The organism is Isoptericola nanjingensis, assembly GCF_050311635.1.
Lineage (GTDB): Bacteria > Actinomycetota > Actinomycetes > Actinomycetales > Cellulomonadaceae > Isoptericola > Isoptericola nanjingensis.
The window spans coordinates 442,298-497,902 of record NZ_JBNOZL010000003.1 but is presented as its reverse complement, the minus strand read 5'-3'; the positions used below and the strand labels follow the sequence as shown (position 1 = coordinate 497,902).

The 55,605-nt window shown below is 74.8% G+C and carries 51 protein-coding genes, 6 tRNA genes and 2 riboswitches (2 of these 59 only partly in view); of the genes, 34 read left to right on the top strand and 23 right to left on the bottom strand.

Annotated elements, in window-relative coordinates; genetic code table 11:
* The 4 genes from ACQP6G_RS07860 to ACQP6G_RS07845 form a co-directional block, all read right to left on the bottom strand.
* Positions 1-246, bottom strand: the 5' end (the start) of a protein-coding gene (locus ACQP6G_RS07860) for a 3-hydroxyacyl-CoA dehydrogenase NAD-binding domain-containing protein (protein ID WP_429763713.1). 1,911 nt of this gene lie to the left of the window's left edge; 246 of the gene's 2,157 nt are visible here — the first part of the coding sequence; its start codon is at positions 244-246; its stop codon lies beyond the left edge, outside the window.
* Positions 247-251: 5 nt separating this feature from the next.
* Positions 252-1,511, bottom strand: coding sequence for a thiolase family protein (locus tag ACQP6G_RS07855; protein ID WP_429763712.1), 1,260 nt, complete (start codon positions 1,509-1,511; stop codon positions 252-254).
* Positions 1,512-1,715: 204 nt separating this feature from the next.
* Positions 1,716-2,945 carry an HRDC domain-containing protein gene (locus ACQP6G_RS07850; protein ID WP_429763711.1) on the bottom strand — a complete coding sequence of 410 codons (1,230 nt, stop codon included), beginning with the start codon at positions 2,943-2,945 and terminating at the stop codon, positions 1,716-1,718.
* Positions 2,942-3,601, bottom strand: a complete 660-nt coding sequence (locus ACQP6G_RS07845) for a DUF3000 domain-containing protein (RefSeq protein ID WP_429763710.1) — start codon at positions 3,599-3,601, stop codon at positions 2,942-2,944. Before ACQP6G_RS07845 ends, ACQP6G_RS07850 begins: the two co-directional genes overlap by 4 nt.
* A gap of 201 nt (positions 3,602-3,802) precedes the next feature.
* Here ACQP6G_RS07845 and gndA point away from each other — a divergent pair, with 201 nt between their 5' ends.
* The 4 genes from gndA to cuyB are packed head-to-tail and all read left to right on the top strand — an operon-like array spanning position 3,803 to position 8,641.
* Positions 3,803-5,239: an NADP-dependent phosphogluconate dehydrogenase gene (gene gndA / locus ACQP6G_RS07840; RefSeq protein WP_429763709.1), complete on the top strand. Its 1,437-nt coding sequence runs from the start codon at positions 3,803-3,805 to the stop codon at positions 5,237-5,239.
* On the top strand, positions 5,236-6,579 hold the full coding sequence (locus ACQP6G_RS07835) for a carboxylate--amine ligase (protein ID WP_429763708.1): 1,344 nt from the start codon (positions 5,236-5,238) through the stop codon (positions 6,577-6,579). Before gndA ends, ACQP6G_RS07835 begins: the two co-directional genes overlap by 4 nt.
* Positions 6,576-7,898: a carboxylate--amine ligase gene (locus tag ACQP6G_RS07830; RefSeq protein WP_429763707.1), complete on the top strand. Its 1,323-nt coding sequence runs from the start codon at positions 6,576-6,578 to the stop codon at positions 7,896-7,898. Before ACQP6G_RS07835 ends, ACQP6G_RS07830 begins: the two co-directional genes overlap by 4 nt.
* Positions 7,895-8,641 (top strand): cysteate racemase, encoded by a 747-nt coding sequence (cuyB, locus tag ACQP6G_RS07825; RefSeq protein ID WP_429763706.1) that lies wholly within the window; start codon positions 7,895-7,897, stop codon positions 8,639-8,641. The genes ACQP6G_RS07830 and cuyB overlap by 4 nt, the downstream gene beginning before the upstream one ends.
* 84 nt (positions 8,642-8,725) lie before the next feature.
* On the opposite strand, the gene ACQP6G_RS07820 is transcribed toward cuyB, so the two are convergent.
* Positions 8,726-9,223 carry a hypothetical protein gene (locus tag ACQP6G_RS07820; protein WP_429763705.1) on the bottom strand — a complete coding sequence of 166 codons (498 nt, stop codon included), beginning with the start codon at positions 9,221-9,223 and terminating at the stop codon, positions 8,726-8,728.
* 99 nt (positions 9,224-9,322) lie between these two features.
* The gene (locus ACQP6G_RS07815) at positions 9,323-10,126 is read right to left on the bottom strand and encodes a dihydrofolate reductase family protein (protein ID WP_429763704.1); all 804 of its coding nucleotides are present in this window, start codon (positions 10,124-10,126) and stop codon (positions 9,323-9,325) included.
* Positions 10,127-10,164: 38 nt separating this feature from the next.
* On the opposite strand from ACQP6G_RS07815, the gene zapE reads away from it, so the two are divergent.
* A complete protein-coding gene (zapE, locus tag ACQP6G_RS07810) occupies positions 10,165-11,271 on the top strand; it encodes a cell division protein ZapE (RefSeq protein ID WP_429763703.1) in 1,107 nt (368 codons plus the stop codon).
* A 102-nt stretch (positions 11,272-11,373) separates the two neighbouring features.
* Here the strand turns inward: zapE and ACQP6G_RS07805 are convergent, their stop codons facing one another.
* The 8 genes from ACQP6G_RS07805 to ACQP6G_RS07770 all read right to left on the bottom strand — a co-directional run bounded on the left by ACQP6G_RS07805 (position 11,374) and on the right by ACQP6G_RS07770 (position 14,941).
* Positions 11,374-12,885, bottom strand: coding sequence for a hypothetical protein (locus ACQP6G_RS07805; RefSeq protein ID WP_429763702.1), 1,512 nt, complete (start codon positions 12,883-12,885; stop codon positions 11,374-11,376).
* A gap of 597 nt (positions 12,886-13,482) precedes the next feature.
* Complete coding sequence (locus ACQP6G_RS07800; RefSeq protein WP_429763701.1) at positions 13,483-13,794, bottom strand: hypothetical protein; 312 nt, start codon at positions 13,792-13,794, stop codon at positions 13,483-13,485.
* Between the two features lie 14 nt (positions 13,795-13,808).
* Positions 13,809-14,135, bottom strand: coding sequence for a DUF2277 domain-containing protein (locus ACQP6G_RS07795; protein WP_429729700.1), 327 nt, complete (start codon positions 14,133-14,135; stop codon positions 13,809-13,811).
* 109 nt (positions 14,136-14,244) lie between these two features.
* Positions 14,245-14,319 (bottom strand) — tRNA-Val (locus ACQP6G_RS07790).
* Positions 14,320-14,361: 42 nt separating this feature from the next.
* Positions 14,362-14,434: transfer RNA gene (locus ACQP6G_RS07785), tRNA-Gly, on the bottom strand.
* A gap of 226 nt (positions 14,435-14,660) precedes the next feature.
* Positions 14,661-14,735, bottom strand: a tRNA-Val gene (locus ACQP6G_RS07780).
* Between the two features lie 8 nt (positions 14,736-14,743).
* Positions 14,744-14,814, bottom strand: a tRNA-Cys gene (locus tag ACQP6G_RS07775).
* Between the two features lie 54 nt (positions 14,815-14,868).
* A tRNA-Gly gene (locus ACQP6G_RS07770) sits at positions 14,869-14,941 on the bottom strand.
* A gap of 126 nt (positions 14,942-15,067) precedes the next feature.
* Here ACQP6G_RS07770 and ACQP6G_RS07765 point away from each other — a divergent pair.
* A complete protein-coding gene (locus tag ACQP6G_RS07765; RefSeq protein ID WP_429763700.1) occupies positions 15,068-16,189 on the top strand; it encodes a chorismate-binding protein in 1,122 nt (373 codons plus the stop codon).
* Between the two features lie 46 nt (positions 16,190-16,235).
* Entirely contained in the window at positions 16,236-16,838 is a 603-nt protein-coding gene (locus ACQP6G_RS07760; RefSeq protein ID WP_429763699.1) for a dihydrofolate reductase family protein, read from the top strand.
* An 18-nt stretch (positions 16,839-16,856) separates the two neighbouring features.
* Here ACQP6G_RS07760 and ACQP6G_RS07755 read toward each other — a convergent pair whose 3' ends face one another.
* Both ACQP6G_RS07755 and ACQP6G_RS07750 read right to left on the bottom strand, forming a co-directional pair.
* Positions 16,857-18,392 carry a multicopper oxidase family protein gene (locus tag ACQP6G_RS07755; protein ID WP_429763698.1) on the bottom strand — a complete coding sequence of 512 codons (1,536 nt, stop codon included), beginning with the start codon at positions 18,390-18,392 and terminating at the stop codon, positions 16,857-16,859.
* 12 nt (positions 18,393-18,404) lie between these two features.
* Positions 18,405-18,902, bottom strand: a complete 498-nt coding sequence (locus tag ACQP6G_RS07750) for a COX15/CtaA family protein (RefSeq protein ID WP_429763697.1) — start codon at positions 18,900-18,902, stop codon at positions 18,405-18,407.
* A gap of 160 nt (positions 18,903-19,062) precedes the next feature.
* Here ACQP6G_RS07750 and ACQP6G_RS07745 point away from each other — a divergent pair, with 160 nt between their 5' ends.
* Entirely contained in the window at positions 19,063-19,929 is an 867-nt protein-coding gene (locus tag ACQP6G_RS07745) for an aminotransferase class IV (protein WP_429763696.1), read from the top strand.
* 59 nt (positions 19,930-19,988) lie between these two features.
* Positions 19,989-20,060: transfer RNA gene (locus ACQP6G_RS07740), tRNA-Val, on the top strand.
* A 245-nt stretch (positions 20,061-20,305) separates the two neighbouring features.
* Here the strand turns inward: ACQP6G_RS07740 and gad are convergent.
* Positions 20,306-21,682, bottom strand: a complete 1,377-nt coding sequence (gene gad, locus ACQP6G_RS07735; protein ID WP_429763695.1) for a glutamate decarboxylase — start codon at positions 21,680-21,682, stop codon at positions 20,306-20,308.
* 209 nt (positions 21,683-21,891) lie between these two features.
* On the opposite strand from gad, the gene ACQP6G_RS07730 reads away from it, so the two are divergent.
* The gene (locus ACQP6G_RS07730; RefSeq protein ID WP_429763694.1) at positions 21,892-22,353 is read left to right on the top strand and encodes a DUF7144 family membrane protein; all 462 of its coding nucleotides are present in this window, start codon (positions 21,892-21,894) and stop codon (positions 22,351-22,353) included.
* Positions 22,354-22,419: 66 nt separating this feature from the next.
* A complete protein-coding gene (locus ACQP6G_RS07725) occupies positions 22,420-22,683 on the top strand; it encodes a hypothetical protein (RefSeq protein ID WP_429763693.1) in 264 nt (87 codons plus the stop codon).
* Between the two features lie 45 nt (positions 22,684-22,728).
* Here ACQP6G_RS07725 and ACQP6G_RS07720 read toward each other — a convergent pair whose 3' ends face one another.
* Positions 22,729-25,515, bottom strand: coding sequence for a LuxR C-terminal-related transcriptional regulator (locus ACQP6G_RS07720; protein WP_429763692.1), 2,787 nt, complete (start codon positions 25,513-25,515; stop codon positions 22,729-22,731).
* A 415-nt stretch (positions 25,516-25,930) separates the two neighbouring features.
* Here ACQP6G_RS07720 and ACQP6G_RS07715 point away from each other — a divergent pair, with 415 nt between their 5' ends.
* Positions 25,931-27,199, top strand: coding sequence for a family 43 glycosylhydrolase (locus ACQP6G_RS07715; protein WP_429763691.1), 1,269 nt, complete (start codon positions 25,931-25,933; stop codon positions 27,197-27,199).
* A gap of 26 nt (positions 27,200-27,225) precedes the next feature.
* Here the strand turns inward: ACQP6G_RS07715 and ACQP6G_RS07710 are convergent, their stop codons facing one another.
* Complete coding sequence (locus ACQP6G_RS07710) at positions 27,226-28,014, bottom strand: uracil-DNA glycosylase family protein (RefSeq protein WP_429763690.1); 789 nt, start codon at positions 28,012-28,014, stop codon at positions 27,226-27,228.
* A 167-nt stretch (positions 28,015-28,181) separates the two neighbouring features.
* On the opposite strand from ACQP6G_RS07710, the gene ACQP6G_RS07705 reads away from it, so the two are divergent.
* Genes ACQP6G_RS07705 through ACQP6G_RS07690 form a run of 4 tightly spaced genes read left to right on the top strand, consistent with a single transcriptional unit; the run spans position 28,182 to position 32,734 of the window.
* Entirely contained in the window at positions 28,182-29,714 is a 1,533-nt protein-coding gene (locus tag ACQP6G_RS07705) for an amidohydrolase family protein (protein WP_429763689.1), read from the top strand.
* Positions 29,711-31,372, top strand: coding sequence for a S41 family peptidase (locus ACQP6G_RS07700; RefSeq protein ID WP_429763688.1), 1,662 nt, complete (start codon positions 29,711-29,713; stop codon positions 31,370-31,372). Before ACQP6G_RS07705 ends, ACQP6G_RS07700 begins: the two co-directional genes overlap by 4 nt.
* A 46-nt stretch (positions 31,373-31,418) precedes the next feature.
* Positions 31,419-31,670: a hypothetical protein gene (locus tag ACQP6G_RS07695; RefSeq protein WP_429763687.1), complete on the top strand. Its 252-nt coding sequence runs from the start codon at positions 31,419-31,421 to the stop codon at positions 31,668-31,670.
* A 44-nt stretch (positions 31,671-31,714) separates the two neighbouring features.
* Entirely contained in the window at positions 31,715-32,734 is a 1,020-nt protein-coding gene (locus ACQP6G_RS07690) for a LacI family DNA-binding transcriptional regulator (protein WP_429763686.1), read from the top strand.
* 13 nt (positions 32,735-32,747) lie between these two features.
* Here ACQP6G_RS07690 and ACQP6G_RS07685 read toward each other — a convergent pair whose 3' ends face one another.
* The gene (locus ACQP6G_RS07685; RefSeq protein WP_429763685.1) at positions 32,748-33,176 is read right to left on the bottom strand and encodes an MmcQ/YjbR family DNA-binding protein; all 429 of its coding nucleotides are present in this window, start codon (positions 33,174-33,176) and stop codon (positions 32,748-32,750) included.
* Positions 33,177-33,183: 7 nt separating this feature from the next.
* Positions 33,184-33,966 carry a GTP pyrophosphokinase gene (locus ACQP6G_RS07680; protein WP_429763684.1) on the bottom strand — a complete coding sequence of 261 codons (783 nt, stop codon included), beginning with the start codon at positions 33,964-33,966 and terminating at the stop codon, positions 33,184-33,186.
* A 179-nt stretch (positions 33,967-34,145) separates the two neighbouring features.
* Positions 34,146-34,259: riboswitch (SAM riboswitch) on the top strand.
* Between the two features lie 335 nt (positions 34,260-34,594).
* Here ACQP6G_RS07680 and ACQP6G_RS07675 point away from each other — a divergent pair.
* The 18 genes from ACQP6G_RS07675 to ACQP6G_RS07590 all read left to right on the top strand — a co-directional run bounded on the left by ACQP6G_RS07675 (position 34,595) and on the right by ACQP6G_RS07590 (position 53,405).
* On the top strand, positions 34,595-35,866 hold the full coding sequence (locus tag ACQP6G_RS07675) for an LLM class flavin-dependent oxidoreductase (RefSeq protein ID WP_429763683.1): 1,272 nt from the start codon (positions 34,595-34,597) through the stop codon (positions 35,864-35,866).
* A gap of 95 nt (positions 35,867-35,961) precedes the next feature.
* Complete coding sequence (locus ACQP6G_RS07670; RefSeq protein ID WP_429763682.1) at positions 35,962-36,894, top strand: DUF1684 domain-containing protein; 933 nt, start codon at positions 35,962-35,964, stop codon at positions 36,892-36,894.
* Positions 36,891-37,985 carry an amino acid ABC transporter permease gene (locus ACQP6G_RS07665; protein WP_429763681.1) on the top strand — a complete coding sequence of 365 codons (1,095 nt, stop codon included), beginning with the start codon at positions 36,891-36,893 and terminating at the stop codon, positions 37,983-37,985. The genes ACQP6G_RS07670 and ACQP6G_RS07665 overlap by 4 nt, the downstream gene beginning before the upstream one ends.
* Complete coding sequence (locus tag ACQP6G_RS07660; RefSeq protein ID WP_429763680.1) at positions 37,982-38,806, top strand: amino acid ABC transporter ATP-binding protein; 825 nt, start codon at positions 37,982-37,984, stop codon at positions 38,804-38,806. The genes ACQP6G_RS07665 and ACQP6G_RS07660 overlap by 4 nt, the downstream gene beginning before the upstream one ends.
* Positions 38,807-38,893: 87 nt before the next feature.
* Positions 38,894-39,928: an ABC transporter substrate-binding protein gene (locus ACQP6G_RS07655; protein WP_429763679.1), complete on the top strand. Its 1,035-nt coding sequence runs from the start codon at positions 38,894-38,896 to the stop codon at positions 39,926-39,928.
* A 61-nt stretch (positions 39,929-39,989) separates the two neighbouring features.
* Positions 39,990-40,970 (top strand): NADPH-dependent oxidoreductase, encoded by a 981-nt coding sequence (locus tag ACQP6G_RS07650; protein ID WP_429763678.1) that lies wholly within the window; start codon positions 39,990-39,992, stop codon positions 40,968-40,970.
* Positions 40,971-41,029: 59 nt separating this feature from the next.
* Positions 41,030-42,226 (top strand): LLM class flavin-dependent oxidoreductase, encoded by a 1,197-nt coding sequence (locus tag ACQP6G_RS07645; RefSeq protein ID WP_429763677.1) that lies wholly within the window; start codon positions 41,030-41,032, stop codon positions 42,224-42,226.
* A gap of 37 nt (positions 42,227-42,263) precedes the next feature.
* Positions 42,264-42,683 (top strand): rhodanese-like domain-containing protein, encoded by a 420-nt coding sequence (locus ACQP6G_RS07640; protein ID WP_429763676.1) that lies wholly within the window; start codon positions 42,264-42,266, stop codon positions 42,681-42,683.
* Between the two features lie 54 nt (positions 42,684-42,737).
* A complete protein-coding gene (locus tag ACQP6G_RS07635; RefSeq protein WP_429763675.1) occupies positions 42,738-43,910 on the top strand; it encodes an LLM class flavin-dependent oxidoreductase in 1,173 nt (390 codons plus the stop codon).
* Positions 43,910-45,058: an LLM class flavin-dependent oxidoreductase gene (locus ACQP6G_RS07630; RefSeq protein ID WP_429763674.1), complete on the top strand. Its 1,149-nt coding sequence runs from the start codon at positions 43,910-43,912 to the stop codon at positions 45,056-45,058. The genes ACQP6G_RS07635 and ACQP6G_RS07630 overlap by 1 nt, the downstream gene beginning before the upstream one ends.
* A gap of 96 nt (positions 45,059-45,154) precedes the next feature.
* Positions 45,155-45,589: a TlpA family protein disulfide reductase gene (locus tag ACQP6G_RS07625; protein WP_429763673.1), complete on the top strand. Its 435-nt coding sequence runs from the start codon at positions 45,155-45,157 to the stop codon at positions 45,587-45,589.
* 31 nt (positions 45,590-45,620) lie between these two features.
* Positions 45,621-46,097 (top strand): DUF4395 domain-containing protein, encoded by a 477-nt coding sequence (locus tag ACQP6G_RS07620; RefSeq protein ID WP_429763672.1) that lies wholly within the window; start codon positions 45,621-45,623, stop codon positions 46,095-46,097.
* A gap of 148 nt (positions 46,098-46,245) precedes the next feature.
* Positions 46,246-46,359, top strand: a riboswitch (SAM riboswitch).
* A gap of 75 nt (positions 46,360-46,434) precedes the next feature.
* Positions 46,435-48,096, top strand: a complete 1,662-nt coding sequence (locus ACQP6G_RS07615) for an ABC transporter substrate-binding protein (RefSeq protein WP_429763671.1) — start codon at positions 46,435-46,437, stop codon at positions 48,094-48,096.
* A 1-nt stretch (position 48,097) separates the two neighbouring features.
* Complete coding sequence (locus tag ACQP6G_RS07610) at positions 48,098-49,090, top strand: ABC transporter permease (RefSeq protein ID WP_429763670.1); 993 nt, start codon at positions 48,098-48,100, stop codon at positions 49,088-49,090.
* Entirely contained in the window at positions 49,087-50,001 is a 915-nt protein-coding gene (locus ACQP6G_RS07605; RefSeq protein ID WP_429763669.1) for an ABC transporter permease, read from the top strand. The genes ACQP6G_RS07610 and ACQP6G_RS07605 overlap by 4 nt, the downstream gene beginning before the upstream one ends.
* The gene (locus ACQP6G_RS07600) at positions 49,998-51,695 is read left to right on the top strand and encodes a dipeptide ABC transporter ATP-binding protein (protein WP_429763668.1); all 1,698 of its coding nucleotides are present in this window, start codon (positions 49,998-50,000) and stop codon (positions 51,693-51,695) included. Before ACQP6G_RS07605 ends, ACQP6G_RS07600 begins: the two co-directional genes overlap by 4 nt.
* 101 nt (positions 51,696-51,796) lie before the next feature.
* Positions 51,797-52,315 carry a gamma carbonic anhydrase family protein gene (locus ACQP6G_RS07595; protein WP_429763667.1) on the top strand — a complete coding sequence of 173 codons (519 nt, stop codon included), beginning with the start codon at positions 51,797-51,799 and terminating at the stop codon, positions 52,313-52,315.
* Between the two features lie 85 nt (positions 52,316-52,400).
* The gene (locus ACQP6G_RS07590) at positions 52,401-53,405 is read left to right on the top strand and encodes an aldo/keto reductase (RefSeq protein WP_429763666.1); all 1,005 of its coding nucleotides are present in this window, start codon (positions 52,401-52,403) and stop codon (positions 53,403-53,405) included.
* Positions 53,406-53,488: 83 nt separating this feature from the next.
* Here ACQP6G_RS07590 and ACQP6G_RS07585 read toward each other — a convergent pair whose 3' ends face one another.
* Positions 53,489-54,226: a GNAT family N-acetyltransferase gene (locus ACQP6G_RS07585; RefSeq protein WP_429763665.1), complete on the bottom strand. Its 738-nt coding sequence runs from the start codon at positions 54,224-54,226 to the stop codon at positions 53,489-53,491.
* A 34-nt stretch (positions 54,227-54,260) separates the two neighbouring features.
* Positions 54,261-55,605, bottom strand: partial view of an LLM class flavin-dependent oxidoreductase gene (locus tag ACQP6G_RS07580; RefSeq protein WP_429763664.1) — the 3' portion only. Its footprint extends 98 nt past the window's final position; the window shows 1,345 of its 1,443 coding nt (coding positions 99-1,443); the start codon falls outside the window, past its right edge; it ends in the stop codon at positions 54,261-54,263.

The window sequence follows — 55,605 nt, the reverse complement described above, 5'->3', positions numbered from 1 at the left end:
GCCGGTGACGGCGACGGCGGCGATCTCCCCGCGGCCCGCGCGCTCCTGCAGCGCGGTCAGCGCCGCGGTGAGCTCGGCCATGCCCTCGGGGCCCAGGGTGTTGGGCTTGGTGTGGTCGAGGCCGTTGTCCAGCGTGACGAGCGCGAGGGTGCCCGCGCCGCCCGGGAGCTCGACGTCCCGGACGAGGGAGTGCGTGACGCGCTCGGCGCGGACGCCGGAGGTGTTCTCGGTCGTGTTCGAGGGCATCGTGGTCAGTTCTCCTCGTCCGTCGCGGTCGTCGCGGTGGTGTGGCCGGAGTAGTCGGCGTGGTGCGGGTTCTCCCAGATCACGGTGCCGCCCTGGCCCAGGCCCACGCACATGGTGGTGATGCCGTACCGGACCTCGGGGTGCTGCGCGAACTGGTGCGCGAGCTGCGTCATGAGGCGCACGCCCGAGCTGGCCAGCGGGTGGCCCATGGCGATGGCGCCGCCGTACGGGTTGACGCGCTCGTCGTCGTCGGCGATGCCGTAGTGGTCGAGGAAGCTCAGCACCTGCACGGCGAACGCCTCGTTGATCTCGAACAGGCCGATGTCGTCGATGGTCAGCCCGGCCTGGGCGAGCGCCCGGTCGGTGGCGGGGACCGGGCCGTAGCCCATGATCGACGGGTCGACGCCGGCGAACGCGGACGAGACCAGGCGCATCGCGACGGGCAGGCCCAGCTCGGCGGCGGTGTCGCCCGAGGCGAGCAGCGCGGCGGTGGCCCCGTCGGTCAGCGGGGACGCGTTGCCCGCGGTGACGCGGCCGCCCGGGCGGAACGGCGTCTTGAGGTTCGCGATGCCCTCGACGGTGGTGCCGGGGCGGGGGAGCTCGTCGGCGGTGGCCAGGCCCCAGCCCTGCTCGGCGGAGCGGACGGCGACCGGGACGAGCTCCGGGCCGACGTCGCCGTTGGCGAGCGCCTTGGCGTACTTGGCCTGGCTGTTGACGGCGTAGGCGTCCGCGCGCTCCTTGGTGAGGTGCGGGAACTTGTCGTGCAGGTTCTCCGCCGTGACGCCCATGTTGAGCGACTCGGGGTCCACGAGCTTCTCGGACAGGAAGCGCGGGTTCGGGTCGGCGTCGAAGCCCATCGGGTGGCGGCCCATGTGCTCCACGCCGCCCGCGATCACGACGTCGGCGCTGCCGGTCGCGATGCCGGCGGCGGTCGTCGTGACGGCCGTCATCGCGCCCGCGCACATCCGGTCGATGGCGAAGCCCGGGACGGTCTGGGGGAGGCCGGCGAGCATCCCCACGGTGCGGCCGAGGGTCAGGCCCTGGTCGCCCTGCTGGGTGGTGGCGGCGATGGCCACCTCGTCCACGCGCTCGCCCGGCAGCTCGGGGTGGCGGCGCAGCAGCTCGCGGACGGCCTTGACGACCAGGTCGTCGGCTCGGGTCTCGGCGTACAGGCCGTCGGGCCGGGCCTTGCCGAACGGCGTGCGCACGCCCTCGACGAAGACGACGTCGCGCAGCGCGCGGCGGGCCGGGTTCCGTGTGGTCATGGAAGCTCCATCCGCAGGCGGGGGGTCGGGACTTCGGCGTCCGACGAGCGACGCCGCTCTCGGGCGACGACCCGTAGGGCCGGCGCCGAGGTACACGCTACCGCGAGTACCGGGAACCAGGATAGACCACTCTGAGACCCCGTCTCACACGAGTTGTCAGGCCAGGAGTACCAATACCTGCGTGTGGTCCTGACAGGTCGGGGGTCAGGAGACGGTGGAGAAGGCGTCCTCGAGGGGGGTCGCGACCAGCTCGATCTGCCACGGCCGGGCTCCGCGGCCCCGGAGGAACTCCGCGATCTCTGCCGAGCGGGCCGGGTCCGGCGGCGTCCAGCACAGGCGGCGCAGGGCGTCCGGCTGCAGCAGGTTCTCCACGGGCACGTGCAGGTCGCCGGACATCGTGGCGAGAAGGTCGCGGGCCGTCGTGAGACGCCGGGCTGCGACGGGGTCTCGGTCGGCCCAGGTGCGCGGCTGGGGCGGCCCGTCGGTGCGCGGGCCGCGCTGGCTCGGCAGCCGGTCGTCGGGCAGGGCGAGGGCCTCGTCGATCGCGCGCTGCCAGGCGGGCGCGCGGCGGCGCGTGGCCTTCCCGGCGAACTCCGGCAGGGCGGTGAGCTGCGGCACCGTGCGCGGCAGCGCGCGGGCGGCGGCCACGATGGCGCGGTCCGGCAGCACCCGGCCGGGGGAGACGTCGCGGGCGCGCGCGCTCGCGTCGCGCGCCAGCCAGAGGCTGCGGACCACGGCCAGCTGGCGACGGTCGCGCAACGTGTGCGTGCCGGACGTGCGCCGCCACGGGTCGACGCGCGGTGCCGGCGGGGGCGCGGTGCGCTCGGCCTCGAACTCCTGGGCCGCCCACTCCGCCTTGCCGTCCGCGTCCAGCCGTTCCGCCAGGCGGTCGCGCAGGTCCACCAGCACCTCGACGTCGAGCGCGGCGTAGCGCAGCCAGTCCTCGGGCAGCGGCCGCGTGGACCAGTCGACGGCCGAGTGCTCTTTCGCCAGGCCCAGTCCGAGCAGCTCGGCGACCACGGCGGCGAGCCCCACGCGCTCCAGGCCCAGCAGCCGGGCGGCGAGCTCGGTGTCGAAGACGCGCGCCGGCCGCAGCCCGTGCTCGGCCAGGCCCGGCAGGTCCTGGGAGGCAGCGTGCAGCACCCACTCGGCGTCACCCACGGCGTCGCCGATCGCCGACAGGTCGGGCAGCGCGACCGGGTCGAGGAGCGCCGTGCCGGCGCCTTCGCGCCGCAGCTGGACCAGGTAGGTGGCCTGACCGTAGCGGTAGCCCGAGGCGCGCTCCGCGTCGGCGGCGACGGGGCCGGTGCCGGCCGCGAACCGCTCGACCACGCGGTCGAGGGCGGCCGGGGTGTCGACGACGCGCCCGACGCCGTCCGCCGGCTCGGTGAGCGGGACGACGTCGGTGGCGGTCGGGGGGACTGCTGAGCTCATGGCCCCACGGTATGCGGTCGGGACCCGGGGCGTGGGTGCCCGCGACCGCCCGAGCGTGCGGCGAGCGAGGCGACGCCGTCGGGCAGCGGGGGCAGGCCGCCGGCCGTCGCCATGAGGTCTCCCCACACGGCGAGGTGCACCCCGAGGTCGGTGTCGGTGGGCGTCCAGGACGCGCGGATCTCGAGGTCCACGGCGTCGGGCGTGGCGCCCAGCGCGCCGAAGCTCTGGGAGAGGACGCGCGTCACGGTGCCGCCGACCGCGAGGGCGTCCACGCCCGCGGCGTCGAGCGACTCCGTCACCCAGGTCCACGCGACGTCGGCCAGCAGGGGATCGGCAGCGAACTCGGGCTCGAGGGTGGCGCGCACCAGCGTGACGACCCGGAACGTGCCCTGCCAGGTCTCCTGCCCCTCAGGGTCGTGCAGGACGACCAACCGGCCCGTGGCGACCTCCTCGCCCCCGGGCTCGGCGACCTCGCCCTCGAGGGCCACCGAGAACGGGGCCACGCGCGTGGGGCCGGGGATCTCCGCCAGGTGCACCTCGCCGCGCAGCCGCCGCTCGCGCAGGGACGCCAGCGCGGCCGCGAACGGGGCGGGCACCTGCTGCCTGGGAGCCTGCTGCGGATCCCGCTTCGAGTCACCCGTGCGATCGCCGGTCACGCCAGCCACCGTACGGCGCGGTGCGGTCGGTCGGGTGAAACGACGCACCGGGGGGCCGGTCGTGTCCGGATCGTGATGGTCCGTACACCTCGGCCGCCGCGACGACTACGCTGGTCCCGGCTCCCGGGCGGGGGAGCGTGCGCCAGTCGCCGCCACCCGGCCGCCCGACCCGAACCGAGAACCGACGGAAGCAGGGAAACGATGACAGCTCGTGCCCAGATCGGCGTGACCGGCCTTGCGGTGATGGGCCGCAACCTCGCCCGCAACTTCGCGCGGCACGGCTACACGGTGGCGGTGCACAACCGGTCGTACGCCAAGACGCAGTCGCTGATCGCCGACGCCGGGCACGAGGGCGACTTCGTCCCGTCCGAGTCGATGGCCGACTTCGTCGCCTCCCTGGAGCGGCCCCGCAAGGTCGTCATCATGGTCAAGGCGGGCGCCGCGACCGACGCCGTCATCGACGAGCTCGTGCCGCTGCTGGAGGAGGGCGACATCGTCGTCGACGCCGGCAACGCGCACTTCCCCGACACCATCCGCCGCGAGAAGGACCTCAGCGCGAAGGGCCTGCACTTCGTGGGCACCGGCGTCTCCGGCGGCGAGGAGGGTGCGCTCAACGGCCCGTCGATCATGCCGGGCGGCACCCGCGAGTCGTACGCGAGCCTGGGCCCGATCCTCGAGGACATCTCGGCCAAGGTCGACGGCACGCCGTGCTGCACCTACGTCGGCCCCGACGGCGCCGGGCACTTCGTCAAGATGGTGCACAACGGCATCGAGTACGCCGACATGCAGCTCATCGCCGAGGCCTACGACCTGCTCAAGCAGGGGCTGGGCGCGTCCGCGGCCGAGATCGGGCAGATCTTCGCCGAGTGGAACACCGGCGACCTCGAGTCGTTCCTCATCGAGATCACCGCCGACGTGCTGCAGCACGTCGACGCGGCCACCGGCAGCGCGTTCGTCGACGTCGTGCTCGACCAGGCCGAGCAGAAGGGCACCGGCCGCTGGACGGTGCAGAACGGCCTCGACCTCGGCGTGCCGATCACCGGCATCGCCGAGGCGACGTTTGCCCGCGCGCTGTCCGGCTCCGTGCCGCAGCGCGAGGCCGGCCGCGCCGCGCTGCCCGCCGATGCCGGGACCTGGGAGATCGCGGACCGCGACGCCTTCATCGAGGACGTGCGCCTCGCGCTGTACGCGTCGAAGGTCGTCGCGTACAGCCAGGGCTTCGACCAGATCGCCGCCGCCTCCGCCGAGTACGGCTGGGACATCGACCGCGGTGCCATGGCCCGCATCTGGCGCGGCGGCTGCATCATCCGCGCCCGCTTCCTCAACCGCATCACCGAGGCGTACGAGCGCGACGCCGCGCTGCCGCTGCTGCTCGCGGACGAGTACTTCACGAACGCCGTGGGGAACGGCCTCGCCGCCTGGCGTCGGGTGGTGTCGCAGGCCGCCCTCAACGGCGTCCCGACCCCCGCGTTCTCCTCGTCCCTCGCCTACTACGACGGCGTGCGCGCCGAGCGGCTGCCCGCCGCGCTCATCCAGGCGCAGCGCGACTTTTTCGGCGCGCACACCTACCGCCGCACCGACCGCGAGGGCACCTTCCACACCGAGTGGTCGGCCGACCGCTCCGAGCAGGAGGCATGAGCGCACCCGTGAGCACCACCAGCACCGACGCCGGCCCCGGGTTCCAGCCCGTCATCGTCGGCTCGGACATCGGTGTGTACGCCCTCGCCCGCTCGTTCCACGAGCGCTACGGCGTGCGCACCACCGTCGTCGCCTTCGCCGAGCCGGGCCCGATCGCGCACTCGCAGATCATCGACACCGAGCTGTCCGGCACCGCGCCCGAGCAGATCGTCGCGGCGCTCCAGGACGTCGCGGGCCGGATGTCGGCCCCCGGCCGCACCCTCGTGCTCCTCACCAACATGGACTGGGTGGTGCGCGTGCTCGTGCACCACCGCACGGAGCTCGAGGCCGCCGGTTACGTCGTCCCGTTCGCGGACGCCGCGCTCATCGACCGGATCTCCGACAAGGCGGAGTTCCAGGAGGTGTGCGCGGAGCTCGGGATCCCGACGCCGGCCACGGTGATCCAGGACTTCGCCCGGGCGGCCGAGCCCGGCTGGGAGCCGCTGCCCGTCGGCTTCGACTTCCCGGTCATCGCCAAGCCCGCGAGCAGCGCCGACTACCACGACGTGCAGTTCGCCGGGAAGAAGAAGATCTACGAGATCGCGACGCCGGCCGAGCTGGACCGGCTGATGATCTCGCTGCGCGAGGCCGGCTTCCGCGGGCGCTTCCTGGTGCAGGAGAACATCCCGGGTGACGACACGCGGATGCGGTCGGTCACGGCGTACGCCGACTCGAGCGGGAGGGTCACGCTGCGCTCCTCGGCGCAGGTGCTCCTCGAGGAGCGCACGCCGGCCGCGCGGGGCAACCCGTCGGCGATGATCGTCGAGCCGATCGACGAGATCCTCGACGCCGCCCAGCGGATCCTCGAGCACACCGGCTGGCGCGGGTTCGCGAACTTCGACGTCAAGCTCGACCCGCGCGACGGCGTGTTCAAGTTCTTCGAGCAGAACCCGCGCATCGGTCGGAACAACTACTACCTCACCGCGGGCGGGCAGAACCCGACCGAGGCCCTGGTGGACGACGTCGTGCGCGGCGTGCGGCGCGAGCCGGTGACGGCGGACCGGGAGGTCCTGTACGCCGTCGTGCCGAAGCGGCTGCTGCGCTCGTACGTGCTGGACCCCGAGCTGCGCGCCCGCGTCGTGCGGCTGCAGCGTTCCGGGCGCACCGTGCACCCGCTGCGCTACAAGGCCGACGCGTCGCCGCGGCGTCGGCTGTACGTGCTCACGGCGATGCTCAACCACGTGCGCAAGTACCGGCAGTTCTACCCGGCCGACGCGCTGCGCCGGAACTACGCGGCCAACAGCGCGGCCGACAGCGCGGCCGGCACGTCGTCGACCACCGGCGCCAAGGAGGCATCGTGACGCAGACCCCGCAGCGGCGGCTGCAGCCCGTCGTCCTGGGCGGCGACATCGGCGCGTACAGCCTGGCCCGGGCGTTCCACGAGGCGTACGGCGTGCGCTCCGTGGTGGTGTCCGGCGCGTCGACGGGCCTGGTGCGGCACTCGCGCATCCTCACGCACGTGGCGGAGCCGCGGATCGACGACCCCGAGGCGATCGTGGCACGCCTGCGCCGCATCGCGGACGAGCACGCCGACGCCGACCTGGTGGTCGTGGGCTCGGCCGACTGGCTCGTGCGGATGCTCGTGCAGCACCGCGACCGCCTCGAGGACCGCTACCTGGTGCCCTACGTGGGCGAGGAGCTGCTGCTGCGGCTCACCGACAAGGAGGAGTTCGGGGCCCTGTGCGCCGAGCTCGGCCTCGCGCACCCGACGACGGTCGTGCACGACGTCGCGTCGGGCAGCGAGCCGGACACGAGCGGGCTCACGTTCCCCGTGATCGCGAAGGCGGCCAGCACCGCGGCGTACCACGACGTCGAGTTCGCGGGGAAGAAGAAGGTCTTCCTCGTGGACACCCGCGCCGAGCTGCTCGACCTGCTCGGGCGCGTGAAGGACGCCGGGTACGTCGGCTCGTTCGTGGTGCAGGACTACATCCCGGGCGACGACTCCGGCATGCGGATCCTCACCTGCTACAGCGACGCGCAGGGCAAGGTGCGGTTCTCCTCCTTCGGGCATGTCCTGCTCGAGGAGCACGCCCCCGGTGCTCTCGGCAACCCGGCCGCGATCGTCACGGGCACCCAGCCCGAGGTCGTGGAGCAGGCGCGCCGCCTGCTCGAGCACGTCGGCTGGACCGGCGTCGCGAACTTCGACCTCAAGTACGACCCGCGCGACGGCCGGTACGTGTTCTTCGAGCTCAACCCGCGCCTGGGCCGCTCGAACTACTACGTCACGTCGACGGGCGCCAACCCGGTGAAGTTCTACGTGCACGAGCACCTGCGCGGGCTCGACCCCGACCCGCGCGCCGCGCTCGGGCCCGACGTCCCGCTCTCCGGCGACGGCGAGGTCACCACGGAGCACCTGTACACGGTGCTGCCGGGCGCCCTGCTGCGGCGCTACGTCGCGGACCCCACGATCCGCTCCAGGACGCGGCGCCTGCAGCTGACGCGCCGTGCGTCCAACCCGCTCTGGTACCGCAAGGAGTGGGACCCCCGTCGGGTCGCGTACCTGCTGGTGGCGCAGCTCAACCAGTTCCGCAAGTACGCCCGGCACTACCCGGTGGCGCAGTCGCGGGCCCTCGCCTGGACCGGCCCGGCCGCACGGCAGGGCACCCGGGAGGGCGCGTGACACCGGAGGCCGGGCACGACGCCGACGGGGCGGTCGACGACCGCCCCGTCGGCGTGATCGGCGGCGTCGGCCCGTTGGCCACCGCCTACTTCCTGCAGCGGGTGGTGCAGCGCACCGACGCCGAGCGGGACCAGGACCACGTGGACCTCGTCGTGCTCAACCACGCGACCATCCCGGACCGCACGGACTTCGTGCTCGGGCGGTCGCCCGCCGACCCGGGCCCCGTGCTCGCGCGGGACGCCCGGCGCCTGCAGGACTTCGGCGTGCAGTTCCTCGTCATGCCGTGCAACACCGCGCACTACTTCACCCAGCAGGTGCTCGACGCGGTGACGGTGCCGTTCGTCTCGATCATCGACGTGACGGTCGCGGCGGCGCGCGAGCGGGTGCCCGGCCTGCGGCGCGTCGGCCTGCTGGCCACGGCGGGCACGGTCGCGTCGAAGGTGTACGACGACGCGTTCGCCGCCCACGGGATCGACGTCGTCGTCCCGGACGCGGCGGACCAGGCCGTCGTCAACGCGGTGATCTACGACCAGGTCAAGGCCGGCCGGCCGGCGGACCCCGACGCGCTGCGCGGCGTGGCGGCCCGGCTCGTGGAGCGCGGCGCGTCGGTCGTCGTGCTCGGGTGCACGGAGCTGTCCGTCGCGGCGGTCGACCACGACCTGCTCGACGAGGAGCCCTTCCTCGACTCCATGGACGAGCTGGTGCGCGCGACGATCACGGGTGCCGGGCACCGCGTGCGCTGACGCTCCGCACGCCGCACGGCACGCACGAGGGCCCCGTCCGCCGGACGGGGCCCTCGTGCGTGTCAGGGGCGGAAGGGACCGGCCTCAGTCGCCGATCTCGCTGGTCCCGGCGTACAGGTGCAGCACGGGGACCTGCAGGTGCTCGCGCGCGCGCGACGCCCAGTCGGAGCGGAACGTGTCGGCGACCACGTGCGGGTAGGTCACCACGACGACGTCCTGCACGGAGTCCGGGCCGCCCTGGGCGGCGACGGCGGCGCTCAGGGCGGGCAGCGGGTCCTCCTCGGTGACCGTGCCCTCGGCGGCTGCACCGGCGGCCCGCAGCGCCGCGAGGGACCGCTCGAGGCGCTCTGCGGCGGTCACCTTCGCCTGCTCGGGCGTGGGCTCCTTGCCCACCAGGTCCTGCCCGGCCTCGCGCAGCTCGCCCACCCACAGGTGGTCGATGATCGCGGCGACCACGTTGCGGTCGGTGTCCGAGGGGACGAGCACGCGATAGCGCTCGGCCTGCTCGTCGTGCAGGGACAGGATGTGCGCCACGTCGGCGTCGGTGAGGGCGTCCTCGGTGAGGACGACGGTCGTCGGCATGCCAGCACCGTAGCCACCCGGGGCCGCGGATGCGAGGCCAGGCGCCTGCCGGGGGCCGGGACGTGACGCGTGCCTCTCCGCCGCCGTTCCCGGGATCGCTCAGCGCAGCAGCCAGCGCGCGACGAGCGTGCCCGTGCTCGGCGCGTGCAGCAGGTGCGCAAGGCGGGCGGGCGTGGGCGGCGTCGCCGGGATCCCGGCCGGCGCAGGGGCCTCGCCGGGGGCCCCGGCGGGTGAGGCGGCGACGATGCGGGAGGGTCCCGGCCCGACGAGGCACGGGCTCGTGGTCACGCACAGCTCGTCGACCAGGTCGTCCGCGAGCAGGGCGGCCAGCAGGGTCGGCCCGCCCTCGCACAGCACGCGACGCAGCCCCCGGTCGGCGAGAGCGGCGAGGCCGGCGCGCAGGTCCACCTCGTCGGGGTCGTGCGCCGACGCCACCGTGAGCACCCGGGCGGCGGGGACCATCCGGCTCGCGGTCCGCGCGCCGGCCTCGCCGGTGAGGACCAGCGGCGGCCGGTCGCCGTCGGCGAGCTGCTGCGGCACGCGGCCGGAGCGGCTGACGAGCGCGAGCTCCAGGGGACGGTCGCCGGCGGCGCGCAGGCTCTCGGGCCGCTCGAGCGCCGTGTAGCCCTCGTGCCGGGCCGTGCCCGCCCCCACCAGCACGACGTCGGCCGCGGCGCGCAGGACGCGGAACACGCGCCAGTCGGCGTCGTCGTTGATCGAGCCGGACAGGTGGTCCGGGCCCCACGCGCCGCCGTCGACCGTGCTGACGAAGTTGGCCCGCAGCCGGGCGCCCGACCCGGTGCCCTCGTCGTACAGCGCGGCCAGCCGGGTCTCGGCGGGGTCGGCCGGGAGATGCTCGGGTGCCGGGACGAGCAGGTCGAGGGGCGTGGTGGCAGATCTCACAGCGGTCAGCGTACTGACGCGGCGTAGCCTTGACGGTCGTGACGCTCACGCAGGACGAGGACCGGGACCAGGACACGGGCGCGGACGCAGTCGCGACGCCCCCCGCCCGGGGCGGCGCGGTGCCGTCCCTGTCAGCCGTGCGCCCGACCGTCTCCCCGGGCCGGCTGCTCGCCGACCTCGTGCCTCCGCGCCACTTCGCCGAGGCGCGCTTCTCCACCTACCGGGCCGACCCCGCCCACCCGAGCCAGACGACGGTGCCCGCCCGCCTGCAGGAGGTCGCGCGCGAGATCGTGGCGCCCCGGTCCTCCGGGCTGAAGGCGCTGTTCGGCCGGCGTCGCGCGGTGCCCGCGGTCTACATGGACGGCGGCTTCGGCGTCGGCAAGACCCACCTGCTCACCTCGCTCGCGCACGAGGTCGCCGCGACCCTCGGCGAGGGGTCGGTCGCGTACGGCACGTTCGTCGAGTACACGAACCTCGTGGGCGCCCTGGGCTTCCTCCCCACGGTCGAGGCGCTCGCCACGCGCCGCCTGGTCTGCATCGACGAGTTCGAGCTGGACGACCCGGGTGACACCGTGCTGATGTCCCGGCTGCTCCGCGAGCTCGCGGACCGCGACGTCGCCCTCGCCGCGACGTCGAACACCCTGCCCGAGGCGCTGGGCGAGGGCCGCTTCGCGGCCGAGGACTTCCTGCGCGAGATCCAGGCGCTCTCCTCCCGCTTCGAGGTGCTGCGCGTCGACGGCGAGGACTACCGGCACCGCGCGGTCGTGACCGAGGCGTCCCCGCTCGCGGCCGACGTCGTCGCGCGCGCGGCGGCCGACCACCCCGGCGCGGTCCTCGACGAGTTCGACGGGCTGCTCGCCCACCTCGCGACCGTGCACCCGAGCCGCTACGGCGCCCTCCTCGACGGCGTGGAGCTCGTGGCGCTCACCGGCGTGCGCCCCGTGCAGCGGCAGGAGGTGGCCCTGCGTCTCGTGGTCCTCGTCGACCGCCTCTACGACCGCGACGTCCCCGTGCTCCTCGCCGGCGACGGCGCGCAGCACCTGTTCTCCGACGAGATGCTGCGCGGGGGCTACCGCAAGAAGTACTTCCGGGCGCTCTCGCGCCTCGGCGCCCTGGCGGAGGAGGGTCGGCGCCTGACGGCGTGACGGCCCCCTGACGACCGCTGACGACGGCGTGACGGCCCCCTGACGACCGCTGACGACGCCGGGACGGCTCGGCGACGGACCGCCCGCGGCGAGCCGTGGCCGCTACGGCTCGACCGGGCCGGCGTGCAGCACGGCCGGGGCGCGCGGCGGGATCCGCAGGACGCCGTCCGCGAGCGTCGTCCCCTCGGGGTCCCAGGCGGCCAGGACCTCCGTGCCGGCCGGCAGGGAGGAGACGTCGACGTCCGCCGGCTCCGTGCCGGTGACCAGCGCGACGGCGGTGCGCCCGCGGCGGCCGAGGAGCGTCGTCCCCTCGGTCCGCACGTCCACCGGAAGGTCTCGGTCCGCCGACGCGGCGGGGCGCAGGGACAACAGCGTCCTGGTCCAGTCGACGAGACGCCGTGCCCGCTCGTCCCTGGCGGGGACGGGGAGGTGCTCGGTGTCGAGCACCGGCGGCGTCCCGGCGAGGATCGCGAACGTCAGCAGGCACGCCCGGTCGTCGTCGGTCGAGCCCGAGGCCTCCAGGGAGGGCTCGCCCGCGTCGGGCGTCCACGGGACGGAGCGGTTCGCGGCGGGCAGCCGCGTGAGGTCGCGCACGAGCACCGCGGAGGCCCGCTGCGCGGCGCGGTGCGCCCGTCGCAGGCTGGGCGGACGCCACGGTGCCGTCGTCGGGGGGAACACCTCGTGCGCGAGCCGACGCAGGTCCTGGACGGCGTCGGCGTCGCCCGGCGCGGCGAGGATGTCGTGCACGACGGTGGTGAGCCGGTCGCTGCGCCCCGGCCCGTCGACGAGGAGGTGGAGCCGGCGGCCGAGCTGCTCGCCGAGGTGGTGCACGTCCTCGGCGAGCTCTCCGAGGAACGGCACCGCCGAGCGGTCCACGAGCGCCTCGACGTCGAGCAGCAGGCCGTCCACGTGGAAGTCGCGCAGCCAGCGCTCGGCGTCGGCCACGAGGAAGTCGCGCGGGCCGCGGCTCCCGCTGCCGTCGAGGTTGATCCGCGGGCTGTCGGAACCCGGCGGGCCCGGCCGCGCGCCGGTGCGGGGACCGATCCGCGAACCGGTGGCGTAGGGACCGAAGGCGTGCAGGCCGAGGTCGTCGGCGACGGCCCACCGGTGGGGCGCGTCCAGGACGACGGCGAGCCCGCACCGGTGCGCGCGGTCCACGAACCGGTGGAGCGCGCGGGGGCCGCCGAGCGGCTCGTGCACGGCGAACAGGCGCACGCCGGCGGCCGGGCCGCGGTCGGGGTCGTGCGCGGCGACGGGGGAGAGCTCGACGCCCAGGACACCGGTCGCCGCGACGTCCTCCAGGAGGTCGGCGGCCGCGTCGAGGGTGCCGGCGGCGGTGAACGTGGGCAGGTCGACGCGCAGCAGCGCGCCGGTGTCGAGGTCCACGCCCCGCCAGGCGCCGTCGGTCCAGCAGAACTCCTGGTCCAGCACCCGCGAGGGGCCGTGCAGGCCGCGCGGCAGCCAGGCGCTGCAAGGATCCGGGACCGGCGGTCCCCCGTCGACGGAGAAGAGGTAGTCGGTGCCGGGCGTGAGCTCGGCGTCCGCGCGCCAGTACCCGGGCTCGTGGGCGCCGACGAGGCGCAGGGGGAGCCGGGAGCCGGACGCCGGAAGCACGACCTCGACCGTGTGGGCCCGCGGCGCCCACACCAGCGGCCGGGGCCCCGGCCAGCGCTCCCGCGTCCCGGGGAGCGGGGGAGGGGTTCCGGGTGCCGCCCTGTCGGCAAGGCCTGCATCGGCAGCGGTCACGGCGGACACTCTAGCGACCGGAGGCAACCTTCGCGGCTCCGGGTCCAGGTGCCGGATGTCGCGGGCGAAGGTGGCGCGCAGCGCTCGTCCGGCCGGCGTCCGGCGCGCGTGCAGGCGGAGATCCTGCCGAGCTGTCCGCGTTAAATAGTGTGCCAAGCGCGAGCGCGGCACACCGCCTGCTGCTAGACCTTGGCCATGAGCACGGATGGCACAGGCACCCGACCCACGGTGCCGGTGGACAGGTTGGACGAGTCGATCGCCTCGCAGGCCAGGCTGGCACCCCGGCGGCGCCCGCTGGGCGATCGCGACCGGGACGCCAGGTCCGGGGGAGACGCGGCGAAGGCGCCTGCGTCCCTTTCCGCGGCGGAGCTCGGCCCCATCGAAGGCGCCTCGAGCGGAGTCTCCTGGGACGACCCGGACGAGCTCTGACCCCGAGCGTCGACGTGACCCCGAGGGCGCCTGGCGTCAGCGGGGCAGGCGGTCCGCGCCGACGGGGACCAGCCGCGGCATCCCGGCGGGGGCGACACGGCTCAGCGCGACGTAGCGCGCCTCGGCGCGGTGCAGCCTGATGTGCTCGTCGAGGGACCAGTCCGGCCCGTTGGTGAGGACCATCCCGCAGGAGCAGTCGATCTCCACGGCGCCGCCGTGGCCGTGCCGGACCTGCCCCACCGTGACGTGCGACGCCCGGGCGTGCGCCTTGGCGCGGTGCATCGTCGCGGAGACGGGGTCGGGTGCGGTCGGCGGCACGTCGACGGGGGCGGGGAGGGGCTGATCCACGCGGGCGAGCCTACCTAGTGGGTGTGCGCGATCCCGAGCTCGTGCATCCGCTCGTGCTCCTCGCGCGCGGCCTGGCGTGCGGCGATGCGCGCCTGCACCTCCTCGCGGCGCAGCGGGGGCACGGTCTTCGGGGGCTGGCGTCGCTCGGGGAGCTCGCCGAGCAGGCGGGTGACGATCTCCGCGATCTCCGCGGTCGCCTGCTCGCACGGCTCGCGGGTGGCGGCGCTCGCCGAGCGCTGGACGCCCGTCACCTTGCGGACGAACTGCTCCGCGGCGGCCCGGATCTCCTCGTCGGTGGCGGGCGGCTCGAGCCCCCGCAGGGTCGTGATGTTGCGGCACATGCTCTCGACGCTACGCCGCGGGGGTGACGAGGGCGACACCCTGCGGAGAGAGGGGCCCGAGGGCGGGTATGCGAAAGGCCGCCCCGGGCGAACCGGGACGGCCTCGTTCTGGTGGGCGATACTGGGATCGAACCAGTGACCTCTTCCGTGTCAGGGAAGCGCGCTACCGCTGCGCCAATCGCCCGTACGGCTGCTGCGCTTCCCGCGAGGGAAATGCAGAGCTCGGAGCGGATGACGGGACTCGAACCCGCGACCCTCACCTTGGCAAGGTGATGCTCTACCAACTGAGCCACATCCGCGCGACCGGGTCGTTCAGGATCACTGTCCTGGCCTCCCGGCGCCTGAGGAACATTACTCGACCTTCGGCGCGCTGGTCCAATCGCGGCCGTGTGACCTGCGACGCTGCCACGGCTCCGGCCCTCGGTGGCGCGTCGGTGGGCACGCCGATGGGCACGTCGGAGAGGCTGGCCCGTGTTCCGGGAACGACGAAGCCCCGACCGGATCCCGGTCGGGGCTTCGTGATGCTGGTGGGCGATACTGGGATCGAACCAGTGACCTCTTCCGTGTCAGGGAAGCGCGCTACCGCTGCGCCAATCGCCCGTGCTGCGAGGTGGGTACGGGATTCGAACCCGTGTATACGGCTTTGCAGGCCGCTGCCTCGCCTCTCGGCCAACCCACCTTGAGACGTGCTCTCTCGACGCTCGACGTGAGTCGATCAGAGAGTGGGCCTCCGAGCGGATGACGGGACTCGAACCCGCGACCCTCACCTTGGCAAGGTGATGCTCTACCAACTGAGCCACATCCGCACGACCAGGACCAGGACACCCTGCGGTGCCCGCCGTTCTGGCGCGCCCCAAACATTAGTGGACCCCTGGCGGTCCGTCCAATCGCCCCCGCCCGGAGCTCCGCGCGGGACCCGCTAGCGTGCTCGTGTGCACGAGCCGACCTCCTGGGCCGCGTTCGCCGGCCGCCGTGCGTCGCGCGCCGTCGAGTGCGTCGACCTCTCCGAGCAGCCGGAACGGCTCGACTCGGGGCTGTGGTTCGTCGTCGCCGACTTCGAGGCCGACCTGGGTCGCGACGGCGCGACGCGGCCGGGCGGCCGGGCCCGCGCGTGGCGGTTCGCCGACGTCGGCCCCGCGCCGGCGACGCAGAGCGACCCCGGGCCCTGGCACGGCCCGGCGCCGTCGTCCTGGACCAGCTCGCTCGACCGCGACACGTACGTGCGCGCCGTCGCCACGGTCCGGGACCGGGTGCGGCGCGGCGACGTCTACCAGGTCAACGTGTGCCGGGTCCTGTCCGCGCCGTTGGCCGCGACGGACGCCGGCGCCGTCGTCGAGCCCGACGCCGCCGCGCTCGCCGCCCGGCTGGCGGCCGGCAACCCCGCCCCCTACGCGGCCGCGGTGCACGTGCCCGCCGCGACCGGGCTCGACCCCGTGTGGGTCGTGAGCGCGTCGCCGGAGCTCTACCTCTCGCTCGAGGCCGCCCCCGGCGGGACGGCGTCGCTCGCCTCGGGCCCGATCAAGGGCACGGCGCGCACGCCGTCCGGCCTCACCGCCAAGGACCGCGCCGAGAACGTGATGATCACCGACCTCGTGCGCAACGACCTGCAGCGCGTCTGCCGCCCCGGCACCGTCGACGTGACCGACCTGCTCTCCGTCGAGGAGCACCCCGGGCTCGTCCACCTCGTGTCCCGCGTGCGCGGAGAGCTGCTCGCCGCCGGCCCCGGGCTCTGGGCGCGGGCGCTCGAGGCCACGTTCCCGCCGGGGTCGGTCTCCGGGGCGCCCAAGTCGTCCGCGCTGCGGCTGATCGCCGAGCTCGAGCCGACGGCCCGCGGGCCCTACTGCGGGGCCGTCGGCTGGGTCGACGGCGACGCCGGGCGTGCCGAGCTCGCCGTCGGGATCCGCACCTTCTGGTGGGAGGACGAGGGCGACGGCGGCGTCCTGCGGTTCGGCACCGGCGCCGGGATCACGTGGGGGAGCGACCCCGGTCGGGAGTGGGACGAGACGGAGCTCAAGGCGGACCGGCTGGTGGGTCTCGCGACGTCGGAGCGGTGAGTCGCCGCACCGATGAGTCTCCGTGCCCGGCGCCGTCTCCCCGTGCATGACACAGGTGACGTGCGACCTCGGCATCTCCCTCGACGGCATCTCCGCGGGGGTGAACCAGTCCCTCGACCAGCCGTTCGGCGACGGCGTCGGCGACGGCGAACGGATCATGCACGCGTGGATGTTCGACAACCCCGACGACCACCGGTCGGAGCTCGACGCGATCACCGCGGCGGGCGCGTTCGTCATGGGCCGCAACATGTTCAGCCCCGGCCGCGGGGACTGGGACCTCTCGTGGCGAGGCTGGTGGGGAGAGGACCCGCCGTACCACGCGCCGGTCTTCGTCCTGACGCACCACGAGCGCGACCCGATCGAGATGCAGGGCGGCACGACGTTCCACTTCGTGACCGGCGGGCCGCAGGAGGCCCTCGCCCGGGCGCGCGAGGCGGCCGGCGACCGGACCGTGTCCGTGGCCGGCGGGGCGACGACCGTCAACCAGTTCCTCGCCGCGGACCTCATCGACGAGCTGCGGCTGCACGTCGCGCCCGTGGTGCTCGACGTCGAGGGGGTGCGCCTGTTCCAGGGCGTCGGGACGCACGACCTGCGCATCGTGTCCGCGCGCGTCACGCCGGAGGTGACGCACCTGGTGCTGCGCCGCTGAGCACCACCCCGGCGCCTGTCACTCCGGGACGTTGCCGCTGTCGTGCCCCAGCAGGTACGGCGTCGTGACACCCGCGTACATGAGGTGCGCCACGAGGCCCTCGGTGGCGTGCGGCAGGTTGTGGCAGTGGTCCATCCAGATCCCCGGGTTGTCCGCGAGGAACGCGACCTCGTAGACCTCGCCGTCGGCCACCTCGAGCGAGTCCGTCCACCACGGGCTGCCGCTCGCGGCCACGCCGTCGCGGGACAGCACCACGACGTGGTGGCCGTGCAGGTGCATCGGGTGCGGGGCGCCGCTGCGGTTGTCGATCCGCATGCGCACGACGTCGCCCTCCGCCACCTCGAACATCGGGACGTCCGGGTAGGTGTGCCCGTTCACCGTCCAGTGCATGCCCGGCTTGCCGTCGAGGAACCCGGGCGCCCGGCCGATGACGTAGTCGAACGAGCGGTCGGCCGCGCCCGGGTCCAGGCCGAGCGGCGCCGGCGTCCCGTAGGTGAGCAGGTCGAGGGTCGCCGTCGGGCGGGCCGTCGCCGAGGACGCCGCGCCGTCGGGCCCGACGACGACGGCGGAGGCGCCGCCCAGCTCGACGCGCGCCGCCGAGCCGTCCGCCGGCGCCACGACGAGCAGGTCCGCGCGCCCGCCGGCCGGGACCACCACGGCGCGGTCGCGCACCTCGGGCGGGCCGTGCACGTCGGTGCCGTCGACGGCGAGGAGGCGGAACGCAGCCCCGCCCACCCAGACCGGCAGGACGCCGTTGTCGGTGTTGATCACCCGGACGCGCGCCGCCGTCCCCGGCGGGACGTCGACCGGCAGGTCCCCGGTCGCCCCCTGCACCGTGCGCCGCGCCCCGTACCGGTGCACCAGCGCCGGGACGTCGACGGCGTCGTCCAGCAGCCTCGCGACCTCCGGCCCGCCGACCGGTCGGGCGTCCCGCCGCGGGGACACGACCACCGCCCCGAGCAGCCCCTTGCGCACCTGCTCGTGCGAGACCTGGTGCGAGTGGTACCAGAAGGTGCCTGCGTCGGCGACGACGAACCGGTACGTGTGCGACCCGCCGGCCGGCACGGCGTCCTGCGTCACGCCCGCGACGCCGTCCGCAGCGTTCGGCACGTCGATCCCGTGCCAGTGCAGCGTGGCGCCGCCCGCCACGCTCTCGTTGACGAACCTCACCTCGACCACGTCGCCCTGCGCGGCGCGCAGCGTCGGGCCGGGGGTGGTCCCGTTCACCGTGTACGCGTCGGTCGCGACGCCGGGAGCGAGCTCGACGCGCTCGGCGCGTGCCGTGAGGGTGAGCGCCACGTCGGCAGGGCCGGGCGGGGCCACCAGGGCGTCGACGCTCGTGGCGGCGGCCGCGGGCCCGCCGCCGTGGCCCGCGTGCCCCTCGAGCGTCGTGACGCGCGGCCCGCTGCCCCGCTCGAACGCGCCCGCCTCCGAGACGGAGAACCGGCCGGGCGTCCTGCTGGTCTGCCAGAGCAGCAGGAGCGGGACCAGGACGGCCGCCGCCGCCAGGCCGGCGACGACGCGCCGCAGGACCGGTGAACGGTCGGCCGTCATGGTGCGCCGAGGTCAGGGCGTGACGCCGTCGGCTGCCAGGCCCGGGGACGCGACGGCAGGTGCGCCGCGATCGGCCCGGCCGCGCGCCGCCACGCGCCAGCCCGTGTACAGCGAGACGCCGAACAGCAGCAGCGCGTTGACCCCGTGCAGGCCGCCCAGGAACGGGACGCTGTGCCCCGCGATGCCCAGCGTGGCCTGGAGCGCCACCAGCAGCAGGATCGCGAGGCCCCAGCGCCAGGCGCCGCGCACGCCCGCGAAGAACGAGGCGACGAACGTCAGGAGGGCGACGACGGGGATCACCATCATCCCGTTCGTCCCGTGCAGCAGCATGCCGGACTGCTCCGGGAAGACCTCCTCGCCGGCGAACACCTGCTCCATCGCCGCCTGGTCGAGGACGCCGCCGTCGTCGATGTAGAGGCCCATGCCCGCCACCGCGTAGACGATCACGGCCGCCTGGACGACGACGCCCGCGGCGACGACGTACGCGAGCACACGAAACACCTGTCTCATGCCGATCACCTCGATCGTGCAGGGGCCGCGCTGTCGCGACCCGTTCTCTGATGGTGAGACGGGCGCAGTGCCCCCGCTACGAGCGACCGGGGTGAACCAGGGGTGAACTCGAACGCCCCGGGCGACGCCGTCCGGGCGTGATGTCGGGCACACTGGCCCCATGAGTCTGGTGATCTGGGCGGAGGGCCGCCTCGTCGGGCAGGGGGAGGCCGCGCTGAGCGCCGTCGACCACGGCATCACGGTCGGCGACGGCGTCTTCGAGACGTGCACGGTCTTCGACGGTCGGGCGTTCGCGCTCACGCGGCACCTGCGGCGCCTCGCGCGCTCGGCCACCGGGCTCGGCCTCGCAGCCCCCGACGAGCAGAAGGTGCGCGACGGCGTCGCGGCCGCGCTCGCCGAGGCCGTGCGCCTCGACGGCGCGTTCGACGGCCGGCTCCGCATCACCGTCACGGCCGGTGTCGGCCCGCTCGGCTCCGGCCGCGTCGACGCGCCGCAGACCGTCGTCGTGGCCGCGCAGCAGTCGGCCATGGCGCCCACGTCGCGGTCGGCGCGCTCGCCGTGGCCGCGCAACGAACGGTCCGCCGTCGCGGGCCTCAAGACGACGTCGTACGCCGAGAACGTGGTGGCCCTCGCGGACGCCGTGGGGAAGGGCGGAGACGAGTCGATCCTGCCCAACACCGTCGGCGACCTGTGCGAGGGCACGGGGTCCAACGTGTTCGTCGAGCGCGACGGCGAGCTGGTCACCCCGACCCTCGACTCCGGCTGCCTTGCCGGCATCACCCGCGCCCTCACGCTCGAGTGGGCGGCGGAGGAAGGGCTGCCCGTGCGCGAGGCGAAGGAGGGTGAGCTGTCCTTCACGGTGCTCGACGAGGTGTCTGAGGGTCGCGCGCAGCTCGCGCTCACGTCGTCGGGGCGCAACGTGCAGCCCGTCGTCTGGCTGGACGGCGTCGGCGTCGAGGTGGGGGACGTGACCCGTGCGGCGCGCGAGCTCTTCGAGCGGAACTGCCGCGAGCGCCTCGACCCGTGAGTGCCCGCGGCGCCGGTTTGGTCCGCCGCCCGATCTGTGGCTAATATCGTCCACGCACCGGGCGATTGGCGCAGTGGTAGCGCGCTTCGTTCACACCGAAGAGGTCACTGGTTCGAACCCAGTATCGCCCACCCGTAAGCAAGGCCCCTTGACCAGCGAGCACGCTGAGCAGGGGGCCTTGTCGCATCCCGGGGCCCGCCGCAGGTGGTCTGCTGCGCGGGCAGGCCCGCCGCTGGGGTGGTGTCATGGGCCGGGCCGGGCCGGGCCGGGGCGTGGCGGTCGCCCTCCACAGGCGGGGGAGTCGCGACCCGGAGCCCGACCACGGGGGCGTCGACCTGCGAGGGCCGGTGTAGGACGTCTGCGGCACCCGCGACCGTCAGTGGCCGCTGCCCGTGACGATCCGGCGGCGTTCCGACTCGTGCACGCCCCCCTTCTTGTCCAGGGTCGCGCACGCCTCCTCGATGTCCCGGGCGAGCGTGTCGACGTGCTCCCGGCTGAGGGTCTGTTTCACGAGCGCTCGCATGATCGTCACGTCCTGCGCGTCGGGGGGCAGGGTGTACGCCGGGACCATCCAGCCGCGTTCGGCGGACAGCTGCCAGGCGATGTCGAACTCGTCGTAGGGCTGCCCCTGGTCCGCGAGCCGGAAGGCGACGAGAGGCAGCTGCTCCTCGCCGGCCCCGATCAGCTCGAACCGGCCGATGGCCTGCAGCTTCTCCGCCAGCGCGCGTGCGTTGAGCTGCATGTTGCGCATGATGTAGGTGTATCCGGCGCGCCCGTAGCGCACCAGGTTGTAGTACTGCGCCAGGACCATCGCGGAGCCGGTGGAGAAGTTCAGGGTGAAGGTGGCGTCGGTCTTGCCGAGGTAGTTCTCCTCGAACACGAGCTCCGGAGCGAGGTCGGCCCGCTCGCGGAAGATCAGCCAGCCGATGCCGGGATAGACGAGCCCGAACTTGTGGCCCGACACGTTGATGGACCGCACCTGCTCGAGGCGGAAGTCCCAGGGGGAGTCGGGGTAGAGGAACGGCCAGACGAAGCCCCCGCTCGCGGCGTCGACGTGCAACGGGACGTCGAGACCTCGCGTCTCCTTGAGATGCACCAGCAGGTCGTTGATACCCACGACGTCGTCCTTGTGCCCGGTGAACGTCGTGCCCAGGACGGCGGCGACCCCGATCGTGTTCTCGTCGACGTGCGGGGCGACGTCGTCCGGGCCGATGGTGTACTTGCCCGGCGTCAACGGGACGATCCTCGGCTCGACGTCGAAGTACCGGCAGAACTTCTCCCAGACCACGTGGACGTCGCCGCCGAAGACGAGGTTCGGGTTCGACGTCGACGCCCGCGCCGCCTCGCGGCGTTTGCGCCAGCCCCACTTCAGGGAGAGCGCGCCGAGCATGATCGCCTCGGAGGACCCCTGCGTGCGCGCGCCGGTCGTCTCGCCGGGCGCGTGGAAGAGGTCGGCGAGCATACGGATGCACCGCTGCTCGATCTCCGCGGTCCGGGGATACTCCGCGTGGTCGATGAAGTTCCGGTGCAGGTTCTGGGCGATCACCCGTTGAGCCTCGGGCTCCATCCAGGTGGTCACGAAGGTCGCCAGGTTGCGTGCGGGGTCGCCCTCCAGCGCCAGATCCTCCCCGACCAGCCGCATCGCGTCGACGGCGGACATGCCGTCCTGGGGAAACTCGCTGGTCGGGACCTCTTCGATCGCAAAGCGGTTGCCGAACAGCGTGGCGTCGACGTCGCGTGGCGGGGTGCTCATGGATACTCCTCCGGCCGGGCTCCAGGCACACATCCTCGTCCGTGCCTCCCTGCGAAGTACTCACCCTCTTCGGGTGAGCGCGGGACGGGGCGCCGGCGGGGTCGGCGCTGCGCGCGGGTGCGGCGCTCACCCGTTCGGGAGGAGGCCGCCCGCCTCTCCGGGGCCCACCCTGGAGGGGACCGCCCCCGCGCGCGCACCGAGGAGCCGACATGACCGACACCAGCTCGACCGCCGCCTACGGTTCGCCCGGCCCGTACGTCCCGGGCCAGTTCACCCAGACCCCCGAGGCCACGGGATGGGCGGGCTGGGTGGTCTTCGCCGGGACCCTGATGATCATGCTCGGGATCTTCCACGCCATCCAGGGTGTGGTCGCGTTGTTCAACGACGAGTACTTCCTCGTCGGTCCCAGCGGGCTCACCCTTCAGCTGGACTACAGCGCGTGGGGCTGGGTGCACCTGATCGGTGGGACCGTCGTGCTCCTGGCGGGCGTCGGCCTGCTGGCCGGCCAGATGTGGGCCCGGGTCGTCGGGGTCCTGCTGGCGATCGTCAGCGCGGTCGCCAACTTCGCGTTCATCGCGGCCTACCCGGTGTGGAGCACCATCATGATCGCGATGGACGTCGTCATCATCTTCGCCCTCACGATGCACGGCCAGGAGCTCCGCAGGCGCTGAGGTCCTCCCGCCGGTCCCGGACGGGGCCGATCCAGCAGGTCTGCAGCGAGAGAAGGGGAACGGGAGATGGCACAGCGGGCCGAGGCGGGCGCCATGATCTACGAGATCCGGGTCGACGGCCGGCTCGACCCGGCCCGGCTGGCGGACTACGCCGCGGTCACAGCACGGCACCAGGAGGCCGGGACCGTGCTGACCTGCGCCATCGTGGACGCGTCGGCGCTGACCGGCATGATCGCGCTGATCGCCGACCTCGGCCTGATCGTGCGTGACGTCCACCAGGTGTCGGCCGGCGCGTCGGTGACGCCGTCGTCCGACAGCTCGCCGCGGTGACCCCGCGACCCGCTCGGCCGCCCCGCCCGGCCCGGAGGGCATGACTCAGAGGGCATGACGTTCCGTGGCGATGCGGACGGCGTCACGCCGGCCGGCGGCCCCGAGCTTGCGATAGATGGCCCGCAGGTGCGTCTTGACGGTGTTGGACGAGACGAACAGCGCCTGGGCGATCTCGGTCGTCGTCATCGGGGAGCGGAGGTAGACCAGGACGGTGCGCTCTCGGGCCGTGAGCTCCCAGTAGGACCGTCGTCGGTGGTCGTCCCCGCGGGGCTGCATCCGCGCGACGATGTCGGCCACCAGCTCGAGGTGCCCGGTGCCCCAGGCCTGGTGGTCGTGGAGCAGACCGCGCAGGTCCGCGCCGCGCTCGACGAAGGGGCGGCGGATCCTGGCAGGGCTCGCCACCTCCAGCGCCCGCTCAAGCCTGTGGTGTGCCTCCCGCACCCTGCCGCGATCACGTTCCAGCAGGGCCTCGGTGAGCGTGGCGGCCACGTCGATGTGGGAGACGCGCCGGTCGGCGGGGATCCGGGCGAGGGCGGTCGCGGCCCCGGCGACGTCTCCGACCCGACGGGAGACCTCTGCCTCCCAGAGGCTCACGACGGGGTGTCGTTCGCCCGGGTCCGTGGTCGTCAGCGCGGCCAACGCCAACTCGTCGTCCCCACGCGCGTACGCCACGATCGCGTCGACCAGCCGGGCGAAGCCGACCAGGTACGGCGGTGCCGCCTCGGCGGACACGCCCGCGAGCGCACGGGCACGGTCCAGGACGGCCGCGTCGTCGCTCGCGACCGCGATCAGCGCGAGGAGGACCGCCGCGTGGAGCCGGTAGCCGGCCTGCCGTGGCGTGGCCAGGCGGAGCACCTGGTCGAGGCTGCGCCGGGCGGGCACGAGCTCGTCCCGCCAGAAGTCGGCGAGGCTGCACGTCAGGTATGCGGGGACGACGATGCCGGCCCAGTGCTGGCCCGTGCGGTGCGCCCGGCCGATCGAGTCACGGGCGAGCGCGTCGGCCTCGTCGAAACGCCCGCTCATGAAGAGCGGGACGGACATCGAGGCGCGGCACGCGAAGCCGATCGCCGGCAGCTGGTGCTCGGCGGCGAGAGCCGCGCCCTCCCTCAGGTGCCGCAGCGCGGTGGCGGGGTCGCGCTGGAGCTGGGCGACCGCCTCTCCGACGAGGAGGTGCCCGAACGCGCGGGCGACGGGCGCGTCCGTCGCGTCACGGAGTGCCGCGCGCCCCCGGCGGACCGCCTCCTCCGGGCCGGGCCGACCCGGGGCCAGGAAGTCCGTCAGGAGCACGTCGGTGAGCTCGAACCGGCGGCGGCGTCGGGCCGGCAGCCGGCCCGCGACGGAGCGGGCCCTGCTCATCGCGATATCGGCTGACCGGCCGTCGAGCAGCTGCCCCAACGCACGGAGCTGGAGCACCTCGGCGTCGTCGGACCGGGGCGCGGGGATCCGTTCGCACAGGTCGGTCAGGGCACCGGAGTCGCTGCGGACGAGGAGCTCGGGCCAGCGCTCCGTGAGCACGTCGGCGGCGAGGCCGGGGTCGTCCGCCGCGAGAGCGGCGGAGACGGCCTCGGCGGCGTCACGCGTGCGCCAGTGGTTCGCGACGACCCGATGCAGCTCCTGAACCGTCCCGGGCGACCTCTCGGTCATGATGGCGCGGCACTGGGACGCGAACACCGGGTGCCAGCGGTACGACGGCTCGCTCTCCGTCTCTGCCTCGGGTGCCAGGAAGACGCCCTTCCGGGCCGCCTCCGCGAGCAGCTCGGCACCGCCCGTACCGTCGTGGAGCGCCTCCGCCAGCCCGGCGTCGATGCGGTCGCCGACGGTGGCCCGCATGACGAACCGTGCCAGGTCGGGCCGCAGCGCGCCGAGCACCTCCTCGGTCAGGTACTCGGTGAGCGGGAGGTCGCCACGCTGCAGACCTGCGAGCCGGTAGACGGGTGCGGGGTCGTCCTCGACCGTGAGGAGGGCCATCCGGACGGCGGCCGGCCAACCCCGGGTGAGCGCGCTCAGCGAGCTGGCGACCTCGGGGGTGAGCGACGGGCCGGTCAGGGCGGCGAGCTCGGCGATCTCACGGGCGGAGAAGGCGAGGTCGTGCTCGCGTACCTCGCCGAGCTCGCCCGCGAGACGCAGGCGGTGCAGCGGCAGCTCCGGATCCGACCTGCTGGACAGGAGGAGATGGAATCCGCCGGGGGCGAGGCGGATCAGCCGCGCGAGGACCTCCCGCGCCTTGGCGCCGGCGAGCAGGTGGAGGTCGTCGACGACCAGGACCATCGGTTCGACGAGCGCCTCGATCGCGCGCACCAGCTCGTCGTGGTGGTCGGGCCAGCCGGCGTCCCGCGGCCACCGGCCGATGGGGTCGCGGCAGGCGATCTCCAGGAGCGGGCCCGCGTCGTCCCCTGCCTGCCCGTGCGCCGCGACCTGCAAGGCCGCGACCACGTGACGGAAGAATCGGCGCGGGTCGCTGTCGAACGCGTCCACCGTGAGCCAGCCGACGGTGGTGTCGGTGCGGTGGCACCACTGGGCCAGCACCGAGGTCTTCCCGAAGCCGGCGGGTGCTGCCACGAGCGTCACCGGGCGGTGGACGACGACGTCGTCCAGGAGCGACATGAGCCGGGCGCGCGGGATGATCTGCTCGCCGAGCGGGGGGACCGTGACCTTCGTGACCGGCGTCGAGAGGGCCGCGTCGCCGGGGGCGTGCGTCCCGTGCGCCGGGCTCTCCGCGCCGGCCGGCATCCACGTCAGGGGCGTCCGGTGGGCGCCCGGGACCGCCCCGGACAGGCGGAGCTCCGGGGTGACCTGCGACGCCCCGCGCGAGCGCCCGTCGGGGTTGCTCATCCTGGACCCGTGGCTCTCTGCCGTCGCCGCCCACCGCCGGCACGTTGTCAGCGTCCGGATCGTCGACGAGGCGGACGTACCGTCTCGAGTGTAGGAGCGGGCCGGGCGGTCTGTCCCACGTCGGGCACCCCGGCTCCATGACTTCACCCTCATCTGCACCTGTCGACAAGCGCCTCAGGCTCATGCTCTGCTCCGCGAGAACGGGTGGGGCCCGGTGCTCGTCCCGGACCACAACTCCGACGACCTGAGAGCCCGGTTCGGGCTCGACGGCGCGACCCTCGCCACGCTCCGCGAGCACCGGCTGCTCGACGACAGGTCCGCCGACGGCGAGCTCCGGCACTTCTCGGCTGATCGTCGTCGACCGTGGCGTGCAAGCGCTTTCCTCCGTCCGTGGACTGTGGTCTGCTGTCGGCCCATGATCCTCAACGGAGTGCCTTGGTTCGACGACCGCGGTGAGGTCGTCAACGCCCACGGCGCCTGCCTCGTGGACCACGAGGGGCGCTACTACCTGTTCGGCGAGCACAAGACCGACGACGTCAACCGGTTCGACGGCGTGGGGTGCTGGTCCTCGGCCGACCTCGAGCACTGGACGTTCGAGCGCGTCGTCCTGCCGGTGCAGCCGGACGGTCCGCTCGGGCCGGACCGGGTGGGCGAGCGCCCGAAGGTGATGCGCTGCCCGGCCACCGGGCGCTTCGTGATGTACGTGCACGCGGACGACCTCGGCTACACCGACCCGCTGGTCGCCGTCGCCACGTGCGACACCGTGGCCGGCGAGTACCGCTGGCACGGCCCGCTCGTGCACCAGGGCGAGCCCGTCCGCCGGTGGGACATCGGCGCGTTCCAGGACGACGACGGCACGGGCTACCTGCTGGTGCACGAGGGCGACGTGTACCGGTTGGGCGACGACTACCTGACGGCGGAGGAGAAGGTCGCGGAGAACCTGGCCCCCGGCGGCGAGTCGCCCGCCATGTGGCGCTCCGACGACGGCTACCACCTCCTGATGTCGCGGAAGACGTCCTGGGAGCGCAACGACAACGAGGTGCTCACCGCGCCGTCCGTGCACGGCCCGTGGCGGCACGCCGGGCTCCTGGCGCCCGAGGGCACGCTGACCCACAACTCGCAGTGCTCCTTCGTGGCGCGGGTACGGCGGGGCGACGACGTCGTGCCGATGTACCTCGGCGACCGCTGGTCGTTCCCGCACCAGGCCTCGGCGGCGACCCAGGTGTGGCTGCCGCTCCTGACCGACGGCGGGCCGGCGCGGCTGGGGGAGTACTGGCCCGCCTGGGACCCGGCGACCGGGGAACCGGTGCCCCTCGACCGCGACGCCGCGGGCGCCGTGGCTGCCGTCGACGCGCCGTTCCGGTCCGCCGGCCCCGGCGATCGCCTCGAGGTCGACCTGGAAGGGGCGCGGTTCGCCGTGGTCGGCACGTCGGACGACGAGAGCGGGTACGCCCGGGTCGAGCTGCTCGACGACGGGCGCGTCGAGACGTCGCACCTCGTGGACTTCTACTCGAAGGTGCCCGACACCGGCCCGCGCTACGTCTCGCCCGTGCTGCCGGCGGGGCGCTGGACGCTGCGCGTGACGCCCACGGGCGAGGTGCCGACGTGGTCCCAGAAGGACGGCACCAGGTTCGGGTCGACGGGCAGCCGCGTCACCGTGCACCGGGTGCTCGTCCTCGCCTGATCGGATCGCCCCGAGGGCGGACCCGCTCAGGCAGGCGGCATCTCGATGGTGATGTTGGCGCGCTCGGTGCCCGGCGGGTCGCCGAGGGTCGCCCAGAAGTCGGTGTCGCGCATCCAGCCGGGGAGGCCGGCGGGGAGGTCGCGGCTCGGGATGGCGGGCAGCTCGGCGGGCGTGAAGTCGGCGCCGTAGGGGACGAGGGGGCGCGCCTCGTCGGGCTGCTGGATCCTCGCGTGCAGCCGCCCCAGCGCCACGTTCCAGTTGTCGAGCAGGTCCTGGCGGCTGATCGGCCCGCCCGGCTTGTCCGCCGTCGGGTGCAGGGCTCGCTGGTGGAACACGGAGACGCCGGCGCCCTCGGGCGAGGTCACGAACGTGCGCCAGGCCTCGAAGGCGGGGGTGCCGAACGTCACCACCGCCTCGATGCGGCCCGGCGCGAGCGCCGCCGCGAACCACCGGTGGCGGTAGGCGACGACCTCCGGGTCGTTCAGGTGGGGCAGCGCCATCTTCTGGTTGTAGATGCCGTAGAGGAACGCGTTGACCATGAGGTAGCTCGACGTGAACCCGAGCTTCTCGACGAAGCCCTGCACCCGGCGTCCCGCCTGCCCGGACAGGATGCGCCGGGTGAACGCCTCGGTCTGGGCAGGGTCCTGCCCGACGACGAGCAGCCGGGCGGTGCCGTTCGCGCGGCCCCGGTAGAACACGGGCCCCCACAGCGACCGGAAGCCGTCGGCGCCGCGGAACACGGTGTCGTCGGGGTAGGTGCGGCACAGCGTCCGGAACCTGCCGGTGGGCCCGGCGTCGAACGGGTCGGTGATCATGGCGCCTCCTCACCGACAGGGAGCGCCGCGCGGCGTCCGCACGCACGCGCACGACCGGGTGAAGTCGGGGCGCGCAGCCGGTGGGACGCTGTCGCCCGTGCCGACAATGAGGGAGCAGTCCCGGTGCGGGCGCCCGCCCCGCCGGGGTCGACCTCAGGGGGACGGCCATGGCGCAGCTGGTCATCACCGGGAACGTCGCGACGATGGCGCAGGGGGCGACGGCGCCCCCGGTGCCCGGTCGGGTCTGGATCGACGGCGACACCGTCGTCGACGTGACGACCGGGCGCCGCCGGGTCGCCGGCTTCTCCCGGGCCCCGGAGGTCGACGTCGGCGACGCGGTCGTGCTGCCGGGGTTCGTCGACATGCACAACCACCTGGCCTACAACGCCCTGCCGCTCTGGACGGAGCCCGGCCGCACCGAGCCGTGGCTGCACAACAAGCACTGGCCGGACGCCGACACCTACACCGAGTCGATCACCGAGCCGGCCTGGGTGTACGCGAAGGCCTGCCCCGAGGCCCTGCTCGCCTACGTGCAGGTGCGGGCGATGGCCGGGGGAGCGACCGCGGCGCAGGGGTGGCCCACCGCGAACCGCGGGTATCGCACCGTGATGCGCAACGTCGACGCCGAGGACGTCGGCACCGGCCGGGACGACCTGATCTACACCTCGGTGGTCACCAAGACGGGCGAGGCGCTCACCACCGCCGTCCGCCGCATGGCCGCAGGCTCCGGGTTCATCTACCACTGCGCGGAGGGGCGCCGCGGCTCCCGCGTCCTGTCCGACTACACGGACCTGGACCGCGCCGACGGGCTGCTCCCCACCCTGCTGGCCGTGCACGCCTGCGCGGTGGACGCCGACGGCTGGGCCCGGTGGGACACCGCCGAGGCGGGCGGTGTCGTCTGGTCGCCCCTGTCCAACCTCCTGCTCTACGCCGAGACGACGCTCGTCGACGACGCGCGCGCCCGCGGGATCACCGTGTGCCTGGGCAGCGACTGGGGCCCGTCGGGCACGAAGAACCTCCTCGGCGAGATGAAGGTGGCCCGCATCGCCGCCGACCACCTCGGCTACGACCTCACCGACGCACAGATCGTCGAGATGGTCACCAGCAACCCCGGCACGCTGCTCGAGCGGTGCTGGCACCGACCCGTCGGCCGCCTCGTCCCGGGGGCGCTCGCGGACGTCACCGTCGTGCGGGGGCGGGGGCGCGGCGACGCCTGGACGCGCGTCGTCGCCGCCCGGGAACGCGACGTCGCCCTCGTCGTCGTCGGCGGCGTCCCGCGCTACGGGGACACGAGCCTCATGACGGCGGCCGCGGCGCCGCCCAGCTTCGCCGCCACGGTCGGGGGCCGACGGCGCCGGGTCGCGGTGCCGGACCCCGCGGACCCGCAGCGGGCCTGGTCGTGGCGGGCGGTCCTGGACACGCTGCGGGAGGTGCAGCAGGACCCCCAGCAGGCCATCGCGACCGCGCAGGCGCGCGCCTCCGCCGGGCCGCGCTTCGCGGAGGACGCCGAGCTCGAGCTCTTCCTCGACATGCCCGACACCCGGCGCACCGGCCGTGCCGGGCCGCCCAAGGACCCGGCCACGGTCCGGATCCCGCCGGTGCCCGCGCCGGAGCACGACGCGGCGTACTTCGACCTCCTCGACGCCGCGCCGATCCCGCAGGGCGTGCTCGCCCCGCTGCGCGTGAGGTTCGGGCAGTGACGCCCCCGAGCCCGGCGGCCCTGCGGGCGCGCGCCGGCAGCCGCCTCGACGACGTCGTGCCCACCCGGGCCGAGCCCGGACCGGAGCCGGTGGCGCTCACCGCGACGCAGCAGCACGACCTCGTCGACCTCTGGACCACGCTGCTCACCGACGTCTACGTGCACGCCGGGCAGAAGCGCGCGCTCTACGGGTACGACCCGCTGCGGGCGCTCGCGGCCCTGCGCCGGGAGCTCCCCCTGCTCGACAGCGCCGGGTTCCTCCGGGCGCTCACCAGGGTGGTCAACCGGCTGCGCGACCAGCACACCCAGCTGTTCGTGGGCGCACCGGGGGCCGAGCCGTACGTCGCGGCGCTGCCGTTCCTCGTGGAGGCGTTCGGCCCGTACACGTCGCCCACGTTCCTGGTCACCAAGACGACGGGCGAGGCGCCCGACCCGGCGTTCGCCCCCGGGGTGCGGCTCACCACCTGGAACGCCGTGCCCTTCACCCGGGCGGTCGACCTGTTCGCCGACACCCTCACCGGGGGCCGGCCGGACGCGCGCCGGGCGCGCGCCCTCGAGACGCTCACCCAGCGGCCGCTCGCCTACCTGCCCCCGCCGGACGAGCTGTGGGTCGACGTCGGCTTCCGGCTCCCCGGGGACCCTGCGGGCGACCCCGACCGCACCGCCCGGTTCGAGTGGCGGGCGATCCGCCCGGGGGCGGCCGCGACCGCCGACGACCGGGTCGCGACCCGGACACGCCGCGGGATCGACGTCGTGGGCGAGACCGCGCGCCGCGCCCGCAAGCTGTTGTTCGCCACCGACCTGTGGGAGGGCGACCGGCAGGGTGTCCAGCCCCGGGCGAAGGGCTCCGGCTGGCTGCGCACCAGCGTGGCCGACGCCCTCGCCGCCCGGCCGGTGACGACCTCGCACGGCACGTTCGGCTACCTGCGGATCTGGACGTTCGACGTGCGTCACCCCGGACGGTTCGTCGACGAGGTCGCCCGGCTCCTTCGCCGGCTGCCCCAGGAGGGTCTCGTCGTCGACCTGCGCTCCAACCCGGGGGGCGTCGTCGACGCGGCCGAGCGGTTGTTCCAGCTCTTCACGGACCGACACGTCGAGCCCGTGCGGTTCGCGTGCCGCGCGACGCCGGCGATGGCCGACCTCGCCGAGGCCGACGGCAACGGCGCCGACCTCGCCGACTGGGCGGGCTCCCTGCGCGCAGCCCTCGACCTCGGCGAGGAGTTCTCCCAGCACCTGCCGCTCGCGGACCCCGACCTCTGCAACGGCGCGGCCCGCGCCTACCGGGGACCCGTCGTCGCCGTCGTCGACGCCAACACCTACTCCTGCGGCGACCTCTTCGCGGCCGGGATCGTGGACCACGGCATCGGGCGGGTGGTCGCCGTGGGCGCCGCGACCGGCGGGGGTGGCGCGAACGTCTGGACCGGCGACGACGTCCAGTACGCCTACCACGCGGCCCACCGCACGCTCCCGGCGCTGCCGCCCGGGATCGGCTTCTCGCTCGCGGTGCGCCGCATGGTCCGGTCCGGCACGTCCGCGGGCCTCGCGATCGAGGACGTCGGGGTGGCCGGCGAGGAGCGGTACGACATGACCGAGCGTGACGTCGTGGACGGGAACCCCGACCTGCTCGAGCACTGCACCGCGCTCCTCGCCTCCGCGTAGCCGCGCGAGGTCAGGACGCCGGGGCCGCCGTCGTGAACAGTCCGCGGTGCACGATCTCCCGGGCCCGCGTGCCGCGGGCGGCGGCCAGGGACTTGAGGTCGGCGACGTTGTGCTCGAGGACGGCCGACGCCAGCGCCTCGCGGCCCCGACGTCGTACAGCCCCGGCCCTGTCGCGTTCCACCGCCTGCTGGCCGAGTGGCGCGAGGGCGACATGAGCGACGTCCTCGTGCTGTCCGGCGACGGGGCCACGGCCCGGCCCGAGCGTGCCGGCGCCGGGCTCGCGGCGCGGCGCGGGTAATCTCGTCCCGTCCCCACCCGCAGGCCCGAGGAGCGACGACCCCGGTGAGACGTTCGTCCCCCAGCATCTCGGACGTCGCGCGCGCCGCCGGTGTGTCGATGGGCACGGTGTCGAACGTCCTCAACGGCACGGTGCGCGTCTCCCCGGCGACCCGCGCCCGGGTCGAGGCCGCGATCCGGGAGCTCGGGTTCGTCCGCAACGGCGTCGCGCGGTCGCTGGCGGCCGGTCGGAGCTCGACGCTCGGCTTCGTGATCATCGACCTCGCGAACTCCTACTTCCTGGACATCGCGCGGGGCGCCGAGGAGGAGGCCGGCCGGGCGGGGCTGAACCTGCTGCTGGCGAACTCCGACATGTCGGAGGAGAAGCAGCGCACCTACGTCGACCTGTTCGTCGAGGACCGGGTGGCGGGCATCCTCGTCGCGGCGAACCACGGGTCGACCCACGACCTGCACCGCTCGGCGCCGGGCGTGCCGCTCGTCGTCGTCGACGCGCCGGGCGACCACTCCGACGTCTGCTCCGTGGTGCCGGACAACGAGCTGGGCGGCTACCTCGCCGCGACGCACCTCGTCGAGCAGGGGCGCCGGCGGCTCCTGTTCGCCGGCACGACCGAGCTCGTGCCGGTCCGCGACCGCCTGCTGGGGGTCGAACGTGCCGTCGCCGAGCACCCGGGCGTCGTGCTCGAGGTGGAGCAGACGGGGAACGTCCAGGTCGAGGACGGGCGCCGCGTGGGCGACGACCTCGTGCTGCGCGACCCCCGCGAGCGTCCCGACGCCGTCGTCGCGGCGGCGGACCTGCTCGCCGTGGGCGTGCAGCAGTCGCTGCTGCTGTCGTCGTCGCTGCGGGTGCCGGACGACGTCGCGATCATCGGCTACGACGACAACCGCGCCGCGTGGGACTCCGCCGTCCCGCTGTCGACGATTCGGCAGCCGGGGGAGGCCGTCGGCCGGGAGGCGGTGCGGCTCCTGCTGGAGGAGCTGGAGACCGGACCCGAGGCCCACCGGCACCGGCTCGTCACGTGCGAGCCGCGGCTCGTGGTGCGGGCGAGCACCTCCGGCACCTCCTGACGGGTCGGCGGGGTCAGCCGCCCGCCGTGAGCCGGCCGGCGAGCACGTCGCGCAGGCCGGTGCGGGACCGCTCCGTGTCGTCGAGGTCGACCGGTCGCAGGCGACGGGGGAGCGCCGCGACGACCAGCGCGTACGCCTCGAGGACCAGCTCCTCCACGAGGTCGGGCGTGATCCCCGGCCCTGGGGCCAGCGAGATCCAGTGGCGCTTGTTCATGTGGTAGCCGGCGGTCACGCTCTCGAGCTCCTGGCGGAGCGCCTCGCCGTCGTCGGGCGTGCACTTGAGCGTCACGAGCGGGGTGCCCGTGACCTCCGTGGTCATGCAGAAGACCTTGCCCTGGACCTTGAACACGTCGTGGTCGGGCCCGAAGGGCCAGGTGCGGGTGGCGCCGGGGAGGGCGAGCGCGACGGCGGCGGCGAGGTCCTGGTGCTCGGAGGGTCCCATGCCCGCCTCAGCTCTCGCGGGTCGTGCGGAGCACGTCTCCCTCGGCCTTGGCCGCCGTCCAGAAGGTGCGGAGCATCTCCTCGGGGGTGAGCAGCGAGTCCCGCTGCTCGACAGGCTCCGCCTCGCCGGCGATGGCCTTGACCTCGTCGTGGATGCGTTCCATGGAGCTGTCGAGCGACGACGCGACGTCGGCGGCGAGCTTGAGCGAGTCCGTGAGGTGCCGGGGCACGTCGCGCGCGTACTTGTAGTAGATCTTGTGCTCGAGGCTCGCCCAGAAGTCCATGGCGATGGTGCGCAGCTGGATCTCGACGACGACGTGCTCGACCCGGTCGGAGAGGTACACGGGCACCTGGACGATGAGGTGCAAGGACTTGTACCCGTTCGCCTTGGGGTGGGCGATGTAGTCGCGCTCCTCCAGGACGGTGATGTCGGCCTGGTTGGTCAGCATGTCGCGGACCTTGTAGATGTCGGAGACGAAGCTGCAGGTGACGCGGACCCCCGCGACGTCGAACATCTGCTGGCGCACGCCGTCGGGCGTCAGCGGGATGCCCTTGCGGCGGCACTTCGCCACGATCGACTCGAGCGACTTGAGTCGCGAGCCCACGTGCTCCACGGGGTTGTAGTTCTGCATGAGCCGGAACTCGTCGCGCAGGATCGAGATCTTCGTCATGACCTCGTCGATCCCGAACTTGTAGGTGAGGACGAGCCGGCGCAGCTGGTCGACCAGCTCCCGGATCTCGGCGACCGCGGGAGTGTGCTGCTCGGGTCCGTGCCCTGCGTTCTGGCTCACGGGCACCACGGTAGACGGGTTTCCTGACGCTCGATAATCCGATAAAAACGGTCGGAACTGTTCGGTATTCGAGACGGTCGGGAGGAACCGTTGACACCCCCCCTTCCGGAGACCTACGTTCCTGCGCACCGGATCGGACGACCGCGGCGCCCCAGGCGGTGCGGCCGGACCTCCCGGATGGTCACGAGCTCCGACGCGAAGCCCCGGCTCGTCGGACGGCAACCCCCAGCGCGGGCGGGTGCCCCGGGTGAGGACCAGGCCGGCCGTCGCCGACGGCACGGCAACACGCGACCCCCGCCCCGGCGGGGAGCAGGAGAGGACGAGCATGCACCGCGACGCCACCACCGTGCGCCCCCTGTCGTCCCGGCACGTGCCGTCCGCCTCGCCGGTGACCTCGGCGTCCGCCCGGGCGTGGTGTCGACGCCGCTGATCGCGGCCTGATCGTCCGCCGCCCGCGGCGGACGACCCTCCTCGACGGCCCGGCACCTGCCGGGCCCGGCCGCAGACGGCCCCGCCCGCCGGTCCCGGCGGGCATTCCTCCCCGTGCCCTCCCGGCGGCGGCGCGCACCCGCAGGTCCACGACCCGTGCCCGAGTGCGCCCGTCCGCCGCGCCCTGATCGGAGCCGACGTGCCCTACTCCCTGCCCTCGACGTCCACCACCAGCACCCCGTCCCCCCTCGTCGTCGGCGTCGACCTCACGGCGGCCGGCGCCCGCCCCGGCGTGCACCGGGCGCGCGGCATCGTGCAGCCGCGGTCGTTCGACGCCGAGCGCTTCGTCCAGCTCGTGCGCACCGCCGACGGCGGCGGCCTCGACCTCGTCACCCTCGACGAGGGCTTCCTGCTGCACCCGGGCCGGCGGCAGGTGACCGGGCGGCTCGACGCGGCCGTGGCCGCCGCACGGGTGGCACCCCACACCACGCGGGCCGGGCTGGTCGCCGCCGTCGACACCGCGCACGTGGACCCGGCGCACGTCGCCCAGGCCGTCGCCCGCGTCGACCAGGCGAGCTCCGGCCGGGCCGGGTGGCAGGTCGGGCTCCCCACCGGAATCGTCGCCCAGGACGACGCGTGGGCGGAGCAGGCCCGTGACGTCGCGGCACAGGTCGTGCGGCACTGGGACGGGCTCGCGACGTCGGCCGGGCCGAACGCGGGTGACACGGCCGGCGCCGTCGCCGTCGACGACGAGGGGCGCTTCCGCGTGGACCACGACGGCATCCGCTTCGCCGTGCGCCGGTACCGGCCCGCCGAGGGCCGGGCCGCCGACGGGCCCCGGGGCGCCGGGACGCGGCAGGGGCGGCCGCCCGTCGTCGTCTCCGCCCGGAGCGAGGCCGCGCTCGACCTCGCCGCCCGGACGGCGGACGTCGTGCGCGTCGCCGCCACCGCGCCGGCCCGCGCCGTCCGGCTGCGCTCCCGGCTGCGCGACGCTGCCGAGGCCGCGGGCCGCGACCCCGACACGCTGCGCGTGCTCACCGAGGCGTATGTCGTGCTGGCCGAGGACCGGGCCAGCGCGCAGGCGCGGCTGGAGCTGGTCGAGGCCCTCGAGGGCCCGGAGATCTCCGGCGGGCTGCTCGTCGTGGCCGGCACCCCCGACGACCTCGCCGAGACGATCGTGGACTGGCGGGACGCCGGCGCGTCCGACGGGTTCCTGCTGCGGCCCTCGTCGCTCGGCCCCGACCTGGACGCCCTCGTCGACGGTGTGCTCCCGCGCCTCGCGCGGGACGGCGTGCGCGCGGTGGCGTCCCCGGCGCCGCGCACCCTCCGCGCGACCCTCGGGCTGCCGGACGTGGGGCCCGCCGCCGACGCCGGCGATGCCGGCAGCGCCGTCGTCGCCCCCGCACCGGCGCACGCGCGGCCGCGCGCCCGGGCGGGCCGCACCGCCGACTCCCGGCTGGTGCGCGCGTGACCGCCCGCCCCGACGCCCGCCACGTCACCCCCGCCGCCCGCGTCGCCGACACCCGCCGCGACGTCGCTCGCCCTCTTGTGACCGGAGGCCCCCCGATGACCGTCACCGACACACCACGCGTCCGTCCCACGGACCCCGCAGGCGCCCCTGCGCACGCGCCGGCCGCCGGTTCCGCCGCCGGTTCCGCCGCGGCACGGAGCGCGAGCCGGCGGGCCGACCGCGAGCGCGAGCTCGCCGCGCCCCACGGCTGGCTGAGCCTGGCGGGGTTCCACTGGCTGCCCTCGCGACCCGAGCCGCTGCCCGGCGTGCCCGGGCTCTGGCTCGCCGACGGTGCCGGCGCCCACCTGCGGCCGGGGGAGGCCGACGGACCCCGGGTCCGAGGGCCGGAGGTCGCGGACGGCGCGTACGACGGCGACGTCCCCGAGGGTGGCAGCGTCGTCCTGGGCACGTTCCTGCCCCCCGGCCGCGAGCCCGCCGACGGCGCCGACCCGGACCTCCCGCCGGCAGGGGAGACGGCCGCGGTGGCGATCGAGCTGGTGCGGCGCACCGGACGCCTCGCGATCCGGCTGCGCGACCCGCACGCCCGCACGCGCCTCGACTTCGCCGGGGTGCCCGCCTTCGACCACGACCCCTCGTGGGCGGTCGAGGCGCCCGTCCGCCTGTACGACGTACCCCGCGGGCTCGTGGTCGGGGCCGCCCGTCCCGGCCTGGTGCACCGGCTGCAGGCGGTCGGCGAGCTCGACCTGACGCGCGGCGACCGGACGGTCACGCTCGTGCTGACCGGCTCCCCGGGTGGCGCCCCGACGCTGCTCTTCAGCGACGAGGCACCCGGCGTCGCGCCCTGGCGGGTGGTGCGCCCCGAGCTCCCCGGGTCCCTGACCCCGGGCGACGCGGGCGTCGCACACCTCGACCTCAACGACGCCGTCAACCTGCCGTACGCGTTCAGCGACCACGGCACGTGCCCCGCCCCGCCGCCGGGCAACCACGTCCCGTTCGCCGTCACGGCGGGGGAGAGGGCGCCGCGATGACCGCCGTCACGACGCCGGGCGCACAGACACCTGGCGCACAGACACCTGGCGCACGGGCTCCGGGGCCTGCGGCACCGGCTCGGGACGCCGCGGCCACCCCGTACGCGGACCTGCGCATCGTCCCCGCCCGCCACCCGGGGCGATGGGTCGCGACGGCCGGCGTGGCCGTGCTGCTGGCGATGGTCGTCAGCTCGCTGCTCACCAACGACCGGTGGGAGTGGGACGTCGTCGCGCAGTACCTCACCTGGCCCTCGATCCTGTCCGGCGCCTGGGCGACGATCCGGCTCACGGCCGCGGCGTCGGTGGTGGGGTTCGCGCTGGGCACCGTGCTGGCGCTCATGCGGCTGTCGCGCTCGCCGCTGCTCGTCGGGGTGTCGTGGGCGTACACGTGGGTCTTCCGCTCCGTGCCCCTGCTGCTGCAGCTGCTGCTCTGGTACAACCTCGCCTATCTCTACCCGCACCTGAGCCTCGGGGTCCCGTTCGGCCCGGAGTACCTCTGGTTCGACACCCTCGGCGTCATCGACAAGTTCGGCGCCGCCATCCTGGGCCTGGGGCTCTCGCAGGCCGCCTACTCCGCCGAGATCGTGCGCGCCGGCATCCTCAGCGTCGACCAGGGGCAGCAGGAGGCGGCCGCGTCGCTCGGCATCCCGCGCCGGCGCCAGGTGACCCGCATCGTGCTGCCGCAGGCCATGCGCTCGATCGTGCCGACGGCCGTCAACGAGGTCATCGGCCTGCTCAAGGGCACCTCGATCGTCTACGTCCTGGCGTACGGAGAGCTGTTCTACATCGCGTCCGTCATCTACGGCCGCAACGGCAAGGTCGTGCCCCTGCTCATCGTCGCGGCGATCTGGTACCTGGTGCTGACCACGCTGATCACGATCGTCCAGTACTACGTCGAGCGGCACTACGCGAAGGGCGCCGTGCGCACCCTGCCGCCCACGCCCCTGCAGCGGCTGCGCTGGTCGTCCGCCGTGACCGTGGCCCGCCTCACCGGCCGTCCGGTGCCCCCGCACGTGCCGCCGGCGTTCGCGGCCCGCGCCCGGGTCGGCGTCCTCACCCGCACCGCCCGCACCTCGGGAGGTCCCGCATGACCGCCACGACGACACGCACGACGGCGCACGAGGGCGCGGCGGGCAGGGTCGAGGTGCACGGCCTGCACAAGAGCTTCGGCACCCTCGAGGTGCTCCGGGACGTCGACCTCACCTTCGAACCCGGCACCGTCACCGTCGTCCTCGGGCCGTCGGGCTCCGGCAAGTCCACGCTGCTGCGCGCGATCAACCACCTCGAGAAGGTCGACGCGGGCTTCGTCACGGTGGACGGTGACCTCGTGGGCTACCGACGCCGGCACTCCCGACGCGGTGGCCGCCGGGGCGACGTGCTGCAGGAGCTCAAGGAGCGGGAGATCCTCGGGCAGCGCACCCGCATCGGGTTCGTCTTCCAGGGATTCAACCTGTTCCCGCACCTCACCGTGCTGGAGAACGTCGTCGAGGCGCCGCTGTCCGCGCAGCGCCGCCCTCGCGCCGAGGTGGAGCCCGAGGCCCGCGAGCTGCTCAGCCGCGTCGGGCTCGCCGACAAGGCGGACGCGCGACCACGGCAGCTGTCCGGAGGGCAGCAGCAGCGCGTCGCGATCGCCCGCGCCCTCGCGCTGCGGCCCCGGGTGCTGCTCTTCGACGAGCCCACCTCCGCGCTCGACCCCGAGCTGGTCGGCGAGGTGCTCGACGTCATCAAGGACGTCGCGAGCACCGGCACCACCCTCGTCGTCGTCACCCACGAGATCGGCTTCGCCCGCGAGGTCGCCGACAACGTCGTCTTCATGGACGGCGGGGTGGTCGTCGAGCAGGGGCCGCCCGCCGAGGTGCTCTCCCGCCCACGCCACGCCCGCACCCGCGCCTTCCTCGACAGGGTCCTCTGACCTTCTCCGGCCCCACATGTCTTCCCACGCCCGTTCACATCCCCTGACCTGCGGCCCCGGCCGCACACCCATCCCCTGGAGACACCCGTGACCGCACCGACCCGCCGAGCCCGCGCGCTCGCCCTGCTCGCCACCGTCCCCCTGCTGGCACTCACGGCCTGCGCCGGTGTCAGCACCTCGGCCCCCGCGGCCGCCGGCACCGGCGACGGCGTCGAGGCTCCCGCCGGCACCAGCTCCGAGGGTGCCGCCGCAGCCGGGCTCGAGGTCAGCACCAGCCCCGACCAGGACCGGATCCGGTCGACCGAGTCGGCCGAGGCTGTCGGCCTGCTGCCGGAGGCGTTCGCGGACAAGGACGACTTCGTCGTGGCCGTGAGCGCCGGCGCGGCACCTCCGCTCGGCTTCTTCGCCGATGACGACAAGACCCCCATCGGCAACGAGACCGACATCGCGCAGCTCGTCGCCGACGGCCTCGGCAAGGACCTGCGCCTCGAGGTCAAGGCCTGGGCCGACTGGCCCCTGGCCCTCCAGTCGGGCGACGTCGACGCCGTCATCTCCAACGTCACCGTGACCGAGGAGCGCAAGGAGACGATCGACTTCTCCTCCTACCGCAACGACGAGCTGGGCTGGCTCACCAAGGCGGGCTCCGACGTCCCGGAGATCGCCGAGCGGCAGGACGTCGCGGGGCTGCGGGTGGGCGTCGGCTCGGGCACCAACCAGGAGAAGATCCTGCTCGAGTGGAACGACCAGAACGTCGCCGAGGGGCTCGAGCCCATCGCCGGCGGACAGCCGGAGTACTACGAGCAGCTCTCCGACGTCCTCCTCGCCCTGAAGTCCGGCCGTCTCGACGTCTACGTCGGCCCCAACGCGTCCCTGGCCTACCAGGCCAAGATCGCGCCCGACGAGCTCGCCGTCGTCGGCACGCTCAACGGCGGCTGGCCCGACACCGCGCAGATCGCCGTCGCGACCAAGAAGGGCAACGACCTCGCGCCCGCCGTCACGGCCGCTCTGCAGCAGGCCTTCGACGACGGCACGTACGCCCAGGTGCTCGAGCGCTGGGGCCTGGGGACCGAGGCCGTCGAGAAGCCCGAGACCAACCCGCCGGGCCTGCCGAAGACGGAGTGACGGCACCCGACCGTCCGGACCATCCGTCCCGTCCCCGACCCGTCCGTCCCGAGGAGTGCAGGTGACCGAGAACGCCACGCCGTCCGCCGTCGCGGTGCCGCGACCCCCGAACCGCCCCCGCCCCGCCCGTCCGACGACGCCCCGCGTGGCCGCGGACCTGCGGGACCTGCGGGCCCGCGCGCGGGTCGCCGCCCGCTACGGCGTGCGGCCCGAGGACGCGGACGACGCCGCGCCGGGCGTCGCCGCAGCGCTCGCCGCGTCGCTCACCGCGGCGGTCACCGGCGCCCCGGGCGGCGGGCCGGCCGTCCTCGACGTCCAGCTGGGCCACCGCTCCGTGCGGGCGTTCCTGCCGGGACCGCTGGAACCGTGGGTGCTGCCCACCGTGGTGGCGGCGGCGCAGTCCGCGCCGTCGTCGTCGAACCTGCAGCTGTGGAGCGTCGTGGCGGTCACCGACCGCGACCGGCTGGCCCGGGTCGCGGCGCTCGCCGGGCACCAGGAGCACGTGCGCGACGCGCCGCTGCTGCTCGTGTGGGTGGCCGACGTGGCACGGGCCCGGCAGCTGGGCGCGCAGGACGGCGTCGAGCTCGAGGCCGCCGGCTACCTGGAGACGACGGTCGTCGCGTTCCTCGACGCCGCGCTCGCGGCGCAGAACGCGGTCGTCGCGGCCGAGTCCCTCGGCCTCGGCACCGTGTACGTCGGGGCGGTGCGGAACCACCCCGAGGACCTTGCGGCCGAGCTCGGCCTGCCGCCCGGCGCGGTCGCCGTCGTCGGGCTGGCCGTCGGGCACCCCGACCCCGGCCACGCCCCGCGCGTCAAGCCACGCCTGCCCCAGGACGCCGTGCTGCACCGCGAGACGTACGACGAGGGGCGCGTCGCGCACGTCGCCGACTACGCGCCGCGCATCGACGCCTTCTACCGCGAAGAGCGCCTCGACGGCTCGTGGTCGCGACGGGTCGTCGACCGGATGCGCGGCGGCGGCTCGCTCCAGGGCCGCGAGCGCCTGCGCGAGGCGCTCACCGCCCTCGGGCTGCCGTCGCGCTGACCGACCGCGCGCCACGCCCGAATCGCCCGACCCGCACCACCCGCCACCTGGAGACCACCATGACCGACCCCGCCGCGACCCCGAACAGCAGGGTGCCCCTGTCCGTCCTCGACCTCGCCCTCGTGCCCGAGGGGCGCGCGGGCGCGCAGGCGGTGCGCGACGCCGTCGACCTCGCCGTGGACCTCGACCGGCTCGGCTACCGCCGGGTCTGGTACGCCGAGCACCACCTGTCGCCGGGGGTCGGGTCCGCCGCGCCGGCGGTGCTCGCGGCCGCCGTCGCCGCCCGCACCGAGCGCATCCGCGTCGGCTCGGGCGCGGTGCTGCTGAGCACCACGAGCCCGCTCGTGGCGGCCGAGCAGTTCGGCACGATCGCCGCGCTGCACCCGGGGCGGGTGGACCTCGGCCTGGGCCGGGCGTTCACGCCGCCGAAGGGCGGCGCGCCGCGCCCGGCCCCGGCGGCGGCGCCGGCGAGCGGACCGCGCGTCGTCGACGGGCTGTACGTGCCGCCCGCGCCGCCGACCGCGGGGGACTCCGTGCTGCGCGAGCGCGCGCTCGCGCAGGCCGCCGTGGTGGGGGCCTCGCGCACCCCGGCGAGCTTCCGCGCCGAGGTCGAGCTCGTGCTCGGGCTGCGGGCGGGCACGTACGCCGACGACGGCGGGCGCCGGTACGTGTCGCCGCCCGTGCAGGACGCCGCGTTCGACCTGTGGGTGCTGGCGTCCTCCGGCGGGGAGAGCGCCCGTGTGGCCGGAGAGCTGGGCCTGCCCCTGGCGGCGAACTACCACGTGAGCCCGTCGAACACCCTCGAGACCGTCGCCGCGTACCGGGCGGCGTTCCGCCCCGGGGTGCTCGCCGAGCCGTACGTCGTCGTCTCCGCCGACGTGCTCGTCGCCGACACCACCGAGCGGGCCCGCGAGCTCGCGTCGCCGTTCGCCGACTGGGTGCTGTCCATCCGCCGCGGGGCGGACGGCGCGATCGCCTACCCGCGCCCCGCCGACGCCACGGACTGGGCCGAGCGCCCCGAGGACGAGCGCGCGGTGGTCGCCGACCGGGTGGACACGCGCGTCGTCGGCGACCCGGCGACCGTCGTGGGCCGCCTGGAGACCCTGGCCCGGGTCACCGGGGCCGACGAGCTCCTCGTCACCACCGCCGCGCACGACCTCGCCGACCGGCAGCGGTCGTTCGCGCTGCTCGCCCAGGCGTGGGGTGCGACCGAGGGCGAGGCGCCCCGCGTCCCCGCCCTGGCCGCGACGCCCTGACCCGCACCGACCGACCACCACCGTCAAGGAGAACCCCATGACCACGTCCGAGACCACGCCCGAGACCGTGCCCGGGACGGCCCCCGGAGGCAGCGGTCCGACCACCCCGCCGACGCAGGACGCGCGCACGGCCGGCGCGCGGGTCGCCGACGGCGCCCTGCTGGTCGACGTGCGGTCGGCGCGCGGCCGCGCCGCCACCGGCGACATCCCCGGGGCGACGCTCGCCGACCGGGACGACCTGGACGCGCTCTTCGGCCCGGCCGACGCGCCTGCGATCTCGCTCGACACCCCGGTCGTCGTGGTCTGCGGCTCGATCGACGGCTCCGGACCGGTCGCCGCGGCGCTCACGGCCCGCGGCTTCACCGACGTGACCCACGTCGACGGCGGGTTCCCCGCCTGGCGCGACGCCGGCCTTCCGGCGACCGCGCCGTCGGACGGCCCCGCCGCGGGCGCCTGACCCGCCCGGCACGAGCACGGCCCCAGCCCCACCGCTGCAGCGAAGGAGACCACCATGCCCGTCGAGTTCCTCGGCATCGCCACCACGAACGACGCGTCCGAGACGTCCGCCCGTACCACCGCCGCGTTCGACCCCGCCTACCTGGAGCGCATCGTGCGCGCGCACGAGGACAACGGGTGGACGCGGGTCCTGTTCGCCTACGGGTCCTCCGGCCCGGAGCCGGCGGCCCTCGCCGCGTACACGGCGGCACGTCTGCAGAGCATCGAGCTGCTGCTGGCCCACCGGCCCAACGTCTCGTACCCGACGTACGCCGCCAAGACGTTCGCCACCCTCGACCAGCTCTCCGGGGGCCGGCTGTCGGTGCACTTCATCACCGGCGGCAACGACCACGAGCAGGGCCGCGAGGGCGACCGGCTCACCAAGGACGATCGGTACGCGCGCACCCACGAGTACATCCGGATCGTCAAGCAGGCGTGGTCCAGCGCGGAGGCGTTCGACCACCACGGCGAGTTCTACGACTTCGAGGACTTCGTGCTCGACGCGAAGCCGGTCGAGGGCCACGTGCCGACGATCTCCTTCGGGGGGTCCTCGGACGCCGCCTTCCGGGTAGGGGCGGCCGAGGCCGACATCTACGCCGTGTGGGGCGAGCCCCTGGCCCGCACGCAGGAGCAGATCGACCGCGTGCACGCCGAGGCCGCGGCCGCGGGACGCACGACGCCGCCGCGCATCCACGCGGCCTTCCGGCCGATCGTGGCGCCCACCGAGGAGCTGGCCTGGGAGAAGGCGCACCGCGTGCTGGACCGGATCGAGGCGCGCAAGGCGCAGCTGGGCGGGCAGCTGTCCCGGCGGCACCCGATCGACAGGCCCGAGAACGCCGGGTCGCAGCGCCTGCTCGAGATCGCCGCCGCGGGGGACCGGTACGACACCGCGCTCTGGACCGCCACGGCGAAGGCGACGGGAGGGGCCGGCAACTCCAACGCGCTGGTCGGCACGCCCGAGCAGGTCGCGGAGGCGCTGCTCGCCTACTACGACCTCGGGGTGCGGGTCATCTCGGCGCGCGGTTACGACCTGCTCGACGACGCCATCGACTTCGGCAGACACGTCATCCCGCTCGTGCGCGAGGGCGTGGCCGCGCGCGACCGCGCGACCGCCCGGGCCGCTGCGACGGCCGAGGCCTCCGCGGACGCCGACGGCGCGGCGGTCGGCACCGGGGAGCGCGTGGCCTGATGCGCTTCCAGCTGCTCGACATCGTCTTCAACCCGCCCCATCCCGTCACGGGAGAGGCGGTGCCGCCCGCGGACCGCCTCGCGCGCGTCGTCGAGCACGCGGTGCTGGCCGAGGAGCTCGGGTTCGACTCGTTCGCGGTCGGGGAGCGGCACGCCGGCGACGTGCTGTCGTCCGCGCCCACCGTGATCCTCGGGGCGGTGGCGGCCCGCACCCGCCGCATCCTGCTGTCGACCGGCGTGACCGTGCTGTCCCTGCTCGACCCGATCCGGGTGGCGGAGGACCTGGCGACCGTCGACCAGCTCTCCCGCGGGCGGCTGGAGATCGTCATCGGCAAGGGCAACGAGGAGCTGCAGTACCCGCTGCTCGGCCTCGACATCGCGAAGCAGTACGAGTACCTCGAGGAGAACTACGAGCTCCTGCGGCTGCTCCTGTCGTCCGAGGACGTCACCTGGTCGGGCCGCCACCGCCACCGGCTGGAGCACGCCACCACACTGCCGCGACCCTTCGCCGGGCCCTTCCGCATCTGGCACGGGTCCGCGACGAGCGAGTTCGCCGTCGACCTGGCCGCCCGGTGGGGCGACCCGATCGTGAGCGCCAACGCGCTGCAGCCGCGGGAGAGCTATGGGCGGCTGATCGACCGGTACCGCGAGCGGTACGCGGCCGCCGGGCACGACCCGGCGTACCGGTTCGTCGGCGCCGGCTCCGGGGGCCTGTTCCTCGCCGACACCACGGAGCAGGCGATCGAGCAGTACCGGCCGCTGTACGAGGGGCAGGTCGCGCGGCTGCGGGCGCGCGGCTACGACCCCGCGACGCACGTCGGCAAGGCCCAGGCGTTCGAGACGATCGAGGACGCCGTCGAGCGCGGCCCGGCGCTGGTCGGGTCGCCCGAGCGGGTGGCCGAGAAGATCCTCGACTACCACGGCTCCTTCGGGCACGTGCTGCAGTCCGTCTCGGTGAACCACCTGCTGGAGCCGTCCCGCCAGGAGGACGTGCTGCGCCGGTTCGCGGCCGAGGTCGCGCCCGTCGTGCGCGCCGAGGTCACGACGACGCTCTGGGGGCCCGACGACGAGCGGCGGGCCGCCGGCCTCACCGCGGCGCAGGCCCCCGCGGTGCACGACGGCACGCGTGCCGAGGCGCTGACCGTCTGACCGCCCGGCGGGGTGTCCGGCATGCGGTCATCCCGTCGACCGGATGGTGGGCGGCGGGGAGAATGGCCGCGACGTCGACCGTGTGAGGAGGCCACCGTGACGGTCCAGCCCACCCAGCTGGTGATCCTGGCCGTGCTCGTCCTGGCGACCGTCGTCCTCGGCGCGGTGTGGAGGTCCCGCCAGGGGCGCGTCCGCACCACGCCCGCGCGGCAGGACCCCGTCGTGGACTGGGCGGCCCGCGGGGTCCGGCTGGGGGAGCGGGCGACGTTCGTCCAGCTGTCCGCCGAGGTGTGCGCCCCGTGCCGCGCCACGGCCCGCGTGCTGGAGGGACTCGTCGAGCGCGAGGCGGGCGTCGAGCACCACGAGCTCGACGTCGACGACCATCTCGACCTCGTGCGCGAGCTCGGCGTCCTCACCACCCCGACGGTGCTGGTGCTGGACGCGACCGGGGCGCAGGCCGCCCGCAGCAGCGGCGGGATGTCGCCCGCTCAGGCGCGCCAGGCCCTGGCCGCCGTGGTCCCCGTCGGCTGAGCCCGCCGAACCCCGTCCCCGAGGAGAACCGATGACCTCCGAGCGTCCCGCCGGCCAGGCCCCCGTCACGCGGGCCCCGGCCGGCATCGACCCGCGCGGCCCTCGGGTGGGCGCCGCCGTCACGGCGCTGCTGCTCGCCGTGGTCGTGCTCCTCGGGGCGAGCCCCGCCGGCCTCGTGCTGCTCGCCGTCGTGGCCGCCGGGTTCCTCCTGGGCGCCGTGCGCGGCGCGCAGGGCACGGTGCAGGGCTGGCTCTTCAAGACCCTCGTTCGTCCCCGGCTCGCGCCGCCCGCCGAGCTCGAGGACCCGCGCCCGCCGCGGTTCGCCCAGCTCGTCGGCCTCGTCGTCACGGGCGTCGGCGTCGTGCTCGGGCTCGCAGGCGTGCTGGCCGCGGTGCCGTGGGCCGCGGGGATCGCGTTCGTCGCGGCCGGCCTCAACGCCGTCGTCGGCCTGTGCCTCGGCTGCGAGCTCTACCTGCTCGGCGCGCGCCTGCGGCCCTCCGCCCGCTGAGGCCGCCGCCCACCACCGGACCCCTCGAGGCCCCGCCGTCACCGACGGCGGGGCCTTCGGCGTCTGCGGCGCCCGTCCCGCGTCCGTGATGTGAGACGACCCGCCCGACCCTTGACTCGGGAGGCCGCGGCGGCTTCCCTGCCGCCCAGGTGACGAGCGCCAGCACCCAGGCCCGGCTCGCTGGCCAGCAACCCTTCGACGTGACGGGGTGCTCCGGGAACGACCTGACCCCGCCGCGCCCGCGGCCGGGTAAGCACGGCTCCGGTCGTCCATGACCGCGCCCCGGCCCGTGCCGGCGCGGGGGGCGACCCGCCATGACCACGAGGAACACCACGCGATGACCACCACCCCGCGCGCACCGCGCACCCAGGACCCCAGGCGCACCCCGCGACGCAGCGTCGTCGGGCTCGCCGCCACCGTCTCGGCCGCCGGCCTCCTGCTCAGCGCCTGCTCGACGGGCGCCGACGCCGCGGGCACCGGCGCCGACGCGAGCGGCGAGCCCGTCGCCGGCGGCGACCTGACGTTCGCCATCACGGTGGACTCGCACTGCGTCGACCCGCAGCAGGTCGGCAACAACGACGCGATCGCGGCCGCCCGTCAGACCGTCGCGTCGCTCACCGCCCAGGACCCGGAGTCCGGCGAGATCCTGCCCTGGCTCGCGGAGGGCTGGGAGGTGAACGACGACGCCTCCAGCTACACGTTCCACCTGCGCGACGACGCCACGTTCGCCGACGGCACGCCGATCGACGCCGCCGCGGTGAAGACCAACTTCGACGCGATCGTCGACCTGGGTGCCGTGGCGTCCCTCGGTTCCCAGTACCTCGTCGGCTACGCGGGCACCACCGTCGTGGACGAGCACACCGTGACCGTCGACTTCGACGAGCCGAGCGCGCAGTTCCTCCAGGCGACGTCGACGTTCTCCCTCGGCCTGCTCTCGCCCGACTCGGCGACCCTCTCGACCGAGGATCGCTGCGCCGGGAAGTACGTCGGCTCCGGGCCGTTCGCCGTGAAGTCCTACACCCCGGACCAGGAGATCGTGCTGGAGAAGGTCGCGGGCTACGACTGGGGGTCGGAGGCCAGCAGCCACACGGGCGAGGCGTACCTCGACACGGTGACCCTGAAGGTCATCCCCGAGGCGGGTGTGCGCTCCGGGTCCCTGCAGTCGGGACAGATCGACGCGACCGCCGCGCTGAACGCCGTCGACCTGCCGCAGTTCGACGGCAACGGGTTCTGGCTGTCCTACCGCGCCAACCCGGGCGTCGTGTTCAACCTGTTCCCCCACGAGTCCAGCCCGCTGGCCGCCGACGAGGCCGTGCGCACCGCGCTCGTCAAGGGGATCGACCGCCAGCAGATCGTGGACACCGTGCTGACCCCGCAGGACCAGCCGGCCACCGGTGTGCTGTCCCGTTCGACGCCGCTGTTCGAGGGTGCGGACGACCTGCTCGCGTACGACCCCGAGGGTGCGACGAAGGTCCTGGACGACGCGGGCTGGGTCGTGGGCGCCGACGGCATCCGCGAGAAGGACGGTCGGAGGCTCTCCACCACGGTGACGTTCTGGCAGGAGCCCGGCGCGCTCGAGCTCGTGCAGCAGCAGCTCCGGCAGATCGGGGTCGACCTGCAGCTCAAGCACGTCACGGTGGCCGAGAAGGAGGCGGCCACCGCCGCCGGCGACTTCGACTTCGACTACTACAACCTCACCCGGTCGGACGCCGACGTGCTGCGCACGATCTTCTCGGCGAACGCGCGCAACGTGAACCAGCGCGACCCGGAGGAGGTCGACGAGCTGCTCGACGACTCGGCCGCCGCCACCGATCCCGAGGAGCGCCGGACGCTGGTCTCCGAGGCGTCGAGGCTGCTGCTGGAGCGTGGTCACGCCATCCCGGTCTACGAGCTGTCCACCACGATCGCGGCGGCCGACCGCGTGCAGGGGCTGACCTTCGAGGCCTCCTCGCGGCTCGACTTCTACGACGCCTGGGTGACCGACGGCGCGGGAGAGTGAGATGACCCGCTACGTGCTGCGACGGGCCGGGCAGGGGGTGTTCGTCCTCTGGGCGGCCTTCACCGTCGCGTTCTTCGTCCTGTACCTGCTGCCGAGCGACCCGGCCGCGCTGGTCGCGTCCGGGGGCGGCGAGGTGAGCCAGGTCGACCCGACCCAGCTCGCCGCGCTGCGCGCGGAGTACGGGCTCGACCGCCCGATCCTCGTGCAGTACGGCGACGCGCTCCTCGGCGCGCTGGCCGGCGACTTCGGCACCTCGTACGTGAGCGGCGCCTCCGCGACGGCCCTCGTCGCGCAGGCGCTGCCCGAGACGCTCAGGCTCACCGGTGCGGCGCTCCTCGTCGCCGTCCTCGGCGGGACGGCGGTCGCGGTGGCCAGCGTCCTCCCGCGGGCCCGGTTCCTGCGCCAGGCGCTGTCCGCGCTGCCGCCGCTCGGCGTCGCCCTGCCCACGTTCTTCGTGGGCCTGGTGCTGCTGCAGTGGTTCTCGTTCCGGCTGCCGGTGTTCCCGGCGATCGGCAACGAGGGCGCCGTCAGCCTGGTGCTGCCCACGATCACGCTGGCCGTCCCGGCCGGGGCGCAGCTCGCGCAGATCCTGTCCCGCTCCCTGCGCGGCACGCTCGGCGAGCCCTACGTCGAGACGGCGTGGGCGAAGGGCGCGAGCCGCGCCCGGGTGCACCTCGCGCATGCCCTGCGCAACGCCGCCATCCCGGCGTTCACCGTTCTCGGCGTCATGGTGGGTGGCCTGCTCGGCGGCGCCGTCGTGACTGAGACCGTGTTCTCGCGGCAGGGGCTCGGGCGGCTCACGGTGCAGTCGGTCAACCAGCAGGACGTGCCCGTGGTCCTCGCGATCGTGGTGTTCTCCGCGCTCGTCTTCGTCGTCGTGACCCTGGTGGTCGACCTCGTCTACCCCGTGCTCGACCCCCGGATCCAGCTCCGGACACCGCGGGCCGCCTCCCGGCGGGCTGCGTCCCGGCGAGCCACGGCGGTGACCGCATGACGCTGCAGACCCTCACCCGCCCCGTCGTGACCGACGCGTCGGCGCCGGATCCCGCGGCGACGCCTGCCCGGCACGGCGGTGCCCGGCGCACCCTGCGCGGCGCACGCCACGTGCTGCGGCGGCCGGGCCTGCTCGTCGCGGTCGCCGTCCTGCTCCTCGTGGCCGCCTGGGCCGTGGCACCGCAGGTGTTCACCGCCCAGGACCCGCTGGTCGGCGTCCCCGCCGACCGGCTCCAGCCACCGTCGGGCGCGCACTGGTTCGGCACGGACCACCTGGGCCGCGACGTGTACGCCCGCGCGGTGCACGGGGCGTCGCTGACCCTGCGCACGACGGCGCTCGCGGTGGCCGTCGGCCTCGTCCTCGGCTCGCTCCTCGGCCTGCTCGCGGGGTTCCTGCGCGGCTGGGTGGACGACGTGGTCGGCCGGCTCGTCGACGTGCTGCTGGCGATCCCGAGCATCCTGCTCTCCCTGGCGATCATCACGGCGCTCGGCTTCGGTCCGGTCAAGGTCGCGATCGCGGTCGGCATCGGCTCGGTGGCGACGTTCGCCCGCGTGATGCGGGCCGAGGTGCTGCGCGTGTCGACCTCCGTCTACGTGGAGGCGGCCCGCGCGTCCGGCCTGCGGTGGCCGGCCGTGCTCGGGCGGCACGTGCTGCCCAACTCCTCCGGCCCGGTGCTGGCGCTCGTCGCCCTCGACCTCGGGACCGCCGTGCTGGCCGTGTCGGCGCTGAGCTTCCTCGGCTACGGCACCCCGCCGCCCGCGCCCGAGTGGGGCGCGCTCGTCTCCGGTGGGCGCGACTACCTCGCCACCGCCTGGTGGCTCACCACCCTGCCGGGTCTCGTCATCGTGGCCGTCGTGCTCGCCGCCAACAGGGTGTCGCGGGCCCTGGAGAAGACGGGAGAGGACCAGTGACACACACGACGGCGAGCACCCCGGTGCTGGAGATCAGCGGACTCGAGGTGGCCTACCGGACCGCCGACGGCGGGCATCGACCGGCCGTGCGCGGCGTGGACCTGCGGGTCGGGGCCGGAGAGGTCGTGGCGCTCGTCGGCGAGTCCGGCTCGGGCAAGAGCACGACGGCGCACGCCGCGCTGCACCTGCTGCCACGGGGCGGCGAGGTGACCGCAGGCCGCCTCCGGCTCGACGGCCGCGACCTGTCCGGCCTCACCGAGAAGGAGTGGCAGGACGTCCGTGGTCGGCACGTCGGCCTGGTGCCCCAGGATCCGACCGTCTCCCTCAACCCCGTGGTGCGCGTCGGCGACCAGGTCGCCGAGGTGCTCGTCGTCCACGGGCTGGTGCGCCGCGCCGACGCCAGGGTCCGGGCCGTCGAGCTGCTGCGCCAGGCCGGCGTGGACGACCCCGCGGCGCGCGCCCGCCAGTACCCGCACCAGCTCTCGGGCGGGCTGCGGCAGCGCGTGCTCATCGCGATCGCCATCGCGGCAGGGCCGCGCCTGATCGTCGCGGACGAGCCCACCAGCGCGCTCGACGTCACCGTGCAGCGGCGCATCCTCGACCACCTCGACGCCCTCGCGCGGGAGACCGGCACGGCCGTGCTGCTCATCACCCACGACCTGGGCGTCGCCGCCGACCGCGCGGACCGGATCGTCGTCCTCCAGGACGGGGTGGTGGTGGAGGAAGGACCGGCAGCGCGGCTGCTGGACGACCCGCGGCACCCGTACACGCGTGCGCTGATCGCGGCCGCCCCCAGCCTCGCGAGCTCGCGCCTCGTCGTCGGGGCGCGGGACGGCGGTGCGCGGGAGGGGGGGGCTGCGCAGGGCGGGGAGGCACCGCCGTCCTCGGCGGAGCCGGCGCCCGTCCTCGCCCTCGACGGTGTGCGCAAGGAGTTCGCCCTGCCGCGCGGCGCCGAGCGCCGCACCCTCGTCGCGGTGGACGACGTCAGCCTTGCCGTCGGCCCGGGGCGCACGTACGCGCTGGTGGGCGAGTCCGGCTCCGGCAAGACGACGACGGCGCGCCTGGCGCTGCGGCTCGAGCGGCCCTCGGCCGGGCGGGTCGTGTTCCGGGGCGAGGACGTCACCGCCGCGCGCGGCCGGGAGCTGCGGTCGCTGCGGCGCGGGTTCCAGGTCGTGTACCAGAGCCCGTACGCCTCGCTCGACCCGCGCTTCACCGTCGAGCAGATCGTCACCGAGCCCCTGCGGGCCTACGGCGTCGGCGACCGGGCGGAGCGTGCCGACCGGGTCCGCTCCCTGATCGACGACGTGGCGCTGCCCGTGGACGTGCTGCGGCGGGGCCCCCGGGAGCTGTCCGGCGGGCAGCGCCAACGCGTCGCCATCGCACGGGCGCTCGCCCTGCGGCCGGACCTCGTGGTGCTCGACGAGCCGGTGTCCGCGCTCGACGTCTCGGTGCAGGCGCAGATCCTCGAGCTGCTGGTGCGCCTGCAGGCGGAGCACGGGCTCGCGTACCTGTTCGTCTCGCACGACCTCGCCGTGGTGCGCCAGGTCGCCGACCAGGTCGGTGTGATGCGCCGGGGCCGGATCGTGGAGCAGGGCGCGGCGGACCAGATCCTGCTCGACCCGCAGGAGGACTACACGCGCGAGCTCGTCGCGGCCATCCCGGGCCGCCGGGCGCGGTCCGGGACCTCGACGTAGTACCCGCTGTCGCTTCCCGGCCCGGAAGCGACAGCGGGTACGACGTCGGTGGCGCTCCGTCGGTGGCGTGGCGCCTGCCCGGGACAGGTAGGGTCGCGCGCATGGCGACGGTGCTCCCCTTCGACGGTCACACTCCCGACATCCACCCCACGGCGTGGGTCGCCCCCACGGCGACGATCGTGGGGAACGTGCGCATCGGCGCGGGGGCGAGCGTCTTCTACGGCGCGGTGCTGCGCGGCGACATGGACGCGATCGTGCTCGGCGAGGGCTCCAACATCCAGGACAACTGCGTGGTGCACACCGACACCGGCGTGCCCGCGACCATCGGCGCCGGCGTGGGCGTCGGCCACGGCGCGATCGTCCACGGCGCCACGGTGGGCGACGGCAGCCTGATCGGGATGGGCGCGACCCTGCTGAACAACGCGGTCGTCGGCGAGGGCGCGTTCGTCGCGGCGGGTGCGCTGGTGCGCGAGGGCCAGGAGATCCCGGCCGGGCACCTCGCCGTCGGCGTCCCGGCGAAGGACCGCGGTGAGCTCGACGCCGAGGGCGCCGAGCGCGTGCGCCGCAACGCGATCGAGTACCAGGAGCTCGCCGAGCGCCACCGCCGCTCGGTCGGCTGACCCGCTCTCGCGCACCGCTCGTCCAGCATCCGAGAGGGGCGGCCCGGCCCTTGCGCGCCGGCGGTCGCGGTGGTCGGCTGCGGCCATGACGACACCTCCCACGGGCACGCTGCCCACCCGCACCCTGGGCTCCGGCGACCACGCCCTCACCGTGTCCGCGCTCGGCTTCGGCGGCATGTCCGTCGCCGACTCGTACGGCCCGGCCGACGCCGCCGAGGCGGAGGCGGTGCTGCGGCGCACCCTCGAGCTCGGCGTCACGCTGATCGACACCGCCGACGTGTACGGCGCAGGGCGCAACGAGGAGCTCATCGGGCGCGTGCTCGGCCCGCACCGCGACCGGATCGTGCTGGCGTCGAAGTTCGGGCTGGGGAAGCACACCGACGGCCGCCCCGTCGACGGGCGCCCGGAGTACCTGCGCGCCGCGATCGACCGCTCGCTGGCCCGCCTCGGCACGGACCACCTCGACCTGTACTACCTGCACCGCGTGGACCCGCAGGTGCCCGTCGAGGAGACCGTCGGGGCGCTCGGCGAGCTGGTCGCGGCAGGCAAGGTCCGCGCGATCGGCCTCTCGGAGGCGGGCGCGGGCACCGTGCGTCGCGCGCACGCCGTGCACCCGGTCACCGCCGTGCAGAGCGAGTACTCGCTGTGGACCCGCGACCCCGAGGACGCCGTCCTGCCCGCCCTGCGCGAGCTCGGCATCGGCTTCGTGCCGTTCTCCCCGCTCGGGCGCGGCATCCTCACCGGCACCGTCGACCGGGTCGCCGAGCTTGCGGACGACGACGTGCGGCGCAGGCACGCCCGGTACGCCGGGGAGGCGTTCGAGCACAACCGGACCCTGGTCCGCTCGCTCGAGGGGCTCGCCGCCGAGCGCGACGTCACCGCCGCGCAGCTCGCACTCGCGTGGCTGCTCGCGCAGGGCGACGACGTCGTGCCCATCCCGGGCACCAAGCGGCTGCGCTACCTCGAGCAGAACGTCGCCGCCGCGTCGATCACGCTGTCGCCGGACGACGTCGCCGCGATCTCGCAGGTCATCCCCCGCGGCGCCGTGCAGGGTGTGCGGCACCCGCAGCCGGACCTGCTCGAGGCCTGAGCCGACGGCGCGACCAGCCGCCGGGAGCGCAGCGTGCGACGGCCCGGGTCCCCGCGGGGACCCGGGCCGTCGGCCTGCGGAGGTCAGGCCGAGGGCGTGCGCACCGCGCCGAACGCGGTGCGGGCGCGCAGCCTGAACCCGAGGTTCTCGTACAGCCGGATCGCGTTCGCGTTGTTCCCCGCCGCGTGCAGCATGGGGCGCGCGCCACGCTCGCGGACGTGGTGCGCGACGTCGAGGACCAGGCGCGTGGCGAGGCCCTGGCCGCGGTGGTCGGGGTCGGTGGTCACGGCGCTGATCTCGGTCCAGCCCTCCGGCTGCAGGCGCTCGCCGGCCATCGCGACGAGGCGCCCACCCCGCCGGATGCCGACGTACCGGCCCATGAGATAGGTGCGGGGGAGGAACGGGCCGGGCCGCGACCGCTCGACGAGCGCCAGCATGTCGGGGACGTCCTCGGCGCCGAGCACGACGGCCTCGTCGTCGGCGCGGGTGCGCAGCCGGTCCGTCTCGACGAGCTGGACACCCTCGTGGAGCGAGGCGCGCTCCCAGCCCGCGGGGAGCACGACGTCGGCCGGCGGGCCGGGGAACTCGGCCCCGCGGCCCGCGACGTCGACGATCGCGTCCCACACGTCCGGGTCGTCCCACGACCGCACGGCGGCGAACGGGGACACGTCGGCGGGGTAGCGCAGCACCAGGTCGTTGCCCTCCGCCAGGTGGGCGTGCGCTCCCGTGAGCGACGACCAGCGCGGGTTGTCGAGGACGGCCTCGGACGCCTCGTCAGGGGTGCCGGCGGGAGCGTCGGTCGTGGTGGTCGTGGTGGTCATGTCGCCTCCTGGTCTGCCGGTGCAGCGTACGTGCTCAGGGCACCGGTACAGGCGTCGGTTCGCTGTCGGCGTCGAGGACCCCGGACCGGTCGCGGGCACGACGGGTCAGCGGTGCGCGCAGGCCGAGGTGCTCGCGCAGCGTGCCGCCCTCGTACGCGGCGGGGTAGGCCCCGCGCTCCTGCAGCGCGGGCACGACCCTGTCCACGACGTCGTCGAGGCCTGACGGCACGATCCACGGGCTGAGGTTGAACCCGTCGACGGCGCCGGTGCGCACCCAGCGGGTCAGCTCGTCCGCCACGGCCTCGGGGGTGCCGGTGAAGCCGCGCTCGCCCGCGTTGCGCACGACGAGCTCGCGGATCGACAGGTTCTCGGCCTCGGCGACGGCGCGCCACTGCCGCGCGATCTCGTGCGTGCGCGCGCCGGTCGTGGCGGAGCCGCGCTCGCCGCCGAGCTCGGCGACCACCGGGTCGTGCGCCGGGAGCGGGCCGTCCGGGTCGTAGGACGAGAGGTCCTCGCCCCAGATGTTGCCGACGATCGACAGCGCCGTGGCGGGGGTGACCTGGGCGCGGCGCACCCAGCGGGCCTTCTCCTCGGCCTCGGCCGGGGTATCGCCCACGACGATCGCGGTGCCGGGGAAGATCTTCACGTCGTCCTCCGGGCGCCCGGCGGCGACGACGCGGCGGCGGACGTCGGCGGCGAACCCCAGCGCGTCGGCGAGCACCGCGCCGTGCCGGGAGAAGATCACGTCGGCGTGCGCGGCGGCGAAGTCGCGGCCCTGCGGGGAGTCGCCCGCCTGGAAGATCACCGGGTGGCCCTGCGGGCTGCGGGGCGTGGTGGCGTCGAGGACCAGGTCGCGAGGCGTGCGCAGGTCGGTGCCGGGCACGGTCACGCGTGCCACCGTTCCCTCCCCGGCTCCGCCCGTGGCGTCCGGGAACGCGTCCCAGACGCCGCGGGCGACCGCGAGGACGGCGGCCGCGCGCTCGTAGCGGTCGGCGTGGTCGAGGTACCCGCCGCGACGGAAGTTCTCGCCGGTCCAGGCGTTGTCCGTCGTGACGACGTTCCACGCCGCCCGCCCGCCGGACAGGACGTCGAGGCTCGCGAGGCGCCGGGCCAGGTCGGCGGGGTCGTGGTACGTGGTGTTCTGCGTGGCCACGAGGCCGATGCGCTCGGTGATCGCCGCGAGCGCGGCGAGCTGGGTGATCGCGTCGGGCCGGCCCACGACGTCGAGGTCGTGGATCCGGCCGCGGGTCTCGCGCAGGCGCAGGCCCTCGCCGAGGAAGAACGCGTCGAACAGGCCGCGCTCGGCCGTGCGGACCACGCGTTCGAAGGACGCGAAGTCGGTCTGCGACCCGGACTCCGGGTCGGACCAGATGGTGGTG

Excerpts from the sequence above, each read along its gene's own strand:
- ACQP6G_RS07610 (WP_429763670.1), top strand. The coding sequence starts at position 48,098 with ATGACCCGCTACGTGCTGCGACGGGCCGGGCAGGGGGTGTTCGTCCTC.
- ACQP6G_RS07605 (WP_429763669.1), top strand. The coding sequence starts at position 49,087 with ATGACGCTGCAGACCCTCACCCGCCCCGTCGTGACCGACGCGTCGGCG.
- ACQP6G_RS07850 (WP_429763711.1), bottom strand. The coding sequence starts at position 2,945 with ATGAGCTCAGCAGTCCCCCCGACCGCCACCGACGTCGTCCCGCTCACC.
- ACQP6G_RS07720 (WP_429763692.1), bottom strand. The coding sequence starts at position 25,515 with ATGAGCAACCCCGACGGGCGCTCGCGCGGGGCGTCGCAGGTCACCCCG.
- ACQP6G_RS07705 (WP_429763689.1), top strand. The coding sequence starts at position 28,182 with ATGGCGCAGCTGGTCATCACCGGGAACGTCGCGACGATGGCGCAGGGG.
- ACQP6G_RS07630 (WP_429763674.1), top strand. The coding sequence starts at position 43,910 with ATGCGCTTCCAGCTGCTCGACATCGTCTTCAACCCGCCCCATCCCGTC.
- ACQP6G_RS07590 (WP_429763666.1), top strand. The coding sequence starts at position 52,401 with ATGACGACACCTCCCACGGGCACGCTGCCCACCCGCACCCTGGGCTCC.
- gad (WP_429763695.1), bottom strand. The coding sequence starts at position 21,682 with ATGAGCACCCCGCCACGCGACGTCGACGCCACGCTGTTCGGCAACCGC.
- ACQP6G_RS07760 (WP_429763699.1), top strand. The coding sequence starts at position 16,236 with ATGACACAGGTGACGTGCGACCTCGGCATCTCCCTCGACGGCATCTCC.
- ACQP6G_RS07710 (WP_429763690.1), bottom strand. The coding sequence starts at position 28,014 with ATGATCACCGACCCGTTCGACGCCGGGCCCACCGGCAGGTTCCGGACG.
- ACQP6G_RS07855 (WP_429763712.1), bottom strand. The coding sequence starts at position 1,511 with ATGACCACACGGAACCCGGCCCGCCGCGCGCTGCGCGACGTCGTCTTC.
- ACQP6G_RS07645 (WP_429763677.1), top strand. The coding sequence starts at position 41,030 with ATGACCGACCCCGCCGCGACCCCGAACAGCAGGGTGCCCCTGTCCGTC.
- ACQP6G_RS07835 (WP_429763708.1), top strand. The coding sequence starts at position 5,236 with ATGAGCGCACCCGTGAGCACCACCAGCACCGACGCCGGCCCCGGGTTC.
- ACQP6G_RS07755 (WP_429763698.1), bottom strand. The coding sequence starts at position 18,392 with ATGACGGCCGACCGTTCACCGGTCCTGCGGCGCGTCGTCGCCGGCCTG.
- ACQP6G_RS07635 (WP_429763675.1), top strand. The coding sequence starts at position 42,738 with ATGCCCGTCGAGTTCCTCGGCATCGCCACCACGAACGACGCGTCCGAG.
- ACQP6G_RS07595 (WP_429763667.1), top strand. The coding sequence starts at position 51,797 with ATGGCGACGGTGCTCCCCTTCGACGGTCACACTCCCGACATCCACCCC.
- ACQP6G_RS07795 (WP_429729700.1), bottom strand. The coding sequence starts at position 14,135 with ATGTGCCGCAACATCACGACCCTGCGGGGGCTCGAGCCGCCCGCCACC.
- ACQP6G_RS07745 (WP_429763696.1), top strand. The coding sequence starts at position 19,063 with ATGAGTCTGGTGATCTGGGCGGAGGGCCGCCTCGTCGGGCAGGGGGAG.
- ACQP6G_RS07665 (WP_429763681.1), top strand. The coding sequence starts at position 36,891 with ATGACCGCCGTCACGACGCCGGGCGCACAGACACCTGGCGCACAGACA.
- ACQP6G_RS07750 (WP_429763697.1), bottom strand. The coding sequence starts at position 18,902 with ATGAGACAGGTGTTTCGTGTGCTCGCGTACGTCGTCGCCGCGGGCGTC.
- ACQP6G_RS07660 (WP_429763680.1), top strand. The coding sequence starts at position 37,982 with ATGACCGCCACGACGACACGCACGACGGCGCACGAGGGCGCGGCGGGC.
- ACQP6G_RS07685 (WP_429763685.1), bottom strand. The coding sequence starts at position 33,176 with ATGGGACCCTCCGAGCACCAGGACCTCGCCGCCGCCGTCGCGCTCGCC.
- ACQP6G_RS07715 (WP_429763691.1), top strand. The coding sequence starts at position 25,931 with ATGATCCTCAACGGAGTGCCTTGGTTCGACGACCGCGGTGAGGTCGTC.
- gndA (WP_429763709.1), top strand. The coding sequence starts at position 3,803 with ATGACAGCTCGTGCCCAGATCGGCGTGACCGGCCTTGCGGTGATGGGC.
- ACQP6G_RS07585 (WP_429763665.1), bottom strand. The coding sequence starts at position 54,226 with ATGACCACCACGACCACCACGACCGACGCTCCCGCCGGCACCCCTGAC.
- ACQP6G_RS07620 (WP_429763672.1), top strand. The coding sequence starts at position 45,621 with ATGACCTCCGAGCGTCCCGCCGGCCAGGCCCCCGTCACGCGGGCCCCG.
- ACQP6G_RS07670 (WP_429763682.1), top strand. The coding sequence starts at position 35,962 with ATGACCGTCACCGACACACCACGCGTCCGTCCCACGGACCCCGCAGGC.
- ACQP6G_RS07820 (WP_429763705.1), bottom strand. The coding sequence starts at position 9,223 with ATGCCGACGACCGTCGTCCTCACCGAGGACGCCCTCACCGACGCCGAC.
- ACQP6G_RS07725 (WP_429763693.1), top strand. The coding sequence starts at position 22,420 with ATGGCACAGCGGGCCGAGGCGGGCGCCATGATCTACGAGATCCGGGTC.
- ACQP6G_RS07615 (WP_429763671.1), top strand. The coding sequence starts at position 46,435 with ATGACCACCACCCCGCGCGCACCGCGCACCCAGGACCCCAGGCGCACC.
- ACQP6G_RS07730 (WP_429763694.1), top strand. The coding sequence starts at position 21,892 with ATGACCGACACCAGCTCGACCGCCGCCTACGGTTCGCCCGGCCCGTAC.
- ACQP6G_RS07640 (WP_429763676.1), top strand. The coding sequence starts at position 42,264 with ATGACCACGTCCGAGACCACGCCCGAGACCGTGCCCGGGACGGCCCCC.